Annotated in this window: 46 protein-coding genes and 1 pseudogene (2 of these 47 only partly in view); 24 read left to right on the plus strand and 23 right to left on the minus strand. The window is 49.5% G+C overall.

Annotation, left to right across the window (positions count from 1 at the left end; genetic code table 11):
• Window positions 1–425, plus strand: the 3' end of a protein-coding gene (locus ACXAFR_RS05710; protein ID WP_475173524.1) for a di-heme-cytochrome C peroxidase. Its footprint begins 1,504 nt before the window's first position; 425 of the gene's 1,929 nt are visible here — the last part of the coding sequence; the start codon falls outside the window, past its left edge; its stop codon occupies window positions 423–425.
• Window positions 426–509: 84 nt separating this feature from the next.
• Here the strand turns inward: ACXAFR_RS05710 and ACXAFR_RS05715 are convergent, their stop codons facing one another.
• From ACXAFR_RS05715 to ACXAFR_RS05725, 3 genes are all read right to left on the minus strand, one after another.
• Window positions 510–1,028: a hypothetical protein gene (locus ACXAFR_RS05715; protein WP_475173527.1), complete on the minus strand. Its 519-nt coding sequence runs from the start codon at window positions 1,026–1,028 to the stop codon at window positions 510–512.
• A gap of 30 nt (window positions 1,029–1,058) precedes the next feature.
• Window positions 1,059–1,535 (minus strand): hypothetical protein, encoded by a 477-nt coding sequence (locus ACXAFR_RS05720; RefSeq protein WP_475173529.1) that lies wholly within the window; start codon window positions 1,533–1,535, stop codon window positions 1,059–1,061.
• A gap of 326 nt (window positions 1,536–1,861) precedes the next feature.
• Complete coding sequence (locus tag ACXAFR_RS05725) at window positions 1,862–2,332, minus strand: hypothetical protein (protein ID WP_475173532.1); 471 nt, start codon at window positions 2,330–2,332, stop codon at window positions 1,862–1,864.
• Window positions 2,333–2,678: 346 nt separating this feature from the next.
• Between ACXAFR_RS05725 and ACXAFR_RS05730 the strand changes: the two genes are divergently transcribed.
• Window positions 2,679–3,401 carry a hypothetical protein gene (locus ACXAFR_RS05730; RefSeq protein WP_475173534.1) on the plus strand — a complete coding sequence of 241 codons (723 nt, stop codon included), beginning with the start codon at window positions 2,679–2,681 and terminating at the stop codon, window positions 3,399–3,401.
• Window positions 3,402–3,705: 304 nt separating this feature from the next.
• On the opposite strand, the gene ACXAFR_RS05735 is transcribed toward ACXAFR_RS05730, so the two are convergent.
• The 5 genes and pseudogenes from ACXAFR_RS05735 to ACXAFR_RS05755 form a co-directional block, all read right to left on the minus strand.
• Complete coding sequence (locus ACXAFR_RS05735; RefSeq protein WP_475173536.1) at window positions 3,706–4,746, minus strand: IS481 family transposase; 1,041 nt, start codon at window positions 4,744–4,746, stop codon at window positions 3,706–3,708.
• A 127-nt stretch (window positions 4,747–4,873) separates the two neighbouring features.
• Window positions 4,874–6,532 carry a hypothetical protein gene (locus ACXAFR_RS05740; RefSeq protein WP_475173538.1) on the minus strand — a complete coding sequence of 553 codons (1,659 nt, stop codon included), beginning with the start codon at window positions 6,530–6,532 and terminating at the stop codon, window positions 4,874–4,876.
• Window positions 6,533–6,863: 331 nt separating this feature from the next.
• Window positions 6,864–7,933, minus strand: a pseudogene (locus tag ACXAFR_RS05745) (IS3 family transposase).
• 99 nt (window positions 7,934–8,032) lie between these two features.
• Window positions 8,033–10,111, minus strand: coding sequence for a hypothetical protein (locus tag ACXAFR_RS05750; RefSeq protein ID WP_475173543.1), 2,079 nt, complete (start codon window positions 10,109–10,111; stop codon window positions 8,033–8,035).
• Window positions 10,112–10,684: 573 nt separating this feature from the next.
• Window positions 10,685–13,897 carry an error-prone DNA polymerase gene (locus ACXAFR_RS05755; RefSeq protein WP_475173545.1) on the minus strand — a complete coding sequence of 1,071 codons (3,213 nt, stop codon included), beginning with the start codon at window positions 13,895–13,897 and terminating at the stop codon, window positions 10,685–10,687.
• A gap of 269 nt (window positions 13,898–14,166) precedes the next feature.
• On the opposite strand from ACXAFR_RS05755, the gene ACXAFR_RS05760 reads away from it, so the two are divergent.
• From ACXAFR_RS05760 to ACXAFR_RS05780, 5 genes are all read left to right on the plus strand, one after another.
• Entirely contained in the window at window positions 14,167–14,451 is a 285-nt protein-coding gene (locus ACXAFR_RS05760; RefSeq protein ID WP_475173547.1) for a GIY-YIG nuclease family protein, read from the plus strand.
• 508 nt (window positions 14,452–14,959) lie between these two features.
• Window positions 14,960–17,320 (plus strand): TonB-dependent receptor domain-containing protein, encoded by a 2,361-nt coding sequence (locus ACXAFR_RS05765; protein WP_475173551.1) that lies wholly within the window; start codon window positions 14,960–14,962, stop codon window positions 17,318–17,320.
• 491 nt (window positions 17,321–17,811) lie between these two features.
• Window positions 17,812–18,360 carry a GbsR/MarR family transcriptional regulator gene (locus ACXAFR_RS05770; protein WP_475173554.1) on the plus strand — a complete coding sequence of 183 codons (549 nt, stop codon included), beginning with the start codon at window positions 17,812–17,814 and terminating at the stop codon, window positions 18,358–18,360.
• Window positions 18,361–18,506: 146 nt separating this feature from the next.
• On the plus strand, window positions 18,507–19,880 hold the full coding sequence (locus ACXAFR_RS05775) for a cytochrome ubiquinol oxidase subunit I (RefSeq protein ID WP_475173557.1): 1,374 nt from the start codon (window positions 18,507–18,509) through the stop codon (window positions 19,878–19,880).
• 2 nt (window positions 19,881–19,882) lie between these two features.
• Complete coding sequence (locus tag ACXAFR_RS05780; RefSeq protein WP_475173562.1) at window positions 19,883–20,881, plus strand: cytochrome d ubiquinol oxidase subunit II; 999 nt, start codon at window positions 19,883–19,885, stop codon at window positions 20,879–20,881.
• A gap of 101 nt (window positions 20,882–20,982) precedes the next feature.
• Here ACXAFR_RS05780 and ACXAFR_RS05785 read toward each other — a convergent pair whose 3' ends face one another.
• The 4 genes from ACXAFR_RS05785 to ACXAFR_RS05800 are packed head-to-tail and all read right to left on the minus strand — an operon-like array spanning window position 20,983 to window position 24,493.
• Complete coding sequence (locus ACXAFR_RS05785; RefSeq protein WP_475173564.1) at window positions 20,983–22,506, minus strand: carbohydrate-binding domain-containing protein; 1,524 nt, start codon at window positions 22,504–22,506, stop codon at window positions 20,983–20,985.
• A gap of 9 nt (window positions 22,507–22,515) precedes the next feature.
• Window positions 22,516–23,205, minus strand: coding sequence for a DUF4956 domain-containing protein (locus tag ACXAFR_RS05790; protein WP_475173567.1), 690 nt, complete (start codon window positions 23,203–23,205; stop codon window positions 22,516–22,518).
• Between the two features lie 18 nt (window positions 23,206–23,223).
• Window positions 23,224–23,934 carry a polyphosphate polymerase domain-containing protein gene (locus ACXAFR_RS05795; RefSeq protein WP_475173569.1) on the minus strand — a complete coding sequence of 237 codons (711 nt, stop codon included), beginning with the start codon at window positions 23,932–23,934 and terminating at the stop codon, window positions 23,224–23,226.
• 10 nt (window positions 23,935–23,944) lie between these two features.
• Window positions 23,945–24,493 carry a lamin tail domain-containing protein gene (locus ACXAFR_RS05800; protein ID WP_475173571.1) on the minus strand — a complete coding sequence of 183 codons (549 nt, stop codon included), beginning with the start codon at window positions 24,491–24,493 and terminating at the stop codon, window positions 23,945–23,947.
• A 257-nt stretch (window positions 24,494–24,750) separates the two neighbouring features.
• Here ACXAFR_RS05800 and ACXAFR_RS05805 point away from each other — a divergent pair, with 257 nt between their 5' ends.
• Both ACXAFR_RS05805 and ACXAFR_RS05810 read left to right on the plus strand, forming a co-directional pair.
• Window positions 24,751–25,140: a hypothetical protein gene (locus ACXAFR_RS05805; RefSeq protein ID WP_475173574.1), complete on the plus strand. Its 390-nt coding sequence runs from the start codon at window positions 24,751–24,753 to the stop codon at window positions 25,138–25,140.
• A 72-nt stretch (window positions 25,141–25,212) separates the two neighbouring features.
• Window positions 25,213–25,737, plus strand: coding sequence for a carboxymuconolactone decarboxylase family protein (locus ACXAFR_RS05810; protein WP_475173576.1), 525 nt, complete (start codon window positions 25,213–25,215; stop codon window positions 25,735–25,737).
• Between the two features lie 65 nt (window positions 25,738–25,802).
• Here ACXAFR_RS05810 and ACXAFR_RS05815 read toward each other — a convergent pair whose 3' ends face one another.
• The 3 genes from ACXAFR_RS05815 to imuA form a co-directional block, all read right to left on the minus strand.
• Window positions 25,803–27,029: a lytic murein transglycosylase gene (locus ACXAFR_RS05815; RefSeq protein WP_475173579.1), complete on the minus strand. Its 1,227-nt coding sequence runs from the start codon at window positions 27,027–27,029 to the stop codon at window positions 25,803–25,805.
• A 219-nt stretch (window positions 27,030–27,248) separates the two neighbouring features.
• Window positions 27,249–28,778 carry a Y-family DNA polymerase gene (locus ACXAFR_RS05820; protein WP_475173583.1) on the minus strand — a complete coding sequence of 510 codons (1,530 nt, stop codon included), beginning with the start codon at window positions 28,776–28,778 and terminating at the stop codon, window positions 27,249–27,251.
• Window positions 28,779–28,787: 9 nt separating this feature from the next.
• Window positions 28,788–29,564, minus strand: coding sequence for a translesion DNA synthesis-associated protein ImuA (gene imuA, locus ACXAFR_RS05825; RefSeq protein ID WP_475173585.1), 777 nt, complete (start codon window positions 29,562–29,564; stop codon window positions 28,788–28,790).
• Between the two features lie 232 nt (window positions 29,565–29,796).
• On the opposite strand from imuA, the gene ACXAFR_RS05830 reads away from it, so the two are divergent.
• Complete coding sequence (locus ACXAFR_RS05830) at window positions 29,797–30,174, plus strand: DUF1428 domain-containing protein (RefSeq protein ID WP_475173587.1); 378 nt, start codon at window positions 29,797–29,799, stop codon at window positions 30,172–30,174.
• Window positions 30,171–30,941 (plus strand): VOC family protein, encoded by a 771-nt coding sequence (locus ACXAFR_RS05835; RefSeq protein ID WP_475173589.1) that lies wholly within the window; start codon window positions 30,171–30,173, stop codon window positions 30,939–30,941. Before ACXAFR_RS05830 ends, ACXAFR_RS05835 begins: the two co-directional genes overlap by 4 nt.
• 157 nt (window positions 30,942–31,098) lie before the next feature.
• On the opposite strand, the gene ACXAFR_RS05840 is transcribed toward ACXAFR_RS05835, so the two are convergent.
• Window positions 31,099–33,966 carry a TonB-dependent receptor plug domain-containing protein gene (locus ACXAFR_RS05840; protein WP_475173592.1) on the minus strand — a complete coding sequence of 956 codons (2,868 nt, stop codon included), beginning with the start codon at window positions 33,964–33,966 and terminating at the stop codon, window positions 31,099–31,101.
• 361 nt (window positions 33,967–34,327) lie between these two features.
• Here ACXAFR_RS05840 and ACXAFR_RS05845 point away from each other — a divergent pair, with 361 nt between their 5' ends.
• Both ACXAFR_RS05845 and ACXAFR_RS05850 read left to right on the plus strand, forming a co-directional pair.
• Complete coding sequence (locus ACXAFR_RS05845) at window positions 34,328–35,530, plus strand: osmoprotectant NAGGN system M42 family peptidase (RefSeq protein WP_475173595.1); 1,203 nt, start codon at window positions 34,328–34,330, stop codon at window positions 35,528–35,530.
• 2 nt (window positions 35,531–35,532) lie between these two features.
• Entirely contained in the window at window positions 35,533–37,308 is a 1,776-nt protein-coding gene (locus tag ACXAFR_RS05850) for an OPT family oligopeptide transporter (protein ID WP_475173597.1), read from the plus strand.
• Between the two features lie 77 nt (window positions 37,309–37,385).
• On the opposite strand, the gene ACXAFR_RS05855 is transcribed toward ACXAFR_RS05850, so the two are convergent.
• From ACXAFR_RS05855 to ACXAFR_RS05880, 6 genes are all read right to left on the minus strand, one after another.
• Window positions 37,386–37,736: an EthD domain-containing protein gene (locus ACXAFR_RS05855; protein ID WP_475173602.1), complete on the minus strand. Its 351-nt coding sequence runs from the start codon at window positions 37,734–37,736 to the stop codon at window positions 37,386–37,388.
• 234 nt (window positions 37,737–37,970) lie between these two features.
• Window positions 37,971–38,510: a PepSY domain-containing protein gene (locus tag ACXAFR_RS05860; RefSeq protein WP_475173605.1), complete on the minus strand. Its 540-nt coding sequence runs from the start codon at window positions 38,508–38,510 to the stop codon at window positions 37,971–37,973.
• Window positions 38,511–38,726: 216 nt separating this feature from the next.
• Complete coding sequence (locus ACXAFR_RS05865; RefSeq protein ID WP_475173607.1) at window positions 38,727–39,392, minus strand: pentapeptide repeat-containing protein; 666 nt, start codon at window positions 39,390–39,392, stop codon at window positions 38,727–38,729.
• A gap of 64 nt (window positions 39,393–39,456) precedes the next feature.
• Complete coding sequence (locus ACXAFR_RS05870; RefSeq protein WP_475173609.1) at window positions 39,457–41,295, minus strand: methanol/ethanol family PQQ-dependent dehydrogenase; 1,839 nt, start codon at window positions 41,293–41,295, stop codon at window positions 39,457–39,459.
• 316 nt (window positions 41,296–41,611) lie between these two features.
• On the minus strand, window positions 41,612–42,079 hold the full coding sequence (locus tag ACXAFR_RS05875) for a TlpA family protein disulfide reductase (RefSeq protein WP_475173611.1): 468 nt from the start codon (window positions 42,077–42,079) through the stop codon (window positions 41,612–41,614).
• A gap of 12 nt (window positions 42,080–42,091) precedes the next feature.
• Window positions 42,092–44,218, minus strand: a complete 2,127-nt coding sequence (locus ACXAFR_RS05880; protein ID WP_475173614.1) for a TonB-dependent receptor plug domain-containing protein — start codon at window positions 44,216–44,218, stop codon at window positions 42,092–42,094.
• A gap of 552 nt (window positions 44,219–44,770) precedes the next feature.
• Between ACXAFR_RS05880 and ACXAFR_RS05885 the strand changes: the two genes are divergently transcribed.
• Both ACXAFR_RS05885 and ACXAFR_RS05890 read left to right on the plus strand, forming a co-directional pair.
• Window positions 44,771–46,198: a glycoside hydrolase gene (locus tag ACXAFR_RS05885; RefSeq protein ID WP_475173617.1), complete on the plus strand. Its 1,428-nt coding sequence runs from the start codon at window positions 44,771–44,773 to the stop codon at window positions 46,196–46,198.
• 78 nt (window positions 46,199–46,276) lie between these two features.
• Window positions 46,277–46,744, plus strand: a complete 468-nt coding sequence (locus ACXAFR_RS05890; RefSeq protein WP_475173621.1) for a GNAT family N-acetyltransferase — start codon at window positions 46,277–46,279, stop codon at window positions 46,742–46,744.
• Window positions 46,745–46,767: 23 nt separating this feature from the next.
• Here ACXAFR_RS05890 and ACXAFR_RS05895 read toward each other — a convergent pair whose 3' ends face one another.
• Window positions 46,768–47,664: a LysR family transcriptional regulator gene (locus ACXAFR_RS05895; protein ID WP_475173624.1), complete on the minus strand. Its 897-nt coding sequence runs from the start codon at window positions 47,662–47,664 to the stop codon at window positions 46,768–46,770.
• Window positions 47,665–48,087: 423 nt separating this feature from the next.
• Here ACXAFR_RS05895 and ACXAFR_RS05900 point away from each other — a divergent pair, with 423 nt between their 5' ends.
• From ACXAFR_RS05900 to ACXAFR_RS05940, 9 genes are all read left to right on the plus strand, one after another.
• Window positions 48,088–50,325, plus strand: a complete 2,238-nt coding sequence (locus ACXAFR_RS05900; protein ID WP_475173628.1) for a FepA family TonB-dependent siderophore receptor — start codon at window positions 48,088–48,090, stop codon at window positions 50,323–50,325.
• 72 nt (window positions 50,326–50,397) lie between these two features.
• The gene (locus ACXAFR_RS05905) at window positions 50,398–51,198 is read left to right on the plus strand and encodes a DUF3450 family protein (protein ID WP_475173630.1); all 801 of its coding nucleotides are present in this window, start codon (window positions 50,398–50,400) and stop codon (window positions 51,196–51,198) included.
• Window positions 51,188–52,534 carry a MotA/TolQ/ExbB proton channel family protein gene (locus tag ACXAFR_RS05910; protein ID WP_475173633.1) on the plus strand — a complete coding sequence of 449 codons (1,347 nt, stop codon included), beginning with the start codon at window positions 51,188–51,190 and terminating at the stop codon, window positions 52,532–52,534. Before ACXAFR_RS05905 ends, ACXAFR_RS05910 begins: the two co-directional genes overlap by 11 nt.
• On the plus strand, window positions 52,531–52,941 hold the full coding sequence (locus tag ACXAFR_RS05915; RefSeq protein WP_475173636.1) for a MotA/TolQ/ExbB proton channel family protein: 411 nt from the start codon (window positions 52,531–52,533) through the stop codon (window positions 52,939–52,941). The genes ACXAFR_RS05910 and ACXAFR_RS05915 overlap by 4 nt, the downstream gene beginning before the upstream one ends.
• A complete protein-coding gene (locus tag ACXAFR_RS05920) occupies window positions 52,934–53,344 on the plus strand; it encodes an ExbD/TolR family protein (protein WP_475173640.1) in 411 nt (136 codons plus the stop codon). Before ACXAFR_RS05915 ends, ACXAFR_RS05920 begins: the two co-directional genes overlap by 8 nt.
• 11 nt (window positions 53,345–53,355) lie before the next feature.
• Complete coding sequence (locus ACXAFR_RS05925) at window positions 53,356–53,976, plus strand: energy transducer TonB (RefSeq protein ID WP_475173644.1); 621 nt, start codon at window positions 53,356–53,358, stop codon at window positions 53,974–53,976.
• A gap of 17 nt (window positions 53,977–53,993) precedes the next feature.
• Window positions 53,994–55,373, plus strand: a complete 1,380-nt coding sequence (locus ACXAFR_RS05930; protein WP_475173649.1) for a tetratricopeptide repeat protein — start codon at window positions 53,994–53,996, stop codon at window positions 55,371–55,373.
• Window positions 55,374–55,650: 277 nt separating this feature from the next.
• Window positions 55,651–55,974 (plus strand): hypothetical protein, encoded by a 324-nt coding sequence (locus ACXAFR_RS05935; protein WP_475173655.1) that lies wholly within the window; start codon window positions 55,651–55,653, stop codon window positions 55,972–55,974.
• Window positions 55,971–57,671: the 5' portion of a PepSY-associated TM helix domain-containing protein gene (locus ACXAFR_RS05940; protein WP_475173657.1), read on the plus strand. Its footprint extends 84 nt past the window's final position; 1,701 of the gene's 1,785 nt are visible here — the first part of the coding sequence; it begins with the start codon at window positions 55,971–55,973; its stop codon lies off the right edge, out of view. Before ACXAFR_RS05935 ends, ACXAFR_RS05940 begins: the two co-directional genes overlap by 4 nt.

Here is a 57,671-nt window from a genome sequence, read left to right on the forward strand (position 1 = left end):
TCGTACAAGAAACCGTTGGCAATTGGTATGAACACGCAGGCGTTACTGAAGACGACCAACAAAAGATGAACGGCTATCTGCCCAATTGCGTGCAAACACAAGATACCTACAAGGCCCGTCCACTCAATGGCGTTTGGGCGACAGCACCCTTCCTACACAATGGCAGTATTCCCAATTTATATGCTTTGTTGTCGCCCGTAGAGGAGCGGCCAACAGAATTCTATGTCGGCAATTTAGAGTTCGACCCGGTTAACGTGGGATATCTCAGTGACAAAGCATCCGGTTTGTATCGATATAAGGTCGAAGAACTGGGGAATTCAAACGCGGGCCATGAATTCAGTGATAACGAAGGGGCGGGGGTAATTGGTCCAAAACTGGAAGAGGGCGAGCGTGAGAGTTTGGTGGAGTATTTGAAGACGCTGTAGGTTGAAAATTGCTCAAGTAATGGAGAAAGCAACACACAGTAAAAATGTGCGTTGCTAGAGAGATAGAGTAGGAAAGGTCAGACTCTAAACAGCTTGTGTTAGTGGAGGTGCTTCATTTCTAGCGGAAGCTCCTCCTTCTGCGCTCCATATTTTTCCTTCATTCTCTACAACAAGGCGTCCAACTATTTCAACCGGCTTATTTTTATTGGACGTCTCGCCTGCTGCAGATACAGCGCCGACATCTCCAATTCCAGATATTTGTACAATTCGACTCACCAAGTCAGAGCCTCCCATCACGATTAATGTCGTAATGAATATATCTAGCACAGCGGAGACATCGCGGCCCAATAGCATACCGATCATTCTTATGTCAGGAAAAAAGTAAACAGTCATTGATGCGATAGTGCCGACAATCAATGTATAAGCGAATAGATGTTTCCGTCGCGCAATGTACTTTTTATCCGGCTCCATAATCAAGTCGGGAGCAGGAAATGCCTTACGCCATTTGGGGATCAATGCTAAACAAAATAAAATCGCTTTCGTTAGTCTGTCTGAAACAAATGCTAGGATTAAAATTAAAACTAATACGCTTGTGGCGTTCATAGAGAAATCTCCTTATTTTTACTTTAAAAACTATTTAATACGTTTGTAGGTTTTAGTTATTTGATGTCTAGAATTATTGATCAATTTGCATGTTTCTTTATCATGCATGCCACTGGTAAATGTCATTTTCATAGTTTTATAATCGTTACCTCTTGTAATTTTAAGATCCTTGGTTCTTTCAATATATTTCTGGTAACACTTATTGCCTTTTGCTGCGCCATAGAGGTTTATGCCGCCAGAGTAAGTATCTTGACCTGTGCGATTTGCAGTAAAAGATTCCTCCTCAGAATTAAAATGATACCCTCTAAGTTCATTGCCGAAATGAAATATTGATACCGTATGCCTATCACCGTCTGTCCATTTTCCCGAAAGGCTCGGCTCTACCGCCGTCGTCGCATAAATTATACAGGCAGTTGATATTCCTCCCCATTGCCATGTTTTCAGCCTAAATCGTTTGAATAGGTTCCAATCTAAAGGGCCAGAAATGGATGTAGACCAGTTTGGCATGTCTATACCTGCTATTACCGATTTTCTGATGTGGGTATGTTAAAAATATTTAGACTCGCATATTCACACGACTTTGGAATCCCCCATTTGGGGGATGTTGTGATTTGGGTGGGTTAAACTAATATAGAAATTAAATTAGAAAATCATCAAGGTAGATGCGCTATGCGGTAACTATGTTACTCATTTTTATTTGGTTTTTGATGTAGTTATATTATTGCGTAAGATATGATTTGCTAAGTGGCCAATTATTAAAGAAATTCTAAAGCCATTAGACCACTTAGAAAGCTTTCAATATCTTACGTCATAACAATTAAATCGGATTTGGTTTAATTGATATCTGCGACAATGCTAGAAACTTTACCCCCGTTTTTAGGGATTACACAAAACACGGTTATGTGTCCTTCATAGGCGACACCTGCTACCGATGAAAAATCAAGAACCCTGTTTCCAAGCCCGGTTGATGAAATTGTTTCTGACGCAACTACGTTGCCATGCCGATCTCGATTGATTGCTTGGCACCACATATTACCGTCGGTGTCCTTTACGGATACCTCTAAGTCAGCAATTGTTCCGCTAGATAATCCGTTGGCTCTAGGAACAGGGCAGTCGACATAAGCCCACACGGTAGAACTTCGATTCCAAATTGCTCCATATTGATATACCACATCTCGACCATAGACTGAATTGACGTTATATACGCTCTGACACATGGTGCCACTAAAGGTCTCTTTGCTTGCGTGGACACCTGTAGCGGTAACTATAGACAATAAGGCAGCAATAATGAGTAGTTTTTTCATGGATAAATCTCCTCCGGATAAATAACTCTATTTATATAAAAGAAATAACGCAGTCGATGCGCGAAAAGATAATATGATCATTTTGCGAAATTATATGTAAATAAATTACGTTAATTTTGTGTGATATTTGGCCTGGCAAGGGAAATGTAGAAAATATTTACGTCACAAAAATAATTAAATCGAAACTGTGAAAAATTCCTGTTTAGGCGATGTGGCCTAGATTACACTGAGTTGCCATATAGATAGTTCCATTCGTTTTTATACCTTTAAAATTGCCTCTTTTTACTTCGGTTAATGATTTATAAATAATCAGGCTATATAACCATTTTGTATAGGACTAATCACGATGAAATTGAGAATCACAGCTTTAGCAATGTCTACTGTTTTCTTAGCCGCTTTATTTTCTGCCCTTATCTATCAATACCGACAAGAAAATAGGGAGCTATCTAATCAGCTTATTCAGTCCCATAACCTAATGGTTGAAGTGCGTGAAGGTTCTTTGGCCATTGGTGAAAAGTTGTCACGTTTAGAGCAAGAAATGAAGACTCTCCAATCCGAGTCTTTTCATGGTGAAATTGGTGTTGCAGTTGAGAAGGACAGTTTGGCGTCATCTAGACCTGAGATAGGCAATACTGAGAAGAAGCCATTTGCGATGGATAAATCTGCAATTAATCCGTTATCTACGGCGGATATGAATGATGAAATTATTGATGAAGCACAGGATGAACAAGCGCGTTATGAATCTGATCAAAGAATTGCAGCATTCCGGGATGATGCGTCCAATCAATTTCTATCGGACGAGCGGAACGATCTCTGGGCTAGAGAGCATGAAGATATATTTAGTGAAGATATGACTGGTGTCGATGGCAATGAGATTAATGGTGTCAATCTTGAAAGTGTTGAGTGTCGCAGTCACACCTGTAAAGTCATTATTTCATTGGAAGACAATGCTATGCCAGGTGCTGAAATGATGTTCTTTAGTCGAGTTAGCGAATCGCTCCCAAATGCTGTGTGGGACGTGCCACAAGGCAATACGATTACGGTTTATCTAAGCTCTAGAGAAGGGTAAAAGTTATATCGATGTAGAGATCAATATTAAATGTAATGGAATTACCTAGCACAGCGAATACATCAGAGCCTAATAGTCTGCCATTGATCCCAGATAGCTGCTTTTTTCACGTCATTCATCCTATCAATTAGTACCTCTTTACTCATTGTAGTATTGGGTGTTGCAGTGACCGGTTGAATCCAAGTCAGTTAAATATGGGGGGATTACCAAGGGACTATTTTATTTGGCCGCTATTGGAGAGGATTAATTGTAGTAGCTCAGACTTGATCTGACAGTTACCCGTTTTAATACGGTGCCTGTCAGCTTAGATCTGAGCTAAATTTTTCTCAGCCCAAATCGTTTTCCCATCAAGCAGCGTTTCCATTGGCGTTCTGCCACAACACATTTTGCCCTGATGAGTGCGCTCATTGTTATAGTATTCCATCCAGTCGTCCAGATCTTTTTGTAGTTCTTCCAGTGAGTTGTACAGCCTCTTGCGAAACGCCACCTGATAAAACTCATTCAGAATCGTTTTATGGAAGCGTTCGCAGATGCCGTTCGTCTGTGGCGACATAGCTTTGGTTTTGGTGTGATCAATATCGTTGATGGCTAAATAGAGCTGATAATCATGTTGATCAACGCGGCCACAGTATTCAGTTCCTCGGTCAGTCAGTATCCGCAGCATAGGAAGCTCCTGGGCCTCAAAGAATGGCAATACTTTGTCATTGAGAGTGTCAGCAGCAGTAATAGGTGTCTTTGTTGTATAGAGCTTACAGAACGCCACTTTGCTATAGGTATCGACGAATGTCTGCTGGTAAATTCTGCCTACACCTTTAAGGTTGCCGACGTAAAATGTGTCCTGAGAGCCCAGATAGCCTGGGTGTGCGGTTTCAATCTCGCCGCAGGCCTCATCGTCATTCTTCTTTTTCTCCAGCGCGGCTACCTGTGCGTCGCTCAGGATAATGCCGTCCTTAGCCACTTTTTCTTCCAAAGCCGCCAGCCGTTTTTTGAAGTTCTCAAGATTGTGCCTAACCCAGATGGAGCGAACACCGCTGCCAGAAACAAAGATGCCGATTTTACGCAATTCATTACTGGTGCGGTGCTGTCCGTGAGCAGGCTGTTCTAATGCGTATTCAACAACGGCGCGCTCTATCGCCTCATCAACCCGGTTCTTTGGATTGGGTGTTCGGCGGCTTTTGTTTATCAGGTTGTCGATACCGCCATCTTCAACCAGCTCTTGATACCTATAGAAGGTGTCGCGCGATACGCCCATAACCTTACAGGCTTTGGACACATTGCCCAGCTCTTCAGCTAAATTCAACAAACCGGCTTTGTGTTTAATGATGGGATTGTTAGTATGAATCATGAGAGTTACCTTTTGTTTTGAGTTAAAGATTCGACACCTTTATCAAAACGGGTAACTCTCTCTTTTTCAAGATGATGTGTCAGATCTGGTCTGAACTTCTACAGATTAATAAAAATTTTATTGAGAACTACGTTGTCCTATCTATAATTTCAAGTGATTTCAATTTTCTCTTCATTTCAAAATCTACCGCTTCCCAATCTTCGTCGCTAACAAACTTTAAAAGTCTTTGTCTATATTCCCCAAGTTGACGAGATCTATTAAGTTTTCTCCAATCTTGAAGAGAAGAATCCAATTTAATCTTGCCTCGTTTAAACGAGGCGAAGCGAATAAATTGTTGTATCCAAATACAAAATTGACATGGAGGCCTGTCTCCAGGCCGCTTTGGACTTATAAAATCTACTGAGTCGTCTGGATTAACGGTAAAATAGGTATTTAAAACTCTTCGGCGATAAGTGATTATTTTTTCATGCCAAAAAATATCGTGTCCACATTCTAAACACGCTATCCTTATTTTGCTATTAGCTCTTATGTTATCTAGAGGCGAAATAGTTTTATAGCCAAGAAGATGAAAGCTGCTTGTTATAGCTAATTCTGACCAAGGTTTCTTCTGGGCACAAGCTATACATCCACAGCCTGATTTGAGCGATCCGGCAGAGGTCTTACATTTGTGCCCTTTGTCACAGGTGTATTGGATGATGGAGCTTTGAGTATACGGAGGAGGGGTAATTACGGTATATCTCTTTTGATTTATGAAATCGATTATGCTTTTTGAATATTGATTGTCAAATGTTGGTATATCAATATCATGCCACTGCTCATCGCTAAATTTAAATCCAGCATTCATCAGTGGAATTTCAATATGTTTTCGTACCCCTTCTAAAGATGGATCTTTAAGCTGGTTTACAGTAATTAGGTTTATGTTTTTCTGGCTAGCCAAGTAAGTTTTAACACAATCGCGCGCTTGTAGATCAGATAACTCAGCATCAGAAGTAATAAATCCACTTTTACTTTTTCTTATGTGCTGGTCGCCGTTATGCTCAAGAGCTATATTTTCCGATTTGCAGTACATGTCTATTTCAAGCCATGCGGGATATTTTCGTTGTTTTTTAGTATTTTCATTTATTGTTTTGTTTAAAGTGATGTAAGCATCTTTGATTTCTTTCTTCGTAAATAAGTTTCTCCTGGTTTCAAATGGCTTTTTGTATAAAGCTTCCAGTACACTACGGATTCTGCCTTCGCTAAACTTATTTGTCTTACAAGTTCGGCATAAAATTGCACGCCGAGCTGCCATATCTTCTGCAGATTGCTCTTGTTGATTTCCGCAGCAGTCACAAGTGCAAAGATATTTCTTTGACACTTTAAGATATTTTTGAATCTCTTTAAGGGCTGGACTTAGCGTAAATCCATTCCTTTTAAATCGCGGTGCGAGATCGTCGTAAGTTAGCCTATCACCGTACTGATTTCGTCCTAGGGAAGGGTTTGTTATATGAAAATGTTGCCGGCATTGCGGGCAAAGAAAGGGGAGTATTTTATATCCATATTTATCAGCTATTTTGGCACGATTAAACTCCTTGTTCATTATCTCGTTGGAAACAGTGCTGATTTTAGCATCCTTGATACCATCACATCGTTTACATTGATAGCCCAGTTTGTCGAGATTCCTAACCGTAAATTCTGGCCTAAAAAGTTGCAATTGGAAGCAGGCAGCTTTTTTTTGAAGGACTTCGAATGATGTAACCTTGCCTGGTTTAGCTGTGGGGTATTCACTGCATTTGATGATAATCATACAAAAATGTGTTGAATTAATAAATTAAGCGCCGATTGAAAAACAACTTTTCTTTTCAGTTAATATAGTTTTTCTTACTGTATAGGATGTATGTATAAATGTACAGTATATTTCGGTACAAGCGCACTCAAAACGAAAGAGGTTTTCGTGGGCTGTGGTATTGCTCTGGGCTTTAAATTGGTATCCATGATTGGGGTGCCGTTGCCCTCAATAGGCTAAATAGGCGGTTTTGGGTCGTTTTTGGCAATTACTGTGCTTATTTTTATAAAAAGTTTAGCGTGTTTGACCTTTCCCCTAAGTTAGGACCACCGTTTCGATGAGATTTACTACGTTAAGCAGCCTGGTTCGCTAAGGAAGCGGGCGTCAATAATTTAATGAGCTGTGCGGTCGCTCGTGGTTGTAATGCGCTCGCCAAAGCTCTATTTCGTAGCGGGCTTCCTCTATCGTTCGGAACCAATGTAGATTTAGGCAGGTATCTCTAAACTTGCCATTTAGGCTTTCGATGAAGGCATTCTGTGTTGGCTTACCTGGTTGAATAAAGTTGAGTTTGACCTGATTTTCTTTGCTCCAGAAGAATATGGCTTTACTGGTATATTCGGTGCTGTTGTCACACGTAATTCCTTGAGGCTTGCCCCGTGTTTTGATGAGTTGGTAAAGGAAGCGAGCGACACGGTTACCACTAATAGAAAACTCAGACAGTTGACCGACTAGCTCACGACTATAATTATCGACAACATTTAGTATTCGGAAACGCCTACCATTACTCAGTTGATCAGAGACAAAATCCATGGGCACCTTTCGTTGATCTCCGTAGGTGAGTCCACCACTAGCATGGGGCGCTTTAGCTTTCTACGCTTTTGGGCCAAACTTCAACCGCTCCTCGGTGTAAACACGGTAGGCGCCCTTCTTGTTGATGACTAGCCCTTCGGCCTTTAATAGTCCATGTAGCAAGAGGTAGCCGTATCGGGGATAACGTGCTGCCAACTCTTTGAGCCGCTTTCGAAGGCTATCATCGTCGCAGCCTCTCGTTAGATATCGATAACCCGTTCGGCTAATACTTGAAAGCCAGCAAGCTCTGCGCTCGCTCAAACCAAATCTTTCAATCAAATAACTAGCAACGGGCTTATGCTCAGTTGGCTTTACCACTTTTTTGAGATGACATTCTTCATGGCCTCGACTTCGAGTAATTTTTCCGCGAGAAGCTTCTTCTGTTTGGCATTCTCTGCCTTCATGTCCTTCATGCGCTTGGCGTCGTTGACCTCCATGCCGGCATGCTTTGAACGCCAGTTGTAAAAGGTACCTGCGGATATGCCTAGCTCCCGGAAGATATCAGGTGCTTTGGCCAGCTTCATGCTGCTTGATTGCCTTGATGATTTGCTCTTCCGTGTATCGCTTCTTTATGATTTTGAGATCTCCTTGGTAGTAGATTAACTGGAAATCTCATCAAGGTCATGGTTCTATTTTTTGGGATAGGTGAAATTCAACAGTGGTTGTGTACTATCAGTCGAATTTCATTCGCTCTTTAGTAGTTAGAAACTTACTTTCGCTTTTCTCTAGTTCTGAAAATATCGAATTATAAAAATATATATCTGCAGCCCGCTTTATAACTTTGATCCTTAAGTAGCGTTTTGGTGGCGTAGGTGAGCTTTTGGTATTTTTATTTCTTTCTCTATAGGTAAAGTTACTTGTTCCTTGTACTTCTAGTATTATACCCGTAGAGAATAGTTGTATAACATGTCGGATCTTTCCGTTGACGTCCTGTAGTGGGTTTTTTTCTTCCTCCTTTATCGTACAGAAATATAGACCATTATTCTCAGTGAAGTCTTTTAGGTCACCTCTGGTTTTAAACTCTTTAATGTAGTTTTCTATATCAGTAGGATTTTTTGCTAAAATATAGCGTGCGACGATATTCGGTTGTTGGATTTCTCCTGGTGGGTCATTATTTATTAAATTAACCATTGATGAGCTTTCTTCTTCTATTGCTATCTTGAAGTCGGTGAGTGACATTAATACATTGACGGTTTCAAATTGATATAATTGGTGTAAATCCGCTAACTCAATTTCTGTTTCTAAGCAGCTCAAGTTCTGTGATTCAATTACTTTTCCAAAGCTTCCCGAGATAATCCTAGAAATCCAGTGTAGCTCCTCTTTATTGTGCTTGAAGTTGGTGCTTTCTAGGCGATGTCCGCTATTGCCATATTTGTTTCTCTTGCTTTTTAGGTTTTTGCTTTTATCTATCCAATTCTTATATCTATTTGTCCTCTGTTGTGATGTTGAATATGGTGTGTTTATGAAAAGTAAATGCCGTTCAAGAAGATTCTCTGGTATTTCCATATAATTACTCCTTGCTACAACATTTCCGTCCAGCAAGATGTTTATATGAATGGGGTCGCTAAAGGTGTCAAATGAGCAGTTGATGTTGATCTTCCATATCAATAGGTTGATGGAAAAAAACTTCGTCGTTCGGTATTGAAATGAATACTCTGCTCTATAGTTTGACTGTATTTTCAACCTTTCTATAGATGTTGTATTTTTATCTCTAGAGGTCTTTGAGATATTGATGCTCGTCATTGGTGAAAAATTAATTTCAGCTATTTCTTCTAATTCTTTATGATGTTTTTCTGTTATTTTATCTCCATAATATATGGGCTTATTTAGCTTTGTGCTATATCCATTTCTAATCCTCATTGATGGTATAATTAGAATTAATAATATAAAGGCGATGCATTTGTAGAAGATATCGTTTCCTTTGATATTTTCTAGAACGCACAACGGGTCTAGTATGCATCCTGTTCTTATTTTTATACTTTCAATTGTACTTTTCGAGTAATCTTGATTTAAATTATTAAATATTTCTTTTAATTCCTTCGTAAATACAATGTGTTGTACTTTTTTGGATTGATCCACGTCGTAAACGAAATCAGTATTTAGAATTGCATAAAGAGCTGTTCCTTCATATTCTGTGTTTTTTCCACTGGTTGAAAATGATTCAAATGCACAGCTGTATGTTCTTACGGAAATTTTATCAATTTCATGCATATAAGGTTTGGTTAGAGTGCATTTTTCGTTTTCGCGTAAATTATCATTTGCATTGATGATTCTATTCGAGTTTATAGTATTAGCCCACCATGGCGAGTTTCCAGGAATCCATATATAGTTGTCGTCGATTGCGCGTACCGTTGATGGAAAAGTTATTTGATCTGCGGACTTTTTAGAGCCTATCACTAGAGATATGCGCTGTGGCGTGATGTGAGACGTATAGTCATCTTCTTTATAAATTGATTCTTCATCGTTTATTAGTTGATTTAAATAGTCTGTGCTTGTTTCTATCATGGCATAATTATTTATAGCTATAATATTTTGATAAAATTCGTGCATAAGCCTGCATATTAGGAGATTATAAGCAGAGTAGCGAAACTGTTTTTTTATTTCTGATTCGTCGTGTGTATCTATTTCAGAATTTAATTTAACATTTTTTTCTACCTCTTTAGATATGCTGAAAGTTTCAAGGTTTACTAGTTTATTAGTGTAGCGATTTAGTTTGGTTTGACTGTCGAGTATTGGGTGAGGGGCATTCATCTTTTGAATATTCAAGTTGTAAAAGCTGGAGCACGCGTTTTTATTTTTAAAATAGAAGTCCTGAATTGATTCAATAGCTGGTGTGTCAGATTCTAGGGTAGAATAAGTAGAGGCATAGTTTCTTATGTGTGTCGATATAATGTTCTGTAGGTTGTATAAACCTTGGTAGGTCCTCTCTATGTGTTTGATCTCTTTTTCGTCGTTTCTATAAAGTACTTGGTCTCGATTCCATTCAGTATCCCACTCTATATATTTTATATGTCGCTCCAATTGCTTTATTTTATTTGATGCGTTATCGCGAAATTGAAAATATTTTTCAAAAATACCTATCCAGAAGAATGCTCCCATTACATATAGGATAGAAAAATATATAAGGATTCTAAATAGACTCTGTCTAAAATTATTTTTTGTGTTTAATTCTAATCTTCCATTAAAAAATATCATAAATTTAGTAATATTTAGGATAGATAAATTTATGCATTAGTAAGATATAGAGTCGTCCTTTTGGCTGATTTTTGCGTGAGTAAAGGTTTTAATTTAACTTTTGGTTGAACAGAGTTTTTAGGTGTACGATCAATGAAAATCCCTCGACTTCATCCCAAATCCCACCATTCTGTCGCTCATATCTTCAATATGCCCAGCGATCACATGAATCACATTATCTTTCCGCTCTAACGTTCCCTTGATGAGCATAATGCGTGCCTTTAATACTGCCTGCCTACAATGAGCTTGCAAAGTTTTCCAGACGACAATATTGCAATTTCCTGTTTCGTCTTCCAAAGTTATGAAAAGAACGCCACTTGCGGTGCCAGGTCGCTGTCGTCCGGTAACAACGCCGGATATTTTTACAAATCTTCCATGTCTTATTTTAAAAAGATCGACGGCGCGACTGCATTGATTAAACGGCGGTTGGCCGCGTAATAATTCCATCGGGTGTTTGTTTAAGGTTAGGCCGGTGTGGATATAGTCCTCTAGCGTACTTTCGCCATCATCTGGTGCATCTAATTGTATGCTGGCGTTTTCCTGGTGCACTTCACTGGGGAGGAGTTCGGTGTTTGTCGCGAGGGATTGCACTTGCCAGTGGCTATCTCTTCGATGTTCGCTTAAGTGGCCTAAGGCGTCAGCGCCGGCAAGGCATTCCAGTTCGTGGTTATTAAGGTTGGCTCTGCGTGCCAGTTCGGCTAGGTCGTTAATGGCGTCGGGATAACTATTTTTGGTGTCTTGTATGCGTTCGGCAGCTTGCTGGTTAAAGCTTTTGACGATGCGCAGTCCTAATCTGAGCGCGGGTTGTTGCTCCAGCAGTACATCGTCTTCGATGAGTTCCAGTGTGTGGTCCCACTGGCTGTAGCGGATGTCGATGGGGCGTACTTCTATCTTATGGCGGCGGGCGTCTTGTACGAGTTGTGAGGCGGAATAAAAACCCATAGGTAGGCTGTTCAGCAGTCCGCAATAAAAAGCGGCAGGGTAGTGGCACTTCAACCAGGCGGAGGTGTAAACCAGTAGGGCAAAGCTGGCGGCGTGGGATTCGGGAAAGCCGTATTCACCAAAGCCCTGCATCTGGCGGAAGAGTCGGTCGGCAAAATCCTGGCTATGGCCTCTTGCCAGCATGCCGTCGATGAGTTTCTGTTTAAAACCGTGCAGGTTGCCGTTGCGGCCCCAGCTGGCCATGGCGCGTCGGAGTTGGTCGGCTTCGCCGCCGCTAAATCCTGCGGCGACCATGGCGAGTTTGATCACCTGTTCCTGAAAGATGGGAATGCCCAGGGTGCGTTCCAGGACTTCTTTAATCTCATCGTTGGGATAGGTTACGGCTTCTTCGCCGTCTCGGCGTTTTAAGTAGGGGTGCACCATATCCCCTTGGATGGGGCCGGGGCGAACGATAGCGACTTCCACCACCAGGTCGTAATAGCAGCGGGGTTTTAATCTTGGCAGCATGGCCATTTGGGCGCGGGATTCCACTTGGAAAACACCCACGCTGTCGCCCCGGCAGAGCATGGCATAGGTTTGCGGGTCTTCCTTGGGAATATTGGCGACGGTGGTGGGCGGTGTTTGGTAGCTGTTGATCAGTGCCAGGGTTTTACGGATGGCGGTGAGCATGCCCAGCGCCAGAACATCGACTTTGAGAAGGCCTAAGGATTCAATATCTTCTTTATCCCACTGGATAATCGTGCGATCGGCCATGCTGGCGTTTTCCACCGGCACCAAATTGCTGATAGGGGTTTGGGTAATCAGAAATCCGCCCACGTGCTGGGATAAATGCCGGGGAAAGCCGAGGATCTCCCGGATTAAAAACAGAAACTGCTGTGCCATGCGGCTGCTGCCGGCGATGCCTTGGGCTTGCAGGCGTTCTTCCAGATGATTGCTTTTTTCCCACCAAGTCAGGTCTTTGCTCAAGCGCTCGATGAGTAGCGGATCAAAATCCAGAGCCTTGCCCACATCGCGAATGGCGCTTTTGGGGCGATAGGTAATCACTGTGGCGGTGAGTGCCGCGCGTTTGCGCGTGTATTTTTGATAGATGTATTGAATCACTTCTTCCCGGCGTTCGTGTTCAAAGTCCACATCTATGTCCGGCGGCTCGTTGCGTTCTTTGGAAATAAAACGTTCGAACAAGAGGGCGCTTTGGGCGGGATCCACTTCGGTAATAAACAGGCAGTAGCAGACCACGGAGTTGGCGGCGGAGCCTCGGCCCTGGCAGAGGATTTTTTGGCTGCGGGCAAAGTGGACGATATCGGCGACGGTTAAAAAATAGTGTTCGTAGTGTAGCTCTTCGATCAGTCGCAGTTCATTTTCCAGCTGGTCGGCGACTTTGGGTGGCGTGCCATTGGGCCAGCGGCGCTCGGCACCGGCCAGACTGAGTTCGCACAGATACTGGCTCGAGGTTTTGCCTTTGGGGACCAGTTCTTCCGGGTAGTCGTGGCGCAGTTCTTCTAAAGAGAACTGGCAGAGTTCGGCAATGTTCAGGCTTTCTTGCAGCAGTTCTTCCGGGTAGATATTACGTAGGGTGTCTAATGGGCGTAGATGACGTTCGCCATTGCAAAAGCGCAATTGCCCCAGTTGTTGTATCGGCATTTTATGGCGTACCGCAGTGAGCACATCTTGCAGTTGCTGGCGCTCAGGGCCATGCATGTGTACGTCGTTACAGGCCACCATGGAAATGTCGTGATCTTTGGCCAGGGTATAGCAGTGTTGGTAGTGACGGCTGTCTTGCCCGGTTTGCAGCAGTTCCACACCAATCCAGAGTCGCTGGCGAAAGTAGCTTTTTAATAGGGCAGCTTGCTGTTGATGTTGGTTTAGGTCGCTATTGTCCCCAATGGTTTGGGGCAACCAGATGGCCAGGCAATGGCGTGTGCCAAATTGCAGATCGCTGAGTTCCACCCGATATTCCCCTTTGGGGCTACGGCGCCGGGCTTTGGTAATCAGCAGGGAGATTTCACCATAGGCTTGGCGATTGCTCGCCAGTAACACCAGATGATAGCGGGGGGCAGGGGGCGCCTCGGCGATGGGTGGTGTTTTCTTACGGCGACCGCGAGTGGGTTTTTCTGGCGTGTTAGGTCTCTCGACGGGTGCATCGATAACGAGTTCTGTGCCGATAATCAGCTTAATACCCAGTTCCCTTGCGGCGACATGGGCTTTGACGATACCCGCCAGGGAGCATTCATCGGTTAGGGCAATGGCGTCATAGCCGTGGAAAAAGGCTTGGGCGACCAGTTCTTCCGGGCGTGAGGCGCCACGGAGAAAGGAGAAATTACTAAGGCAGTGGAGTTCGGCAAAGGACACGGGGATTACCATAAATACTGTATATAAAAACAGTATAGTGGTATGGTGAAGCTTCGCCAAGGGAGATGAGGTTATGGTTGGGAATACGGAGGGTGGTTGGAGCCATAGAATTGAGGGTAAACCCATTGTCGAATATTGCTAATATTCAACAATGGGGTTGGGGTTTTAAGTATTCTGGAAATATTGGGGCAAGCCAGGCCGTGGTCGCTCTCCCGATGGAGAAGAGACCTTGAGTTTACGTCTGAAAAGTTGGAGTCATTGTTGAAGTGAGTGGGGAGAGGGTGAGCCAGTGGGCGGTTTATATGCTGGCCTGTGCAGATGACACCCTATATACAGGAATTACCACGGATGTTTCCCGACGTGTGGAGGAGCACAATGCGGGTAGACTTGGGGCTCGCTACACTCGGGTCAGGCGTCCGGTGCGATTGGTGTATGAGGAGCCGGTGGCTGATCGCTCGACGGCTGCCAAGCGGGAGGCGGCGATCAAACGTCTAAGTCGCACGGAAAAGAAGGCGTTGTGCCAGCTTTGGCAAGCTAAGGCATCGTCGGGGAAGGTTGGCCAATAATAGTGTGTTCTGTCTGTTATAGCGGGTCTTAAAGTATCAGAACCCGCCATCGTTTGCGTGATTTCATCATTAGTGGCGGTGGTCTCGCCCTCGCGCTCACCTCCGAGAGAATTCATCTCAATCAAGGTTGGAAAACCATCAGCAACCGGTCCTCTGTCGGTCAGCGGCCATATTAATACAAATGCGCATAGGGCGGTTCCACTGTGTGGTGCCCAGGTGCCGCATATTGGTCTATTCCATCAGTCTCTGCAGTTACTTCAAAAGCCTCTCGTTAACGCGAAGCTGGGCCTGCTCCGCCTGAAAGGTATCTTGTGGCTGGGTGTTATTTGTATCAATTGTCGCAAGAGTTTTGGCGTCCAATAACGATTCGTTATTGTAAATGTAAAAAAGAGTCATTATCATTTGCGAAATTCATTTTGGATGTCCGTTCATAGGGCCTTCATGGTCTGGTGGACTCGGGTTGAAAAAATAGAGATGTGGAGCTCTGATAATCTTGATGAAAAAACAGATGATTGTGAACAGTATGCCCGCCATGGCCTTGATCATGGCGTCCGATTTTGCGTCTGCTCAGTCCGATGATAGAAGAGATAAGCTAGAAGAAATTATTGTAACGGCGACGGGCTTTGAGCAAAAAATCCCCGATGCCCCTGCGAGTATTTCCGTTATATCTCACGATCAGATTATGTCACGCCCACATATCAACCTGCTTGATATGCTCAAGTACGAGGAGGGTATCGACGTCGGGACGACCAGAGACAAAACCGGCCAGGGTTCGGTGAGTATGCGTGGACTGACCGGCGAATACACGCTGTATCTGATTGATGGAAAGCGGCAAAACAACCACGGTGATATTTACCCTAATAATTTTGGTGGTAATGCTTTCGGGCACATGCCTCCTGCAGAGGCGATCGAGCGAGTGGAGGTAATCCGGGGGCCAGCGTCCACTCTGTATGGTGCCGATGCTCTGGGTGGCGTTATCAACGTCATCACGAAAAAAGTGACTGATAGCTGGTATGGCACGGTTACCATGAGTGGAACCGTTCAGGAAAATCCTGACTTTGGCGACGATTTGCAGGGCGAATTCTCCGTCGCCGGGCCTTTGATTCCGAATACGCTGGCGCTCGGGTTGCGCGGTAGCTACTACGAAAGCGATCCTTCTTCTCCGGAATTGGCTCCGGCAACTGACCCCAATGGCGACGTGCATTACCGGAGCGTCGGTTTCGGCGGTGGCGGACGGACCGTTGACAGTGAATCTACCTCTTACGGTCTCACGCTGACCTTCACACCGAATGAAAATCACACCCTGCGTTTTGATTATGATGAATCCAGCCAGGTCTATGACAACACGCCCTTTGTCAATCCGGAAACCGGCGAGCTCAGTTATCCTCTCGGAACCAAGGACAATATTGAAGCGTTATGGCAGGACCGGGGCGGGGTGGTCAACCCGCGTGCGGGTTACGCAGCGGATCAGGAGTTTACCCGTGAGTGGTGGTCCATCAGTCATCAGGCTCAGTGGGGATTCGGCACCAGCCAAATTTCGCTCGCCTATGTTGATACCAGTAACGAAGGACGAACTCTGCCTCTGTCCGTAGAAGAGCGCCTGTTGTTACAGAACATGTACGACGGAGTAGGAAGTTACGCGGGCCTGTCTGAAGATGAGCGTCGGGCTATTGCAGAAGACACGTTTTTGCCGCGCCCCAACAGACCGCTGGAAAGCCGACAGTATACGCTTGATGCGCGCCTGGATATTCCCTTTGAGGCCGCCGGTCAGCACCAGTTTGTGGTCGGTGCGCAGGTTATTGATGGGGAGTTGGAAGATGGCGTCTTTGGGCTTGAGAGCAACAATGCCGGCGGTGTTCAGGATCAGGAAATGTACTCTCTGTTCGTGGAGAACAGCTGGACGCCGGTCGATCCTTTCACGCTGACAGCAGGCGTTCGTTACGACGAACATGATGTTTTCGGCAGTCAGGTGTCGCCCAGGCTGTACGGCGTTTATCGTTTGAGTGATTTCTGGACTCTGAAGGGCGGTGTTAGTACGGGTTACAAAACACCCAAGACCACAGATCTGTATGACGGCATCACCGGTTTTGGTGGCCAGGGCACGTCCCCCTTCGCGGGCAACCCGGATCTACAGCCGGAGACCAGTGTCAACACAGAAATTGCGCTCTATTGGGAGAGCCCTGAAGGCCATAACTTTAATATCACCTACTTTGATACGGAATTCGAAGATAAGATCGCCAGTGGCGATACGGTTAATAGCTGTGAAGTGACCGGCGGTGTGCGCCCCTGTGTCAATCTCGGTGCCTACGACAGTCTGGGTTACAGCACCTATTCGCAACGCATCAATATTGATGAGGTCACGATTCAGGGTGTTGAAGTCGCAGGTCGATATTTTCTGTCGAATCAGTGGGTGCTGAACGCGAATTACACCTGGACGGACAGCGAGCAGAAGAGTGGACCGGAAGAGGGGTTACCACTGACCAATACCGCAGAGAATATGTTTAATGCGAGCATAGACTGGCTGCCTTTGGACAGTCTCAGCTTCACGCTTGAGGCCGAAGCAAGGTCGGACCGTTATCGCGGTTGGGATAGTGTTCTGGAAAAAACCCTCTACTACAAAAACTATACCTTGTGGAATCTGGGCGCCCGATTCGAGTTAAATGATCATGTCACCTTCTTTGGTCGGGTAAATAATCTTCTCGATGAGGACTTCACGACCTACGCAACAGACTATGTGGATCTGAATGGCGATGGCGTTTATACCTCCTGTTCCGGTCGTGGTTGTGACAGTGAAGTTGTCTTCACGGATGACTACAACATTTTCGCGGCCAGCCGGAATTTCTGGCTCAGCTTGCAGGTCAGCTTTTAAGTCGGTTGAGCGTTGACCGAGGAGCTTCAGGCTGCTTACAACAGATGTTGAAAAGACGGCCTGAAGCGAGCGACCAAAAGAATCTCAACAGCCTCTAACATAAACCGGCGCGACCTTGTTCGCGCCGCGTTCGTTTATCCGCGGGAATACCGTAGGCTTGTACAGTCTTCACGCTGATGTGACTACAAGTCCTTGTCTTTATAACTCTTTTTACTTTTTTTTGGTGGCTGCAGAGGGTGGCCATCTATGAGCCGTTGGTGCGCCTCAATACATTCAATGCGTTTATTACCAGAGCGGGAAAGGCTCCTGTAAGCCATTCGGTTTCTGACAGGGTCTTAGGGGCTTAAGCTCGAACACCCGGCGCTAAAAGACTGGCGGTTCTATCTTGGTGCTTTTGCTGCGGATCTATTTTAGGTGTCGCTGGGAATTGACACACATCAATCAAGTGTTTAAAGTTTCAGAAATTATTGAAAGTTCAGAAGGGTTAGTTGATGGAGCTCAGTGCGTCTGTTCAATCCTTTGTTATGCATTTCGGCGAAATGGGTTCGCGGTGGGGGTTTAACCGCACCGTTGGTCAGTTGTTCGCTCTGATCGTGATCAGTGAAGAACCTCTGTGTGCCGAAGATTTGGTGTCTGCGCTCAGCATTTCCCGCGGTAACGTCAGTATGGGGCTGAAGGAATTGCAGTCCTGGCGATTGGTGAAAACCCTGCATAAACCCGGGGATCGCAAAGACTATTACCAGGCATCCGGCGATATCTGGCATTTGGGAACAACCGTTGTGGAAGAGCGCCGCAAACGGGAGCTGGACCCAACGCTTTCTCTGCTGCGAGATCAGTTGATGGAAACGCCGGATTCCAGTGCTGCGGTGTATTCCCAGCAGAAGATGCAGGAAATCCACGATTTATTAGAGCTGGTCTCCACTTGGACCAGCGAGCTGCAATCCATGAATCCCGATAATCTGCGTACCTTGATGAAACTTGGTGCCAGTGTGGGGAAGGTTCTTGATGCCAAGGGGCGACTGTTAAAAAAATCATCGTGATTTTTCCCTGACATCATTCTGAGTCGCCCTTGGGCGGTTCATATTTTTTATCGACATTTCGTTGCGTTTATTGGTGCCATAACAATAACGGGGGGTCTTTGGTGGGCGCGAGACCTTGAGCGGCACGCATTCTTCCGAGGTTCGTTATGTTAGAAACCGTTGATTTATCGCGAATTCAATTCGCGGCCAATATCAGTTTTCATATCTTATTTCCTTCCATCACCATCGGCCTGGCCTGGTTCCTGTTTTATTTTAAGTTGCGATTCAACATGTCTGGCGATGAGTTGTGGATGCGCGCTTATCGCTTCTGGATCAAAATTTTTGCTCTGACCTTTGCCGTGGGCGTGGTCAGCGGCATCACCATGTCGTTTCAGTTTGGAACTAACTGGCCGGGCTTTATGGCGACGGTGGGGAATATTGCCGGGCCGCTATTGGGGTACGAGGTGCTAACGGCCTTCTTTCTTGAGGCGACCTTTCTCGGGGTCATGTTGTTTGGCTTTCATCGCGTGCCCAATTGGTTGCATACCCTGGCGACCTTTATTGTGGCGGCAGGCACCAGTTTATCGGCGTTTTGGATTATCGCGTTGAATTCCTGGATGCAAACCCCCGCAGGTTTTGAGATGCGCGACGGTGTAGCCTTTCCAGTGGATTGGTTGGCCATCATCTTTAACCCGTCAATGCCGTATCGCTTTATGCATATGCTGTTGGCGTCCTTCTTGACGGCTTCTTTTTTGATCGCAGGAATTTCTGCCTACCGTATTCTAAAAGGCGATTCTAAGCGGGCACCAAAGCTGGCGTTAAAAACAGCTCTGGTGGTGGCGGCAGTATTGGTGCCTTTGCAGATTTTTGTCGGTGATATGCACGGCTTGAATACCTTTCATCATCAGCCGCAAAAAGTGGCCGCGATGGAAGGCGTGTGGGAAACCGAGAAAGGTGCGCCCCTGCTCTTGTTTGCCATTCCCGACCAAGAAGAGAGAACCAATCATTTTGAAATTCCCGTTCCCTATCTGGCGAGTTTGATTTTAACCCACGATATCGATGGCGAAATCCGTGGGCTGAATGAATTTGTGGGCGAGCATCCGAAAGTGGCACCGGTATTTTTTGGCTTTCGCATTATGGTGGGCATGGGCGTCTGCATGCTGTTGTTTGCCTGGGCGGGAGCCTTTTATGTGGCGAAACGTAAAACCATGCCGAAACGCTATTTACAGGGGTTGGTTGCGTTTACTTTTTCCGGTTGGATCGCCACCCTGGCCGGTTGGTATGTAACGGAAATCGGACGCCAGCCTTATTTGGTAACCGGCATTTTAAAAACCAGTGAAGCCGCAACAACAATTCCTGCGTCTAACGTCGGTCTGACCCTGTGCCTTTACTTGGCGCTTTATGTGGTGGTGTTAACGGCTTACATACACACGGTTTTTCATATGGCGCGCCGCTCGGTTGAGGTTGAAGAGCTGGAGACCTACGCCAGACCGCCCAATGATATCAATGAACACTATGCGCAAGGTGAGGTGAGAGTTTAACGATGGATGCCTATTTGCCAGAAATATTTTTAGGGTTGCTGGGGCTGAGTGTTTTTATCTATGCGGTGTTGGATGGTTTCGATCTCGGTGTCGGCATCTTGCTGCCAATGAAAGAGCACGACCTCGACGTCCGCAATCAATACATCGCCTCCATCGGGCCCTTTTGGGATGCGAACGAAACCTGGTTAGTCCTCGCCATTGGGTTGTTATTTATCGCTTTTCCGGAAGCACACAACATTGTTTTGCGAGAGCTCTATTTGCCTGCGACCTTTATGTTGATGGGTATTATTTTGCGCGGTATCGCCTTTGATTTTCGGGCGAAGGCAATCACCACGCATCGCTTGTTGTGGGACCGGGTCTTTAAGGTAGGGTCCATTGTGACGACCTTGATGCAGGGCTATATGCTGGGGCGTTATGTGCTGGGCTTTGCCGATGGACCTGCCGCGCAATTATTTGCGCTGTTGAGTGCGCTCTGTGTTACCGGTGCCTATGCCTTTATCGGTGGCGCTTGGCTGGTGATGAAGACTGAGGGGGCGTTGCAGATACGTGCCGCTAAGGCATCGCGTTACGCCGCCTGGGCGGCGGCTCTGGGGATTGTCTGCGTCTCGGTGGTCAATCCATTTATCAGCAGTGATATTGCCGAGCGTTGGTTGAGCTTTCCCGAAGTGATTCTACTGTTGCCAGTGCCGGTCGTGACGGCCGCACTTTTTATCCTGGTCGATCGCTATCTGCACCATATGCCACACCAGAATGATTTTGGCTGCTGGATTCCTTTTGTTAGCGCCGTTACCGTGTTTTTCCTGGCATTTGTTGGATTGGCCTATAGCTTTTTCCCCGACATTGTGCCGGGACAACTGACGGTCTATGACGCGGCCAGTGCACCAGAATCGTTGATGTTTATTTTGGTTGGTGCGCTGGTGGTGGTGCCTGTTATTTTGCTGTACACGTTTTTCTCCTATCGAGTCTTCTGGGGAAAAGTGGGCGAGCTGCGATATTACTGATCATTTTTGACGTGCCGCTTATTGTGCGCACAAAGGAGAGGTACATATCAGCATCCCGCTGAAAATAGCAGGATGCTTGTTTGCTCGAAGTGATATTGGGGTTACGGGTAAGATCCGTCTTTAGGTGGCCTTGGTGGGGCGTCATTAAAAAAGCCCATTTCTCGCTCGCCATCGCGGGGTCGACCATCGTGTGGTCCTCCCGGAGGCCCGCCGCGTCCCCGTCGAGGTGGCTCACCAAGTAAGGTAACCTGTTGGTCTAAGGTGATGTCTTCGTAGAGTTTACCATCCAACAGCAGTTGATAGCTGTCGCCTTGAATCAGATCTGCACTAGAAAGCGTTGCCGCCTGAAATTTACCGACGGAGGTGCGCTCCAAAAGTGTCTCGCCTTCAAGGGTTTGCAGTGTCACTTTGGTGCCTTCTGGGTAGATATCCGGGAAAAACACTTGCAGACAGGGTTGGCCGGATTCGGCGCTGGGCACGCTCAACATGCCTGAGCCACCCAGAGCGATCAGTGTGCCGCCAGAAACAGTAAAATCGCCGTTCATATCCAGGGCGCTGTCGCCTCGTCCGAGAGGGCCGCTCACTGTAACGACACCTCCGCTCATCAATGCATTCCCGTTGGAATCCAGGCCATCACCGCCAGCCACCACGTCCAGGCTGCCGCCGTGGATGGTCAATAATCCCCCTTCCAGTACGTCGTGTCCGCCGCCACCTCCGCGGCGTTCTCCAAAGCCGAAAAATGGGGGCGGTTCCTGCTTTGCGCCACCTTCGGTTTTTTCTGAAATATTGATGCCGTCGTCTCGGGCGCGAACGGTAATGTCGCCACCGTAGATATCAATCTTCTTTGCTTCTATCCCTTCATAAACATCGATCAGGGTAATGTGTCCACTGATAATATCGATCGCGTTTGCGGCGCGTATGCCATCGTCACCACCGTTCACATCGATATCGGTTTCTTCGATGGTAATGACGCCGCGCAATTTGCCGTTTTTGGTTTCGGTATTGTCGGATTTAATCGAGTCGCCTTTGGCGCGAATAACCAGTGTTGACCCGCGCAGTGCAACACTGTCTTTGCCCCGTATACCATCGTCAACCGCGGTAATATCGATGTTGGCGTTCTCAATGTTTAAATCGTCTTTGCTGACGATTCCGTCGTTGTTGCGCCCCTGAATATGCATTTTGGCGTTGGGGGCACCGATGATTTTCAAATCCGACTTGGAATAAATAACCGAGGTTTGTTTTTCATCCGTGGCGCCGGGTTTGAAATCTGCGGAATCTGCCAGGGAGATCTCTGCGCCCGGGGTAAAAAGGATATCGACGTCACCCGCTTGCCGAATAAATATAGGAGCACCTTGGCTGTAAGAGAGATCCAGATCAGACAGCTCCAACTCTACCGGGGCGTCACCGGTATCGACAATCAGCTGGGCATTTTCACTATGGCCAGAGATGATATAGCGGCCTCCATGGGTGATGGTTGCGGTATGCCCGCTGATCTCTATCCCGTTACCGGCGCTTATCTCTGCGCCAAACGTGAGGTGTGAGGTCTCAGCCACAGCCAGTGAGCTGGTGACGGGGGCAAGAATCATGGCGCTGAGCAGAGTCTTCCTGAAATAACGTAAACGCATTGTGGCTTCCTATTCCGTAAATTCGCCGCTGCTCGAGAGCAGGGTACAGGTTTGCAGGCCGGGAATTGCGCGCAGTTGTTGTAGCAGTGCTTCACTCTTCCCCGGTTTGATTTTGACTTCGGTCACTTTTTCGATTTGATCGCCCTTTATCATGTCTGAGCGAACGCAAAAATGGCTGATGCTGGTTTTATCCTGTAGCACCGACAGGATGCGTGTATAGGTTTCGCTGGTATCGTATTTCAGAATCAACATATAGGCGGGTTCAATGCTAAACGAGCGTGAGAACACCAGAAGCACCGCAGCGATAAACACGCTGACAATGATGCTGAGTTGATAGTATTCGACACCGTTGACGATACCGATCGTAATCGCCCAGAAAATAAAGGCGGTGTCTCTCGGGTCTTTTACCGCCGTGCGGAAGCGCACGATGGACAGCGCGCCGATCATACCAAGCGATAGCATCAGGTTACCGCTGATGCCAATCACAATAGCGTTAATGGCAATCGCCACCATCACCAGCGTGAGGTTAAAGTTCTTTGAGTAGAGAACACCGCTGTAGGTCTTTCGATAGATGTAAAAGATCAACAGCGCCATGATGAGCGTGATCGACAGTGAGAGCAAAATTTGCAGAGAACTGAGAGAGTTCTCAATCAGCAGTCGATCAATATCCAGCATTTGGTCAATGTCGGTTCCATTCATTAAAAAGAGACTTCCCAGTTAATCAAAATAAAATTCACGATTGTTCATGCGACCATAGCAATACTTACTGATGGCCTGTGCATAGCTGCTGTCGAAGGGTATGGCGTATTTAAACCACGCGGGGAGGTTGTGGTTGAATTTGATCTCCATAATGATGGTGTCAGGCCGCTGCAGTGGCGTGGTTTCCAGCTCTGAATTAAAGAGATCAAAATCGTGGGTGTTGGTGCGTAAGTTTTTGTCAAAGGTGATGCGGATGTCGTTGTAGTCCAGCAGATAGACTTCGCGAACATAGTCAATAATGGCGGTGGGGCGGAAGTGTTTGCGCCTTAGGTCAACGTAAATGGATGTAGCCGTGGGGGTGCCTTGTTCCAGTAGAAAATCAATATCGCCGTCGATCATGCGATAGCAATCGTCTTTACTGACGGTAACGGATTGCTTGTTGACGTATTGGTCGTGCTTGGCTTTGCGCTCCAGTTTGGCCCAGTTTTGTGTGCAGTCGTACAGTCGGAGACGGTACTTGTTGCGGATTTCAATGCCGTCGAGCTTATCTTCAACAGCCGTATCGTAGAGGTCATCAAAGTAGAGGCTTCGAATGGCGTAACCCCGTGAGGATTGCTCGTGAGCGTCTTTGTCCATGAATTGCGACAGCAGTGAGCGCGTGTGTTCGTACTGGAGCCGATGAATAAAGCATTTGATTTCTCGGCGTTTTACCGACAGTGGTTGAGGCATGGCGCGCTACTCATGTGCCTGTGTTGAGACGGCCGGGCGTCGGTTGGTGAAAAATAAATACGCTCTGGGCGCCATTGGGTAGGCGGCCAAGCGAGAAAGGCAGTTCATGGTTGCCAGGGGTGGCCACGGTGATGTGGTCGATCAGTGTGCCATCGGGCCTGTGTAAATACAGGGTTTCGCCATTGCCGATATTGAAGGTGAGGCGAAGTGTGTTGGCAATGTGATGATCGGATTTCTTTCCATGTAGGAGAACGACATCGTGACTACCAATGATCACGTTGTCGTCGATCGTAAAACCTGGCTCGTTGTTTTTGTCGGAAATGCGATAGCCCCGAAGAGAAAGGCTGTTCAATCCGGGGTTGTAGAGTTCAATCCAGTCCTGCTTGCCATTGTTGGCGAAGGAAACCTCGTTGATCACAATGTGCTGAGACGTGCGATTAAAAACAAACAGGTAAAGCAGAAAGGTGCTCAAACACAAGAGTGTTAGAAGAATAGGAATGGCGGCTTTCTTCATTGCGTGTAACAAGGGTATCTGTATGTCGATCACCGCTAGCCGCATCGCGGTTCGATGTTTTCAATGTTGCGGTAATCGAATGGGCTGTAAAATAAGTTTCATAAAGTACTGAATCGATCTCTGAACTGCCAGTACGGGCCTGTATCATTTGGTAACGAAATGTGTATCAACTTTGATGAGAATATATCGGGGCTGTAACAGGCGTATTTGCAGAATGTGGGCGGGGGCTTGGCTCTCTTGGCGTAGCATCACGTGTGGAGTATAGTTTTCAGGCGTTACGAATTCCAAATACGATAAAAACCATGGATGCCATTAGCGAATCCCTGCGACGACGCCTGTCGCAATTACAGCCCTCCTGTCTGGACCCGCTGGAACAGATTAATGAATTGGCGCAGGGGGTTGTTGACCCTCAATTGCTGACTCTGTGTATTGAACTGATCACCGCGTTGCACAGCAATCGTGCCTGGAAGATTCCCAAGGATACGTCGATTCGTGATCGCGCCTGTCTGCAGCTGGCCGAGCAGTTTGTGTTGGCGGTGGGGAGTGTTTCTGATAATCAGATTTATATTCTGCGCCATTGGTTTTCGGCGGACGAGATCTATCAATTTGTGCATATGCTGTACGTGTTGGATATGACGTTACGGCTCAATCGTGTCACGCACTCGGTTTTGGGGCCTGTTAACGCGATTTAGCGTCGGCTGTAGATTCAAAACATGACCATGATGTGTGATACACAATGAATGTTATCAAGCCAGAGTATGACGATGATCGAAGCCCGTTTATCCCAGGAAGAGTTGACCGAGTCTGCCTCTACAGGCAGTGAGCTGGCATCTGCCATTGCTGGTTTTGCTGCAGCGGTGGTCAATGTAAGGGAAGTGGATCCACTTGTGCGAGAGATGGTTCGCCTGCGTTGCGCCCAGATCCACGATTGTCGTTTGTGTGGTTCTCTGCGTTCGGAGGAAGCTTTGAAGGGAGGCTTCGATGAAGTGATGCAGAGAGACATTGCCCGCTATGAGGCCAGTGACTTGAGTCCGTCGATTAAAGTGGCGCTTCGTTTGTGCGATGCGATTATCCTGACGCCCGGTGCGATCAGCAGACAGTTAAAACCCGAGTTAAGGGCCTATTTTAGCGATGCTCAAATTCTGTCGCTGTGTCTCGATGTGATGAAATGGAGTCAACAGAAAGCACTGGTGGCCCTGCGAATGGAGCCTCCTGTGTCTGAATTTGCGTCTCTGTTATCGTTTGATGAGGGGGGAAATCCGGTTATCGGAGGCGAGGCTTACCGGTAAGGCGCGCCTGAACGTCATGCCCGTGGCGTGCACGGGCATGACGACGATACGTCGATCAGACGACGTTATTTTTGTGTGACGGTGGCGTCGGCTTCTCGCTTAACCCCCAGAGAATCCATCACTGCCAGGGTTGGAAAGCCATCGGCGATGAGTCCACTGTCGATTTGAAACTGGCGGATGCCCGCACGCGTACCAGAGCCGATAATCCCGTCAGGTTTGCCGACGTCGTAGCCTTTCGCATTGAGCTTTTCCTGCATTTGCAGAATGTCCTTGCGGGCGTAGGTCGGTAGTTCGGGTAATGGGGTGACAAGCCCGGGCGCCCCAGCGATTTGATCGGCCAGCTCGCCGACACTGATGGCGTAAAACTCGGAAGCGTTCCAGCGCATAATGACCCGAAAATTAGGGTAGGCGATAAAAGCTGGGCCTTTATGGCTGGCGGGCACAACAACGTAGGAGTCGATGTCGTCACTGCCTAGCGTAGCGCCATTGGCTCGGGTAATGCCCATGGCACTCCAGTCTGCCAATGGGCGGCGTTGATTGCGGCCGGTGTATTGGTAATCAAAGTCTTGGGGAAGTTGTACTTCCCGTCCCCAGCGATAACCGGGCTGCCAGCCCAATTCAGACAGAAAGTGTGCTGCCGATGTCAGTGCATCGGCTTCGCTGTTCCAGAGGTTGACGTGGCCGTCACCATCGCCGTCGACGGCGTAGCGGCTGTAGGCGGTGGGCATAAACTGAGTGTGGCCCATCGCGCCAGCCCAGGATCCCACCATGTCTTCCGGTTGCAGGGATTCCCGTTGCAGCAGTTTGACGGCGGTCATCAATTCCTGAGTGAAGTAGCGACTGCGACGTTCATCACAGGCGAGGGTGGCCAGTGAGCTGAGCACCGGCATCTTGCCTTTGTAGCCGCCGAAGTTGGTCTCAAGCCCCCAGAAAGCCAACAGGTATTGGGGAGCGACACCATACTGTTGGTAGATGTTTTCCAACAGCGCACGATGTTCTTTATACAGCTCGCGACCTTTTTGAATGCGCCACTCGGTGACTCGGGCACTGTAGTAGTCAGGGAAGGTGCGAACGAATTCTGGCTGACTGCGATCCAGTTCAATAACTTTCGATTGATAGGTGACGGTATCGAACACGGAATGCGCCAGATCGGCGGGAACGCCCTCGGCAATGGCCTGGCCGGTGAGGCGGGTTTTGCAGGTCTCAAAATCGGTATCTGCCCGTACGTCAGCGGTGGCTGCTGCCAGTGACAGCAGTGCCAGTGACAGAATCCGGGTGAGCGGGTGTCCCATGGGGTTTAGCCTTTTTGTGTGTGGTTAAGTGTCAATCAGGGCTGGTGTTATCACTGAGCGCAGCCAGGAAGTGTTCTTCCAGCGGCGGATAAGTCTACCTGCAATTAGTGATTTGTAAGTTAAAAATAGTCCTTCTGGCGTGTAATGACAAAATATTGACGCTTTTCTGTCGCCACGTTGGTGATACCTCTTGGTGGTTTTTTATCGGGTGTTCGCCGATTAACCAAAATAGCCGTGAATAAACCATTTGCGCTCTCCGACATCGTAAAAAATCCAGTGCAGGTCGCCCCGGTGGCGAGCGACAAAATAGCTGCGGTGCTGGCGTTGTTGCCACCAGTGACTGTCAATACGGTAGCCATCGCTGAGCAGCTGCCAGTCTTCAATGCGACGATAAATGGCAATGGGATCCGGCAGCAGCCATAGGGGCAGCGGGGGAAAGTCCGTCGTTTCTTGGGATGATGTTGTCATTGCCGCGACATCGTTTGCGCCCTTGAGCTGCCGGTCGTGCGATAGGGGCTCCAGTCGCTGGCGATATTCCGGCAGGTGTTCATTGACAGTGTGCAGGCGAAAAAGGCGCTCTCGCCCCAGTCGAGCCGAGAGCAGATCTAACAGGTCGTGGGGGTTGTTATCCTGCTGGTGGCCCAGTTCTTTGAACAGCGGCTGGCTGCGGGCTTCGCTCGCGACCAGCGCGCGACTGGCGAGTTGGACGCTCTCGATAGGGGAGGCAATCTGAAAGTCGTGCAGTTTTAACCAGGACAGTCGCAGAAAGGTTTCCGACTGGCTCTGTGCGCTGGACAGATCGATATCGAGCCGCGAATCACTGCGGTCGAAGTGAAAGAACCGCCATTGAAAGCCCTGGCACTGGTATTGATGCTGCTGCAGAAATCCCTGCAGTTCCGTCAGCAATTCCTGCATGGGGCCGTTCAACATATCGACGTCTGTCAGACCATCCAGATAATGGCGTTCGGCAAAGAAGGTGTTGGGAGGTCGGAGCCAGGCTTGTAAATCGTCTCCGCTGCCGCAGATCTTATCGAGCAGTTCCGCAAACCCCTGACCATGGCGACGGCTGAGGCTCGCTCTGGGCAGATCCAGCAGAGCGCCGAGCTGGCGAAACCCGGTTTGTTGCAGGCGTCGCAACTGCCGGTCTGATAGGGGCATGGCTTCCAGAGGCAGGGGTCGCAGGCGTTTCAGAAAATACCCGTGAGAGAAGTGGTCGGTATGGATGCCTGCTTTTAAGGTGGCCTTCTCATCAAGACAGTTGAGTGCGGGCACCAAGCCCAGCAACCATGACGCTTTGGGGGTGTGCCCAAGGCTGAGAATCGGTGTCAGCTGCTGTTGCTGAAGTCCTCGTCGCAACAGTGACAGCAACCGTTCCAGTCCTTTGAATAGTCGCAGGCAACTGCCGATTTCCAGCAATAGAGAATCCGGCTCTGACAGTAGCTTGCCGTTGGTATCAGTGACCTGATGGCGGCTGACATAAGGCGTAAAGCGATAACACCAGTGGGCCAGTTGTTCCAAGGCAGTGGCCTCGGCGCTGGTGTCACGTTCTTGTGTGTGAAGTTCATCCAGTAGAGCCATGGCGGTGCTGAGAGATTGGCCGGGGACGACGCCTGCAGCCTGTGCGCTGGCAGAAGCAAACATGACTTGCCGTTGCTCGATAATCGCCAGAGCACTGTCGCTGCCGCGTTCCCGGTGGGCCAGATCGAGTGCGAGCTGCGGTAGCCGCAAACAGAGCCAAAGTCTCGACATATTCTGACCTCAGGTTCGCGCAGCAGAGAGTGCCGTGACTTTGCCGCTCTGGCGCTGACTGCCGCGTTGACCAAGGGCGGCGAGATCCGGCAGTGGCGCATGGTGCGAAGGCTGCTGGTGGGTGCGCCGGGCGAGCTCCTCCTGAAACGGCCGCGCCGGATCGCCGATCAGTTCGAGGGATAGTGTCTGGTCCGCCCAGCCGCCGCGCTGTTTCAGGATTTGTATGGGCAGCTGACCGTTCTGCTGAGGAGACAGAACCAGGCGCAGTGCTGCGGGGGAGGTCTGCTGTTGTTCCCGCTGGTGACGGAGCAACACATGCCAGCAGCCGCCGGCGACAGCGGCCTGTTGCAGGCGGCGCAGTTCTTTGTCTCGCAAGGGTTTATCGCTCGCCCAGCTCAGTACGGTGCTGCAACTGGCTGAGCGCAGGCATTCATCGGTGGTCCAGAGAAATTCCCGCAGGCCGCCGGGACGAATGATCAACAACCGCTGCAGGTCAATCCCAAAGCGCTGCAGTGCCGGGGCAAAAGGTTGCCACGGGGGATCGATCAGCACCAGCCAGGGGCTCTGTTGCTGCAGGCGCTGCAGGGTGGGCAGCAGCAGACGCCACTCGCCAATGCCGGGTCTTGGCAGCAGCAGTTCGGTGGTTGCCCCAGGCGGCCAGCCACCCAGGTGTAGAGCGGTGTCGAGCGCGTCGTAGCCGGTGGCAATGCCGTGAGCCTGACGCGGCCCGCGGGAGGCCTGCCAGGTGTTGGGCAGTTGCAGCAGTTGTTCAATGTTCTTGTTCATACAGTAGTTATACTGTATAAAAATACAGCCTTCAAGTTGGTAGGGTTTTGCATCTGTCGCTTTTTCGGACAGATTCGGAGTTGACGGGGCTTGAGGGCATATCGGCGTGGGCTGGATATGCCATAAGGATCCAAACAGGCAGGGCTAGAAAGCGCTACGCCATGGTCAAACAATCGACAATCGCGAATCCTGCCAGGCCAGGGTTCTTTCATTACCAGGAGGGAAGTGCAAGATGTCTTATATCGATGGATTTGTTATTCCTGTTCCTGCGGCCAATAAAGAGCAGTTTATTGAGCACGCCAGAACAGCTGATCAGGTGTTTATGGAGCAGGGGGCGCTCAGGGTGATCGAGACCTGGTCCGATGATGTCGCTGCCGGTACCCATACAGACTTTTTTAAAGCGGTGGCCGCAGAGGAGGGCGACAGCGTGGTGTTTTCTTGGATCGAATGGCCGGACAAAGCCACACGGGATAACGCCATGGTGCAGATGGAAGCGCTTATTCAGACCGATCCCCGTATGAACACCGAGCTCAACCCCATGCCGTTTGATGGCCGTCGATTAATTTACGGTGGCTTTGAACCTGTGGTGACTCTGGAGGCCAACTCATGAATGCCCAAGGTGATTTTATCTGGTATGAGTTGATGAGCCGGGATCTGGCGTCTGCGAAGGCGTTTTACGAACCGCTGATCGGCTGGCGTGTGGGTGAGAAATTGCCCGGCGATATGGCGTATTACGAAATCGCGGTCGGTGATACCTGTATCGGTGGTGTTATGCCGCTCACGGATGACATGTGCGAGCAGGGCGCCAGACCTTGTTGGCTCGGGTACATCGCCGTAGAAGATGTCGATGCTACGATAGACAAACTCGTGCAACTGGGTGGGCAGGTGTTGCTCCCGGCATTTGATATTGAAAATATCGGGCGTTTGGCGATGGTGTCCGATCCCCTGGGCGCGCCTTTTTATCTCATGCGAGGTTTTGTGGATGCCGAGAGTCATGCCTTTCATGAAACGACGGCAGGACACTGTTGTTGGAATGAATTGAACACGACCGATCAAGCCGCAGCGATTGCATTTTATACCGAACTGTTCGGCTGGGATTGTGAGGAGAAAATGTCCATGGGTGAGATGGGCGACTATGTTTTTATTCATCAAAACGGCGTTCAGATGGGCGCGATTTCTCCGGTCCAGCAAGAGGGGAGTTTCTGGCAGTATTACATTCGCGTAGACGATATCTATGCCACACCGGGTGCGATTGCGGAGCTGGGTGGCAAGGTGTTACACGGGCCTCACGAAGTGCCTGGTGATGACGCGATTGTGATTGGACAGGATCGAGAAGGTGTTGTATTTGGATTGGTCGGTAACGTGAAAAAGGACTAAAACGTTTTAAAAAATCGTTGGCAAAATAAAAAATGGCGTGGGGCAGGCATAAAACCTGCCCCGCTATTACAGGGCCGTTAGCATTCTGATCTGAAACTTTCTAAAAAAATTTTCTGACCAAGTTGCGGCGAAGGCTCAGACAGAAAACCTCCCATCATCAAAGGTTGATTTTCGCTCCGAGCGTAAAATAGCGCCCGATTTGATCATAACCGACGGAGTCTCCAGTAAAACTCCGAATTTCTGGAATCTGCGCCAATACCGGAGGTTCTTCTTCGAAAAGGTTGTCGACACCAAAATAAATGGTGGCCATGTCCGAGAAGGCATAGCGCAGTTGGATATCGGTATACCAAACCTCTTCCGCTTCGTTGGGGCTGCGCACTTCCGCGGGCTCTGCAAGATCAAAGGCCTGTTCCGATTGATAACGTTCTTCCAGGCTAAAGGTAAATTTATCGATAGAATAAGTGGCGCGGATGTTAAAAGTCAGTTCTGGATCGCCGAGCTCTCCGGCTTCTTCATCACCCACGCTGTCTTCGCTGCCGTAAAAAGTGAGTTCGTCCAGGTAGGTTCCCATCATATTAATATCGAGCCAGCCGGGGCCGATGTCGCTGCCATAATTGACTTCGAAGTCGATGCCCGAGGCTTCAAACGATGCCACGTTGATTAAATTGCTTTCAACGACATCGAACTGCCCATTTACCTGGCGGCTGACCAAATCACAGAATGGATTGTTGAGACTGTCGCCGTCATAGCAGTTGTTGACGATGGCCTGGGCGGGAAAACTGTTGATGGCATCTTCGATTTCGATGTCCCAGTAGTCGATGGTCAGAGCAAAGTCGGGTAAGAAATCCGGAGTCAAGATGATGCCAACGGTAAAGGTATCGGCTTCTTCCTCGCTGAGGTTTTCGTTTCCGCCTGTGGTAACTGTGTTAGTGCGGTTGAGGGATTGAGACACAAAATCCGGTGATAATCCTGCGGCGGCACAATTCGCCGCTCGGGTCGCAGAGCCTGAGCCCAGATTGCTGGCATCACAAGGGTCAATCAAAAAGACATTATCAACGCCCGACGGCGCGTAGAGTTCGCCAATATTCGGTGCGCGCACAGCGACGGATTGAGTAAAGCGCAAGCGCACCTGATTGTTGATGGCCCAGTCGCCCCCAACTTTCCAGGCCGTTGTGCTACCGACAGTCGAATAGTCGCCATTGCGCAAGGCGGCGTCGACGGACAGCGCTTGGATAAACGGTAAATCGCTTAACAGGGGAATATTGACCTCAGCAAAGACTTCAGTGACATCAAATTCCCCTTCGGTATCGGCAATCGGTGGGGAGTTAAAAATATCACCGGTGTTGCGGAGAAACCCTTCTTCCGTCGCGGCAGATTCTTCTCGATACTCAACGCCAGTGGCAAAGCCCAGGGGGCCGCCGGGCAGTTCAAACCAGCCCATGGTATCGCCCGTGATCGTAAAGTTGGCGACTTTCTGTTCCAGCTCTGCAGTACTGGTAAAGTCTGCCAGAGACCAGTCCAGAGCTTCTTCTGTCGCCGCATTGGGGCCTAACACATTGATGGGCACGCAACCATTGCTGGGATCGCGACAGACAGGTTCGCCAGTGATGGGATCGGCGATAACATCCAGGGCTTGCTGAAACCGGGAGGGAATCTGTCGATTGATGTATTCGGTGGAAACATCTGTACGCCCTTGCTGATAGTGCAGGGTGTAATCCAGGTTGTCGTTAAAATAGCCTTCAATACCGACATAGAACTGATAGGTATCCCGGTCGGATTGTGAGCGGCGCATGCCGTGATCGCGATTCGTTCGCGAAACATAAAAGCCATCTAAGCCCTCCTCATTGAGGAGGTCGACCAAATCATCGGGCACGTAGGGGTTATCGGCATAGATATACATCGGCTCGGTATCCGGCAGAGAAAAACTGGATTGCTGAGCCGTTGTCGCTATCGTTTGCGCGTATTTCGCACTGGCGAAAAACGTCATACTGTCAGTGATGTCGTAATCGAAGCCGGAGGAGATCAGTGTGCGTTCCGTAGGAATCTGTAACAGATCGTTGACGGAAAGATTGCCCGCATTTAAGCCTCCTACAGAGAGGTAGGGTTCTACCAATGTGCCAGTATCTTGCTGAATAAGTGCACCATTGGCATCAAAGGTAAACGGTCCGCCGAGATCTTCTCTGAGGGTGGCACCACCGCTACCATCTGGAAATTGCACTCGTCCGTTGGGAGGGGTGGAGATAAACCCGGTATTGCGGAATAAAATATTGTCGGCAATACCGTCATTCGAGCCGGTGCTGGCGGGGTTGCTGGCAAAGCGAATCCGCTGATTGGCATAATCCCGGTCTATGCCGACGATGGAGCCGACTTCGTCACGGGTGAGGTTGAAGTAAATGTTGCCGCGATCATCGTCAAGATTGGCACCAGCCGTAAGGCTGACCTGATAGCTTTCGCCATCGCTCTCGTTGCTGATGCCGGATTGAACGTCCAGTTGCAGCCCTTCAAAATCATCTTTCATGATGAAGTTCACCACACCGGATACGGCATCGGCACCATAGACCGCAGAGGCGCCACCGGTGATCACTTCGACCCGTTCAACCAGCGCCGTTGGAATTGTGTTGGTGTCGACGGCTGCGGAACCGGGTCTCCCTCCAACTTGTCGGCGTCCATCAATGAGTACCAGCGTACGGTCGATACCGAGGCCGCGTAGATCGAGAAAATTTGTTCCGGCCTCTGACTCGCTGAAATTAGTGTTGGCGGGGGATTGCGTGGTTCTGAGAGCCGGCAGTTGATTGACCATGTCTGCGACAGAAATGTCGGCGTTCATCGCCAAGTCTTCGCTGTCGAGAGCGGTCACAGGAATCGGTGTATCCGTTCCTGATCTTGCGATTCGAGTTCCGGTAACAACCACTTCTTCCACAACTTCCGGCGCATCTCCCGCTTGATCAACTTGAGCGGCACAGAATGAAAATGGCATCAGTGAAAAGAAAAAAGATTGATAAGATGCTGCAATACTCCGTTGCACAAAACTCTCCTATAGATACCGGCTAGGTGTAATTCATGATGATGATTCGTTGTGGATGTGTCAACGGCGAACTCGGAGACACATTCCGAAATGGAAAATTGACCGGAATTTTTTGTCGCTTAAGTTTCCATTTATAAAAAATACAGTTTCCGCACTGTTATTTGAAATCGGTTTGTTTTCATTTTTCAGGAAATTCGAAGGTGGCAGCGTGTTGTCTTCTTGCGAGACTTCATTCAAATATAAGTTGCTGAGAGTTCAAAAGTTTTTGATCGAAACGTGAATGCGCCTCTCCGAAAAATAAGGAAAGAGCTTGAAGGATAGCGGCAGTGATTCTTGTTGAGCGCCTGTCAACAGAGAAATTATGTTGGAATATGGCGCCACACTGTGTAATTCTTTTTCCGGAAATACATTGGGTTTATCACCACAAAAGAAGTCTATCGGCGATACGGCCAAGGACTTTGGCAAATGGTATTGGCCTGAAACTCTGTCTGTGCTTATGGATGAGGTGCTTATCACTATAGACAGCAACTATCTGCGACAACAATTATTAGCGTTGTTAGAAATTCCTTCCCCTTTGGGGCATACGGATTCCATTGTCGAATACTTGAAAATACAACTTCAGGCATTATCCGTACCTTGGCAAATGGCTCGACGTGGCACCTTAATCGGTGTTTTCCCTGGCAAGAATAATCAACATCGTAGAGCTTTGGCTGCACATGTTGATACGCTTGGCGTCATGGTGAGAGAAGTTTGTGACTCTGGACGTTTGAAAATAACGCCGCTTGGCTCCTGGTCGGCGCGATTTGCAGAAGGCGGTCGTGTGACCTTATTTGCCGACGGAACTTGCTACCGAGGCACCATTCTGCCCATCAAATCATCGGGTCATGTCTATGGTGATGATATCGATCGGTTGGCAGTCAGCTGGCACAACGTCGAACTGAGAATCGACGCAGCGTGCAACAGTGGTTCTGATGCGCGCGATTTGGGGATTCAGGTTGGTGCGATAGGGGCGTTGGATCCAACAACTGAATGGCTAGACAATGGTTATGTGGTGTCTCGTTATCTCGACGATAAAGCAGGGATCGCCTGTCTGTTAACCGCGATCAAGTCGTTGCGAGATGCTGGTGTCGATGAATTGGCTGTGCCATGTCAGCTACTGTTTACCCTTGCGGAAGAAGTCGGCTGCGGATGCGGGCATGTGCCCGCTGCCGATGTTGACGAAATGGTGAGTATTGATATTGGACCTGTGGCACCCGGGCAAAACAGCAGCGAGCATTGTGTAAATATCGGCATTAAGGATGCCAGTGGCGTGTATGATGCGAAATTGGTTGGACATTTAAAATCTCTGTGTCATCAACATGGCATCCGCTATCGACCTGATGTTTATGAGTTCTATCGCAGCGATACCCATTCTGCGATAACGGCAGGCGCCGATCTGCGTCATGCACTTATTGCATTTGGTACTGAATCGACACATGGTTATGAGCGCACTCATGTGGACAGTTTGCTGTCAACATCGCAGTTGTTGGTCGCCTACTTACAAAGTTCCAAAGGGGACGGGTAGAGGTGTTACCCACATCGCGTTACGCCGATGAGTTAACGCTGAGAGCTTTGGTTACCGGGCTGGTTCTCGGTATTTTTCTTACGCCTTGTAACATCTATTCCGGTCTAAAAATCGGCTGGTCTTTTAACATGTCCATTTCCGCTGCGTTGCTCAGCTACGGCTTTTGGACGGTGCTGCAGCGTTTATCGATCGCCCGGCCTTGGGGATTACTTGAAAGCAATATCAATCAGACGGCGGCTTCCTCTGCGGCTTCGATTATATCCGGTGGGTTGGTGGCTCCAATTCCTGCGTTGGCTTTGGTTGCCGACATCGAGCTGCCGTTTTTGCAATTGGTTTTTTGGGTATTTAGTGTGTCGTTTCTGGGGATTTGGGTGGCTTATTTGCTCTTGAATCCTTTTCTTGTTCGGTCGAATTTACCACTGCCGGCAGGGGTGGCAACCGCTGAGGTAATGTCCGATATCTTTGCTCAAGGCAATGCTGCTTTGCAGCGCGTAAAGGCGCTTGGATTAGCGGCGGTAACGGCAGGGGTTGTGAAGCTGTGTGATAGCTATTGGTGGTCTCTGCCGAGGTTAACCCTGCCGGGGAGTTTTACCTCGGGAAGCTCGGGGCAGCCCATAACCTACAGTCTAAAAAGTCTGACCCTGATGATCGAGCCTTCTCCACTCTTGTGTGGCTTTGGGGCGATTATTGGTACACGCATTGGACTCAGCTTATTGTTTGGAGCGCTCTTGGCGTGGGCCGGGATCGCGCCGTTTGTTATCGAACAGGGGTGGGTTACTGGCACAGAGCTCAAACCGGACGTCAATTGGTTTGCGCCTTTGGTTGAATGGTTGTTGTGGCCTGGAGTTGCCTTAATGGTAACGGCATCGATAACATCCTTTGCTCTGTTATTTGTACCGCGTCGTCCTGATCGAACGGCCCAAACTGTCTCGTTAAGCGCCGGTGAGTCTTCTTCGGCATCTCATTATCCGATAACAGCGAGCGTTTATCTGGGGCTAATTGCCGCCAGCATTCTGGTTGTTGTGATGCAGGTGTGGTTGTTTAACACATCGTATCTGATTGCTTTTGCGACGGTTCCTATGGCGCTGTTGATGGCGGTTGTTGCAGGGCGGATCGTCGGTGAGACGGGCATTCCTCCGATTGGCGCGATTGGCCAGACGGCTCAATTGGGATTGGGCATAGCGGCGCCGGGGAATTTAGTGGCGAATTTGACGTCTGCAAATGTTGCTGGTGGTGCGGCAGGGCAGTGTGCTGACCTGTTAAACGACTTTAAGACCGGAAGAGTTATTGGGGCCAATCCTGCGGCTCAAGTCGTGGCTCAGTGCTTTGGTGTCGCTGCGGGAAGTTTGGTGGGGAGTATGGTCTATCTCGCGTTGATACCCGATCCTCAGACGATGTTGGCAACACCGGAGTGGCCCGCGCCAGCCGTAGTCACCTGGCAGGCCGTTGCCGTAGCGATGCAACAGGGGGTATCGGCGATTACTATGTCGGCACAGATCGCCATGTTGATTGCCGCAATGGCGGGCATTGGTCTGGCTTTAACAGAAGCGTTTTTGCCGGAAAAGCGCCACTGGATTCCCAGTGCGCCAGCGCTAGGATTGGCGTTTGTGATTCCAGCATCGATCTCGATCACTATGTGTTTGGGAACGCTGATCGCCTTTGCCTTACAACGCTATGCCTTGAGCTGGGCGCAAAAATTTCTTATTGCGGTTGCCTCTGGCCTCGTCGCAGGAGAAAGCATTAGCGGAGTCGCCAGTGCAATCCTGCAAATGCGTTAAATTTTCCTTGGCTTTGTGCCGTTACGGTATATTGCGAATGTAATTGTGAGGAAAATTAGGCGCGCAGTGGTATGTACTCATTCGCCGCCTACCACCGTGACTTCTTCCGTTATAAAAAAAACCGTTCGTTCCATGTCGGCAAAGCGGGCTTCGTCAGGCTGGATGTTGGCGAGATAATCTGGATCGCTGAAAAATGCCTGCTGGTCTGCAATAGACTCGAACCAGAGTTCCGCTGTGCCATCAAAGGCGACGGGCAATTGCGGGTTTGTAGCATCTTTTAGCGTGTGGCATTGCACGTATTTTTTTACGTAACGTTGCGTGGCAGGATTTGTTCGAACCAATTCGGCATGCTGATTGCGCCAGTGATCGTGGAATTGTTGAGAAGATAGGTCGGCACGTTTATGAATGGCGACGATGAGTTTAATCATAACAGTCTTAGCCTTGTACATCTAAAGAAGCAAAGTAGTGCATTACTCTTACACCCTGTTAAATAATCTCTGACCTCAGGGATCCTCTAAACAGAGTGATTTTGGGGGGCTGGCAAGGAAGGGCGGCGCCCAGTGAAAAAGGCATTTGCTGGAATGTGTGGCTGAGCAAGCTGCGCCCAGACGCCGCCAGAATTCTAAAGGTGCCTTATGAGAGAGATCCTATTGAGAAACACGCTACAGTTGTTCGTCGGGTTCTTCACCAATTTCCCACTGTTCAACATGGACCTCAATAATGTCGCCACTGGCGGCATCGACTTCGACTTTAAATTCAGTACCATTTTCATCGACGACGTCAATTTCGTAAGACGCATCTCCGTTGGATTCGAGTTCGTATTCCAGTTCTTCAATGTCGCCTGGGTACAACGCCAAAACGCTTGCTTTGGCGTCATCCTCGGTAATTTTCATCCCTTTTTTGAAGCGAGGATCCTCCGCTGATTCGGCTTCTTTTTCAATTTCGTAGATATTGCCGTGTCGAGCATCGCACATAAATTCCCACTCTTGCCCGGACTTGTCTTTCAGTTCAAGCTCGTAAGAGGCCATGCCTTCTGCGGAAGGATTTAGAAATTCGACTTTGATGAAATCTCCAGGTGCAATTTTTTGAGCGGCTTTCAAACAAGGTTCCAGTTGGTAACTGTCTTTTCCTGCCTGTGCGATAGCTGAGGCTAACACGAGGGCTGCGGCAAGGGTGAAAGTGGCTGTCCGTCGCTTATACATATTATTGACTCCTGAAATGACTGCAGTGAGAGGGAATTATCACGTGCAGCACTTCTGGGAACAACCGGAAAGCCAGCCAATAAGGAATGGCGCGCCAGTAAACGATGTTGCGCTACTTTATATAAAGATTTCTTGTAGTTACCGGGGTAACGACGGCGCGTTAGCAGGCTGTAGCTTTTCGTTTTCGGAGCAGAGGCCACGCAGTATAGTCAATCATCACCAATCAAACGGGCACTCGTGGCAGCCTTCCATAAAGGTTCCCTGAAAGGTCGCGTAGTGGATTCTTACGCCATGAAAGTTGGCGTTGTGCAGGTTGGCACTGTTCAGTTTTGCTTCTTGCAGATTGGCGTTGGTGAGATTGGCGTTGGTCAGGTCAACTTTATTCATCCATGCCCGTTCCATATGGGCGCCGCGCAGCATGCTGTCGACAAATTTAGCGCCGGAAAGTCGAGCCTGGTCGAAATCTGCACCTTGAAGATTCGCGCCGCTGAAGTCCACACCCTGACCAAACAAGGCCCAGGCATCCACCGATTCGAGATTCGCATTTTGCAGTGATGAGCTGCGTAGGTCCGCGTGTTTTAAATTGGCTGAGGCTAAATCTGCTCCTTTGAAGGAGCAGTTTTTGAAGGTCGCATAGCTGAGGTTTGTATGACGCAGATCGGCATTTGAAAAGTCTGCCCCGGTGAATTTCGCACCACTGAGATCGACATTTTTTAAATCCGCCCCGCTTAGATCGACATTCTCGCACACCGTCTGGGGTTTTATTTCGCAACCATCAATAACCGGATTGGCGTCTTCAAAAGGGGGAATATCGGCAAGACAGACGTGTGACTGTAGGTTTAACGTGACCGCGAGAGTCGCCGTGAAAAGAAGCGCTTTCATAGGAAGTCTACTCCGGGGTAAAAAACACCGGGCACGATGATTGTGCCCGGATTCCATGCGGAGATTAATGTTTGGGAAGTTTAAAGACCCAGAAGGAACCGCCCTGAGGAACGGGCTTGGTCAATTGTGCGAGGTCGCCGCCCCATAAAGGTACGGCTCCACCGTAACCGGAGGCGAAACCAATGTATTGCTCGCCGTCCATTTCCCAAGTAATGGGGCAGGAGACAATTCCAGATCCCGTTTGAAACTTCCACAATTCTTCGCCGGTTTTTTCATCAAAGGCCTTGATAAAACCGTCCCCGGTCCCGGTAAAAATCAAACCGCCTTTGGTTGCGAGAACACCCGCCCAGAGGGGCAGCTTTTCCTTGTGGCTCCATTTGATTTCTCCTGATTGTGGATCGACCGCGCGAAGTACTCCGACGTGATCGTCATACAGTGTTTTAATCCGGAATCCCTGACCAAGATAGGCGTTGCCTTTGGTGTAGGTCACTTCTTCTGTCCAGTAGTCTTCTTTCCAGTGGTTTGCGCCCATGTAAAACCAGCCGGTATTTTGGCTATAAGCCATGGGGTTCCAGTTTTTGCCTCCCAGGAAGGGCGGAGAGACTTCGACGGGTTTGCCTTTCTCTTCGCCGGGTTCCGGTAGAGGAGGGCGCTGCCCATCGACCTCAACGGGACGACCGGTTTTGGGATCGATATGTGTTGCCCAGCTGATGTCGTCGACAAAAGGAAATGCTTTGATGAAGTCACCGTTTTCGCGATTGACCACGTAGAAAAAACCGTTGCGATCGGCGTGGGCGGTGGCTTTTATGGTCTTACCTTTTTCCTCGTAGTCGAAAAGCACCAGTTCATTATTGCCCGAGAAATCCCAGGCGTCGTTGGGAGTATGTTGGTAGAACCATTTTACTTCGCCGGTGGTCGGGTCAACACCAACCTGGCCCGATGTGTAGAGGTTATCCCAGTTGCGCGGGTCATCACCTTTGGCCGTGCGCTTCCAGGTATTCCATGGTGCTGGGTTGCCTGCCCCAATAATGATGGTGTTGGTTTTGACATCGAAGCTGGCACTTTGCCAAGGGGCGCCGCCGCCGTGATGCCAGGCTTCGACCAGCTCTCCATTTTCATCCCGCGGCCAGGTTTTAACTTCTTCTGGCATAACGCCGCCCGTTGGCGTGCTGTCTTTGCCGTTGAGTCGACCCATATGCCCTTCAACGAAGGGGCGCATCCAGATCTCTTCACCGGTTTCTGGATCGCGAGCAAAGAGTTTGCCGACCACGCCGAATTCATCACCTGATGATCCGTGAATCAACAGTACCTTGCCGCTTTTTTGGTCTTTGACCAGAGTTGGGGCGCCGGTCATGGTGTAACCGGCTTTATAATCTTCAAAGCGCTCTTTCCAGACGACCTTACCTGTGTGCCGGTCTAGCGCCACGATGGCCGCGTCGAGAGTGCCGAAGTACACCATATCGCCATAGATGGCGGCGCCTCGGTTAATCACATCGCAGCAGGGACGAATGCCATCGGGCAAACGATGGGAATAAGACCATTTTTTCTCGCCGGTTTTAGCGTCGAATGCAAAAATCCGGGAATAGCTGGCCGTAACATAGACGGTGCCGTCGTATACCAACGCCTGGGATTCTTGTCCACGTTGTTTTTCATCTCCGAAACTCATCATCCAGGCGGGTGACAGTTTGTGAACGTTCTTTTTATTGATTTGTTTGAGCGGGCTGAAGCGTTGAGCTTCTGGTCCCATGCCGTACATCAAAACATCTTCTGGCGTTTTTGCGTCGTTTTCAATATCAGACCAAGTCACACCTTTCGCGTGACTTATCAGGCTGTTTCCTGTCAGAGCACAGGCCACTGCGGCAGTGAGTAAATAATTTTTATTAAATTTGACAAGGCGTGGCATGTCTTACCTCTCGCTAATGGGTAATTATCATGGATGCCCGGGCATTATTAGTGGCGAGAGTAAATATGAGAAACGGAGCTTTGCCCGAATATTGCCGGGTAAAATTCCCTGGAAATCGAAGAAAAATTCCCGGTGGCAAGGGCGCACTGATGTCTGAGCCAGTCGCTCAGGCACTAGCCCATTCAAGGTGATGTAATGATATTGTCTGATCGTTTATGATCATCGCAACTTTAGTATTATCCTTCGTTGTGATGAGGGGAAGGGAAGTTTTCCCGTTCGCGGTGATATTTTTTCCCTTCATGTTAATGCCCGAGCATTAACCACAATATTCGGGGAAAAGTTTTTTTATTTGGTTAATCGGAAGGTAGCCCTGGACTTTTCCAAGTGGACGACCTTCCGGATCGAAAACAACGGTCCAGGGGGTGGCTGGAATTTCTCCCAGCAGCTTTAGCAGTTCTGGTGTGGCAGAGGCCGCAGGGTAATTCACTTTGGCGCGTCGTAGCTCGTAACGTAGTTGTTCATGGTTGCCGTGAACTCCGATAGAAATCGGCTGCAGCTTGCTGGAACATTGCTGCTGCATTTCGCGAAACGCCTTCATCTGCCGAAAACACCAGGAACAGTCAGGTTCAAAAAAACTGAGCAACAGCATGCTGCCCTTGTAATGATCAAGAGATACAGGGGCGTCGTCTATTAGACTGGGTAAACTGACGGACTTTAGGTCTGCGCTGGCGGGGTAGATAAACATCACTCCCGCCAGCATGACCAACGTGCGTAACAAGGTCATCAGTTGGCGGGCTCAGAACTGATATTTTGCACCGAGATAGGCTTCTCGGCCACGCAAAGGGCCATAAATATGGGCAACGTCATAGCCGCCATCTTCGTAAAAGAGCGGTGTTTCCATGTCTTCCACCTGGGTATAGTCAGTCAGATTCGTGACACCTGCATAAACCTGCCAGTTATTTGTAATTTCTTTCGCGACGCGTACATCTAAGGTGACATAAGCATCGGCATCTTGCGACTTGGGAAAGAGGCCTGCGGCATCGAAGGTTGGGTTTTCGGGAACGCCGTATTCCGACAGGTCTCTACTTCCAACCCATGTTGCGGAAGCATAGACATCCCAGCCGCTAACATCCCAGTCGACACTGGCGACCAGTCTCTGTTCAACAGGAACAACACCGAAAGACTCTTTAAACTCGTCGGAATAGTCGATATTTTCTGCAGTAAACATTAAGTTAATGTTGTCCGCCACGCTCCAGGTCATAGCGATATCGGCAACGGTAACGTCGGCGTCTTCGTCACTTTGGCCTAACACCGGGATTCCCTCGTCGGATTCGCTAAGCGTCGCCAGGTTTTCGACGACAGTATGCGCGAGCGAGCCGGTGACGGACCAAAATTCGTTTTCAAAACTCAATGAATAGTTGAATGATTGGGATCTCTCCAGTTCGTCAATCTGGATATCAAAGCCAACCTCCGCATCGAGAATGCCGTGATCACTTTCAAAGAATGATAGTGGTGCCCGATAGCCGCGGCCATAGGAAAAGCGAGATGTCCAGGCGTCGTTGTGGCTGAAACGCATATCCAATCGGGGCGAGAGGATATCTTCATCGATCTCAGCGCCCGACTTGCTTGGATCAACGAAGTCGGCTTCTACCTGATCAAATCTTAAGGCTAAAGAAATTTCCAGTTGGTCACTGGCAAACCAAGTGTCCTGAACATAAAGACCGGTGGTGTCATAGTCGAAGCTATCAGAGACATAGGCAGCGCTGGTGCTGTTCGTGTTGGAGCGCATTTCTTCCATGCGGGTGTCCAAGCCGATGGTTAGGGTGTGATCTTGGTTAAGCGACCAGTGAACGCGTGCGTCGCCATAATTCATCTTATCTTCTGCGCTATACAGAAACCCTTCGTAGAAAGAATCCTGTTCATGCTCGTTGTGAGACATACTAAGTTGTACGTTAAGGTCGGCACTAAATTCATGCAGCCAGCTGAGATAGGATTCGGTACGAGTCGTGTCAATCCACTCGGTGGTTTCCCAGGGACGACCGATATAATCTTCTCGGACATCGTCATTCATGAACAAACTACTGGATTCAAAATCTGGGTTGCTGGCGTAATCCGATTTGACTGAACCAATACTGGCATTGGTGGGGCCGCCAAAAATCTCCGACTCTGTACGATTTAAGCGGACTCTCACATTGTCGCTGTTACCAATATCCTGAGACAGGTACAGTGTTATAGATTGGTTTTCCAGCTCTGGGTTCTCGCTGACACCGTTGTCGTCGCCATCAAACTGATCTCGATTGTTGTATTGACCAATTGCGGTTAGGCGTGTGCGGCCTTCATTCGCCAGAGCCGTGCCGACAATGCTGGCATTACGGTAACCGTCTTCACCGCCGGCGACATCGATTTCGACACCGTTTTTAGTGGCTTCTTTCGTAACCAGATTGATTGTGCCACCGATGGCCTCGGGCGCAATCAATGACGCCCCAGCGCCTCGGGCGATTTCAATATTTTCAATACCGGCAGAGGCGGCTGCATCCAGGCCGTAGAAGCCCGAGAGCATGGTGTAGGTGGGTATCCCATCGACCAAAATGGTTGTATGTTCACCGCGCATTCCATTCAGCATGACGCGCTTTACGCCACACATTGAGCATTCGTTGTTTACGCGTACACCTGGCGACGCTGCGATGGCTTCGGTCAAATTGACCGCGTTCTTTTGTTCGATGGTCATGCTCGAAATGACTTCTGTTTTTTGAATCACATCTTTGAGCATACCGGCTTGATACAACCGCTCTCTAAGGCCTCGAACAATGACTTCTTCTGTGGCACCACTTTCATTGTTTTCAACTGAAGTTTCTTCGGATTGTGCCCAAGTTACCAGCGATACTGGTATCAGCGTGAGGCCAATTAAAAGATTTTTTTTCATGACTACATCCTAAAATAACGGAGTGTTATTTGATCGACGGAATAAAGATTGAAAGAAATTAAAAAGGAAGGTTTTAGTAGAATTTCCGCAGCAGGTTACCGCTTCCTTACATCGAATATGAATTTAACCTGAATGCGTAAATATAAACGATAATCTCTATCAATAAAATATTAGCGATTGATGTTATGCTAATTTTGATGCCAATAAGATGTTTTAATGGATACGCTGTTGATGCAAGACAATTGCTTTTTGATTTGCCAATCATGTGGTGGCTCTATGGACAGTGATTGTTGGCTCTACTCATCCATTGGAGCAAGTGAATAATCGGCGCGGTCAACCCTATGCAGTGGATATGTTGCATTGAGTTTTGTATCGATGAATTTACTGCGTGTTTGATAGACCGTGTATTATTGCAGCTTACTCATTAGTGAGTTGGCGCTTACTTTTATTGGCTGTTGATAAAGCAGGATAGATTTTTTTGAAAAACTCAATGCAGAATAAATTTTGTGCAGAGTTTGAGGCTGTAGTTTGAAAATTCGAAGGCGATCGCTTTTGTCGGCGGCGGTATTCAGTGGTTTCGTTGCAGGCAGATCGAGCCCTGATCCTGAACGCTGGCAACACCGGTTAATCATCGATACCGAGCAGCGGTTCCAAACCATTGATGGCTGGGGTACCTGCCTGGTGTCCTGGAAGCGGGATATGCAGCAGCTGTATCTCACCGATGAATTTACCGAGCTCTATCTGGAAACCATGGGCAGCAACATGCTGCGCATAAATCTTTGGGGCGGGGTTCATTCGACGCCCGTCGCCAATCCGGATGACATTCGGGCCGAGGACTTTGATTTTACGGTCCACCGGGGGCGAGCACAGATTTTTATTGATGTCGGGCAGCGCTTGCTCGCGCGCAACCCTGACATGAAATTTATCGCCAGCGTCTGGAGTCCGCCCGCGTGGATGAAGTTTAATAACAGTCTGGTCGATACTCAGCCAGACCGTGTGCTGTCGACCTCTACGGACTATGTGGGGCGGGGCAATCGGCCCATCGAAAATCGAGTGCGTCCGGAATATTTTCCTCACTTTGCCGCTTGGGTGGTGGAGATGGTTCGCTATCACGCAGAGCGCGGTATTCACCTGGATGCAATCAGCCCTGCCAATGAACCCAGTTTTTCCCAGACGTTTGAATCCTGCGTTTGGTTGCCTGAAGAGCTGGCGATCATTATTCCCATGATTCGCCAGCGACTCGACGCAGCAGGCTTTGCATCGGTAAAAATTCTAACGCCGGAAACCATGACCGGCCTTAATCATAAAGAGGGGAATCCTGGCTATATTCGTCGGTTGCAACAATCGGATGTTGTCGGCGATGTCGATATTTGGGCAACCCACGGTTATACCGACGGTATTCACAGTGATGTGTCATCTGGCAGCAGTGCACAATTTCGTGAATTGCTTGGACCGACCGATAAACCTTATTGGGTGACCGAAGGTGGAACCGGTGGTCACGATTGGCCGGAGCCCCTCATGGGTGTCGGCGCTGCCTTGCATAATTCATTGGTGTATGGCGGTGCCAGCGCGGTACTGCCCTGGCAAATCAGCAGTCTTACCGAGCGTAATCAGCACAATCTTTTAGTGGGAACCCGTCTGGGTAAAAAAGCTCAGGTGGTGCGTCACTTTTGGACATTTGTTCGGCCGGGTGATCAGCGAGTTCATGCTGAGCCGTCGGCAATGGGACCGGGCCGCCGTATTGTCAGCAGTGGATTTATCAATCCGCAAACCCAGCGTTTATCTCTTATCCTGATTAACCCAACGGCGACACCGCGAGAGATTCATTTTTCCATTTCTGGAGGGGAGTACACCAAACTGTATCCGGTTGTGACGGACAGTCGTCGAGACTACACGTCGCTAGCGCCTGTTTCCGTTAGCGATGGGCAAGGGCGACTAACGCTTTCTCCGTTAAGCATTACCACCCTGGTGAGCGATTAATCTTTTTTGTTTGTTAGAAATGGGTGAACCTGGAGGTCTCTACGTGATTATGGATTTCAATAAGAGGCCGATGACCGCGTGATACAATTCATTCCTCTCGAATCTCTCGCGCCTGAGTTCTACGCAGATTTGCACAATGACGTTCGAGTGCGGCGACATATGCCATTGGCTGAAGGCGCTTGGACTCATGCCGATGCGGAAGCCTGGATTGAGGAGAAAGTTCGACAGCGAGCTGTTAATGGTGTTGGCGTCGAAGCCATTGTGGTTGATGGTCAACCGGCCGGTTGGGGTGGTGTTCAAGTTGATGGAGACGATTTCGATTTGGCCCTGGTATTGGCGCCACGTTTTTGGGGTAGGGGACTGTCGATTGCTAAACAGATGTTGCAGCAAGCTGTGTCAACCGGCGGTATCTCTCAATTGGTGATATTGCTGCCGGTGAGTCGCCGCGCTCATCGAGCTATGGCAAGTTTAGGTTGCGTCTATGATGGCATTGTTCAACATTCCAACAGAGATTTTCATCGCTATCGCTTCATCATCAACAATTAGCAGTTGTGTGATCAGCGAATCACCTACGCGATCGCCTCTACGGATTCGCTGATACCAAGAACGTCTCTAACGGATTCGAGCGCATATTCGGCCGCTTGGCTCAGTGGCCATTCTGACCGATGAATGCACCAGAGTGGGAAGCTAATCGGTGTGTCGGCGTCAATGACCCGCAGTTTTCTTTGTTCGTGATAGGTCTGGCGCGCGAACTGTGGAATTACAGTGCAGCCCAACCCTCTGGCAACTGGCTCTAAAATTAAACTAATTTGATTCACAAAACCGGCACTGCGTAATTGGCTGTAGCGGAATTCTCCCGGATACATGCGGCTGAGCAAGCGATTGGCCATGGCTTTGCCGTCTGGGTGGTCAATGAATCCCAATTGGCACAGCGATTCCCAATCCAAGACTTCGATACTGGCGGGAACCACCAGTTCCAGAGGCTCCCGGCAAAACAGCTGACTGCTGATGCGGGCATCGTCGGGTCGTGTGCCGACAAAGCCAATGTCGAAATGGTTGTTGCGCACGCCATCGAGAATGTCGTCATCTGGCGCGAAACGGCAGGTGATTTGGAGTGCTGGATGCTGTTGTTGCAAGTCCAGCAGAATTGGGTAGATCCTCAGCCCCAAGCTTCCGGGACAGATGACGCGCACGGCTGCATTGCCGGGGTCTTTATCGGCCAGGCGCTGCTGCAGTCGCTGCTCCGCGGAGACGACCTCACCAATATAATTGAGGAGTGCGGCGCCTGCGGGTGTCAGGTCAAACATACCTGCTTCGCGTATCAGCAGCTTGCCATATTCTTTCTCCAGCTTTTTGATGTGCAGGCTGACGGCAGCTTGCGTTATCCCCAGGTAATCCGCTGTGCGGGTAAAGTTCTTCAGCTCAAAGAGCTTCTGAAACGTAAGTAACCACTGAAAGTTTGCCATAACAAAAGTTTATAGATCCGATAACCACAACTGTCTGTTTCCGCGCAGACAGGTCATTTACTATAACTGGAAATGGTAATGATTGCTATTTAGGAGTTTGGCATATATCTGCCTTTTCCTGATCGGTCGTGTGGACAAGGAGCGTTCTCAAGTCCTTTTGCACCCTAAAGATAGGTTCCTGCGATAGCCCGAGCTTTGCGTGAGAGCTCGGATTCATACCGTCAGTCAGTGATCAGCCCTCCAGAAAGGTCGACGCCGGCACCCCCCAAGCAGCATTTCGATAACAAATGACGACTGCAGTGCACGACGTCATATTTCATGGTTTTGAGTAATTTCGATGTGAGCATCATGTCGGTGATTACCTGTGCCTAAACCTTGGTGGATCAAGCTGTTAACAGCATAAGTAAGAAAGTGGAAACGAAAATGAAAGTGTATGCAAAACAGGCGCTGGCAGTCGCAATCTTCGGACTGGTGGCTCAGGCAGCATTTGCTCAGAATGACGATGTCATCAGTCAAGAAGACGATCTGGATGTGCTGGATACAACGGTAGTAAAAACTGCGGAAGAAGAGCTGAAGCAGGCTCAAGGTGTATCCATTGTTACCGAAGAAGACCTCAAACGTCGCCCTGTCACCAACGATATATCAGAGATTGTACGCACCATGCCGGGTATTAATCTCACCGGCAACACAAACTCAGGCCAATACGGCAATAAGCGCCAAATTGATGTGCGTGGCATGGGGCCAGAAAATACCCTGATTCTTATCGACGGCAAGCCAGTGCTCTCCCGTAACTCCGTCAAAATGGGGCGTTCCGGTGAGCGTGATACCCGTGGCGACAGCAACTGGGTGCCTGCCGAAGCCATCGAAAGTATCGAGGTTATTCGTGGTCCCGCCGCGGCGCGCTACGGCTCTGGAGCGTCCGGTGGCGTTATTAACATTATTACCAAAAAGCCGGAATCTGCATCGGCGACCATTTCGGTACAAACTGAGATACCGGAAAACTCGGACGAAGGCTCGAACAAGCGCGCGAACCTGGTGTTGAGTGGTCCGCTGACGGAACGTTTTTCCCAGCGCACGATCCTCAATTACAACAAGCTTGAAGGCGATGACCCGGATTTGAACCGGGATTACACCCCGGAAGATGAAAGCGTGGGTGCCGGTAGAGAGGGGGTCGTCAATGAAGACTTCCGCACTTTGTTGCGTTACGACATGGACGAGCGCAATACCTTAGAGGCGGAATTCAGCTACAGCCGTCAGGGCAATATCTACAGCGGAAGCAATCTGCGTCAGGGTGTCGACCATGAGTTGACTAACTCGTATATCGGGGAAGAAACCAGTGTTATGCGTCGCTCGACGGCGTCATTGACGCACCGTGGCAATTACGATTTCGGCGATTCTTTCAGTTACGTTCAGTGGGAACAGACGAAAAACACCCGGCTGTCAGAAGGTCTGGCCGGCGGTGGCGAGGGCGTCATCAATACCGAAGACAGCGAGATGAATACCATCGAGCTGCTCAATGTGACGGCCAAGTCCGAGTGGAATATTCCCTTGCAATGGTTCAGTAAAGATCAAACCTTGACTGCGGGTGCTGAGTACCGAGGGGAATGGCAGGACGACGAATCCTCCAACCAGTCGAGCATTAACCTTGCCGATGGCATTGAGCTGCCGGATACCACGCTGGATCCTGATGCTCGCGATTCGGAAATGGATGCCAGTTTGGTAGCGTTGTATTTCGAGGACAATATTCTGTTGACGGAGAGCGTCACACTGACGCCAGGGGTTCGTTTTGATCAGCACAGCGAAGCTGGCTTTAATGTTTCTCCGAGTCTCAATACTTCCTGGCAGGCAACCGACGAATTGACGTTTCAATTGGGTTTGAGCCGCGCCTTTAAAGCGCCAAACCTCTATCAACTCAACCCCAACTATGTTTATACCACCCGGGGTAATGGCTGTCCAGTGAACTACCCCAGTTTAGGCAGTGGGTGTTCGGTCATTGGTAATGAAGATCTGGAACATGAAACCTCTTTCAACAAAGAGGTGGGTTTTAACTACAAAACCGATCTTGGTTTCAATGCGGGGTTAACCTATTTCCACAACGATTATCACAACAAAATTTTTGCAGGCAACGAGAATGTTCTCTACGCCTACGACGGTGGTTCCGGCGGATTGGTGCAGATCTTCCAATGGGAAAATGCTGATAAAGCTGTGGTCGAAGGGCTTGAAGGCAACCTGCTGATCCCATTTGGCGACAACGTGGAATGGTCGACCAATGCCACAGTCATGCTGGAGTCGGAAAATAAGGATACCGGAGAGCCTCTCTCATTGGTTCCAGATTACACCATTAACAGTATGCTGTCTTGGCAAGTCAACGATATCTGGGAGTTGAACCTAAGTGGACAGCACTATGGTGAGACAGAAAGTGCGACAACCTCCGTCGCAACCGGAGATGTGATTGAAGATCCCGAGCCGCGTAAACCCTACACCATTATGAATTTCAGTACGGTGTTGAGTTTCAATAACGGTATCGATTTAGACTTCTCCGTTAAAAACCTGTTGGATAAAGGTGTTTTCCGCGAGGGAACTCAAACATCTTCAGCGGGCGCAAATACCTACAACGAGCCGGGACGCAGTTTCTTAATTTCGGCCAGTTATACCTTTTAATGCAGTAACAACAATGTCGTTTGGGGTTGGCGGTCTGTGCACGGATCGCTGATTCCCTGGGGAGATGACAGTATGAAGATAAGGCAAGCCGCCAGCGTGGGGCTGGTATTGCTGTGGGGAAGTGGTCTTGCCATGGCTGCGGATTCCGTAACGGGCAGTATTGATGAGCTGACGGGAAAGTGGTTGCAGCTTGAGCGTCAGGAGGCCAATCTCATCAATGACTGGGCGATTCAAAAGCCCGCACTTGAGCAGCGAGTGGCTTTGCTGAGTGTTGAAAAAAAGCAACTGCAAGGCATATTGAAAGAAAGCTCTGCTGCCCGTGGTGATGTTGAAGCCCGGCGCAAGACACTGTTGGAGCAACAGGGTCAGCTGGAGTCGCAACAGCAAACCACGTTGCGAGCATTGGATCGGATGAGCCAGGAAGTCGATGCGCTTTACGATACGCTGCCGGATCCAGTACGTGATCAGTGGGATGAAGAAACAGAGGCTGCAGGAGAGGTCGATGATGCCTCGAGTCGACTGCAATTACTGCTGGCACGTCTATCGATTGCGCAACGGTTTAATACGCAGTTGACCGTCAATGAGACCTTAGTTGCCGCGGAAGATGGCAGTGAGTATCTGGTCAAGCAATTGTATCTGGGACTGTGTTGCGCCTGGTTCACAAGTGAATCCGGCGACTATAAAGGTGTTGGACGTGTCGTCGACGGGCGCTGGCAGTGGCTGAAGGACAGCAGCGTTGACACGGCCAGTGTGCTGCAGGCGATCTCCATCTATCAAAAACAGGCGCAACCTTCGTTGATCCCTCTGCCTGTGAATCTGCAAACAACTCTGTCTACGGCATCAACCGATGCGGGAGATTCTCATGGTGAATAAGACAATGAGAATATTTGCCGTCGCCTGCCTGTGGTTACCACTCGTTGCATTTGCCGATATCGAAGCGTCGATGCTCGACAACATCAGCGACGCAAAAAAGCGTTTGCAGACGACAGAGACCCGTATTACCCAGGAGCGTTTGACCCTGGGAGGAAGCTTGCGGTCCCTCGAGCAAGAAGTGCTAAAACTTCGTGATCAGACGGCGACCGCCAGACGACAAATGGATGAGCGTACGCTGAGCCTCAGTCAACTGGAAGAGCGGTTAAAATCCTGGCAGGACCAGGATGCCTATCAAAAGAATCTGCTCAACCGCTTTTTGCAGAGCAACCACGTTGACGCCCAATTAATTCAATCGGATCAATTGGCGGAAAAGGCGAGCGCCGCCGTTGCCATTGCCAAAGAACTCTATCAATCGACGTCACCGCAATGGACCAATGAGTCTGTGGTTCTCGACGGTGGTCGCCTCGCCGATGCCCATACACTGAGATTGGGTCCGGTGGTTTGGTATATGACGAACGACAATGCGCAGGCAGGCTTTGCGCAACAGAAGGTAGACTTTTTGGAGTCGACGTCCACCTTTGATGCGGATCGCCAAGCATCCTTGCAGTCCCTCAATCAACAGGGGGCTGGCAGTGTTTTATTGGATCCTTCGTTGGGGGGAGCCTCTGTACGTGCTGAAGCGTCAGAGTCCATTGTGGAGCATGTTCACAAAGGGGGGTTCTGGGTCATTCCGATTTTGGTGTTCGGTGGTTTGGCGACATTGATTGCCTTGCTCAAAGCCATACAACTGGTGCGCCTGCCGTCCGTGGTGGCCGTGCCGTCGCGACGCATGCTCTCTGCAGACTCGGCATTGATCGAGAAGTTTAAGGGAATGCAGGCTGAGCTCTATAAGATTTCTGCCGCCGGAGAGCAGGGGCAGGCTCTGGATGACGCACTGTTCGTTCAACTTCACAACAATAAGCACCGCCTTGAACATTGGCTTGGCGTCATCGCGGTTACCGCCGCTGTGGCACCTCTGTTGGGTTTGTTAGGTACCGTCAGCGGTATGATCGAAACCTTTCAGATGATGACCGCCTTCGGTTCCAGTGACCCGGAAGTCGTCTCGGGCGGTATCGCTAAAGCCTTGGTAACGACCGAGCTTGGCTTGGTGGTCGCCATCCCGGCACTGATCATTCACGCGCTTTTGTCTCGCTACGCAAGACGTTATTACGATGCGCTGGAAAGCTTCGCCATTGTCATCAGTAGTGAGGGCGAGGCGGACAAGCGTCATGACGTATCATCGTCGACAGAAGGGGACGATGTTGGTGGCTCGCTACCGCAGGGAGCCGGCGCATGAATGCACTCAATCAACTGGCAGGCAATTGGATTTGCTGGGTTATGATTGTCATTGCCTGGGTCGGCTACCAGCAGATTTTTATGCTCTACAACCGCAGACAGCTCTTGGGCGTCTCAGCGGCGGATAAGGAAGCACGATTGGAGCGCCAGCGTGTGCTCCCTACGGTGTTGATTGCTTCACTGCCACTGCTTGGGTTGTTGGGAACCATCTCCGGTCTGCAATTCAGCTTTCGTAATATGATGACCTCTGGTGTTGACAGTCAGCTGGTAAGTGGCGGCATCGCCGACGCGCTGCTGACCACGCAATTGGGGTTGATATTGGCCATACCCGGTTGGTTGGCGCTCATGGCGGTGGGGCGCCAGAGACCACAGGTGGCCATGGCGTCAGAGGAGTCTGCTCATGGCTAGCCGACTCAGACAACGATTGGAGACGCAACAAGCCAGCGGCATCGATATGTCTCCTCTGCTGGATGTCGTGTTTATTCTGCTGATCTTTTTTATTGTATCGACGGTGTTTGTCAAAGAGACCGGCGTTGAAGTCGATAAACCCCAGGCAATTTCTGCACGCAAGTTGGATCAGATGTCGATTCTTATTGCCATCACTCGCGCAGGTGAGGTGATGTACGACGGCAGTAATATTGGTGTTGCCGGTGTGCGTCCGATGGTTGAGCAGTTGTTGCAAAAAAATGAGCGGCCCGTGGTCATTCAGTCCGACGCCGCGGTGACGACCTCGCTATTGGTTGAGGTCATTGATCAAGCGAAGATGGCCGGTGCGGCTGACGTCAATATTGCCACCCGCAAGAATCCCTGAGTGATGCTGTCATGGTAAGTCAATTTCGAGCATCCATATTCAGTAGCCTGCTGTTGGCGTCCGCACTGGGTATTCTCTGGTTAGGGTATTATTTCCAATCGCTGGTCGATGATACGGTCGAGGTCCGCAAGATTGATATTGCTGTCACGCCGCCACCGCCACCGCCGCCCCCACAGCAACAAGCCGAATCAGAGGCGGACATCGATATGCAAATCGCCGGGCGGGGGGCCGAAATGGTGATCGCCGATTTGCAACCTCAGCCGGATATTTCCGTTGCGCCTCCCGATGTGCCGAGTGTTACTCAGCAGAAGGTTGACTGGGAGGCTCCCAAGGTTGATCTCGATGCGTATGCTCTGTCGGAACTCGATGGCAAGCCAACCTTGCTTACCCCTGTAAAAATGCGTTTTCCTCGCCGTTTAAAAGAGCGGGGCATTAAAAAAGTGGTCGTCAAACTGGATGTCATGATTGACGAAAAGGGCGATGTGACCTTGCTGAATATTGTTGATAATCCCTATCAGGAATTGATAGGAGAGATACAGCGCTTCGTTCGAGCCAGTCGCTTTTCTTCACCCTTCAAAGGCAGTGAAGCGGTTAAAGCCAGGTTTATTTGGCCGGTTGTCATCGAGGCGTAACGATGGATAGTCTTTTTATGAAAACTTTGCCCTTAAAACGATACGTGTCGGGAGTGGTCATCTCCATGACGCTTTGGTTCTCAGCGAATGTGCACGCAGAGCTAAAACTTGTTGTTGAAGAGCCGGATTGGCAAGTTCTGTTGAGAAAGCCGGAACGGGGGGGGGAGCGGGACGATCATATTTCTCGCGAAGAGTCCCGTTTCCTGTTAACGGTGCGAGAGGATTTGACGGCGGGTCGTTATGACGTTGCTGCCAAGGCCTTTGCTGAGCAGGATATGACGGAAGCTTCCACGGCGTTTCGTGAGCTCTACGGTCAGATTCTCGTCAACCTGAAGCGATTTGATGATGCTGAGAAGGTGTTAACTCAAGTTATTGCTGATGCGCCCGACTTTGCTGCGGCCCATCGTACATTGAGCGTTGCCTATCTGATGCAATCGCAGTTTAAAAATGCTCGCGAATCGTTGATTCACTGCGCCAGCCTAGGTTTGCAAGACGATCAAATCTACGGACAACTGGGTTACGCCAACTTGCAGGAGGGATATCCCGTATCGGCGATCAGCGCCTACCAGAATGCACTTATGTTGGCTCCGGAAAACACTCAGTGGGCAAGAGGGTTGTTGTATGCTCTGGTTGAGGCTGATGCCTTTGACCAGGCGTCGGCTCTGCTGGAGGAAATGCTGCAGGACAATTCCGATGATGCGGATTTGTGGATTCAACGAGGGCGCATTGCGCTTCGACAGGATCAAAATGTTAAAGCGCTCGCCAGTGTGGAGACTGCGTTGGCGTTGGGGCAGGATAATCTCGATAATCTGATTACCGCCGCTCGCTTGCATGCCGCCCATGGCAGTGCGGCGAGAGCAACGGCGTTGATTGAAGATAATATGTCACGCTTTTTGAGTGCCGACGATGAAGACGCATTCAATGCATTGCTGACCGTCGCCCGCTATCTTGAGTACAAAGGTGATTGGTCTCATCTGGATGCGTTGACGACCTCGGCAACAGGCAGCAAGGTAAGATTATCTTCTGAGCGCAAAGCCAAATTGCTTACCTTACAGGCGAAAGTGGCGGCCTCGCGAGATCGCACAACCAAGGCCATTCAGTTGCTGACTGAAGCGGTCAAGTTGGCGCCAGCCGAGGGCGAAGGCTTGCTTACTCTGGCAAATCTCTACGAAAAAACCAAAAAATATGAGCGTGCTACGGTGTACTATCTGCGCGCGGCGGCGCTACCTGATTACAAAGAGAGAGCGCAGCTCGGACAGGCTCAAGTCGCGGTTAACCAGCAGCGTTACGATGATGCTCTGACCTTGTTACGTACGGTTTATCGCAGTAATCCTGCGCGTACCGATTTACTGGGTAATATCCAGTCCTTAGAGAAAATACTACAAAATACCATTTAGTGGTGCTTTATTGATCGGCCACTGTGATGTTTTCGTCAGGCGTGGAGCCTAGGAGGTAAGCGCTGACAGACGTCTGCTGTCGCCCAGTGAATCGCTTTTAGTGTGATTATCATTGTTGGCCGCAGGTTGGGTTGGGGAACCTCGTCAGATGCCTGTCAGAGTTATTGCTTACTGTATCAACGGAGTAAAACAATACTGCGTGTCGATGTGTCTTGATTGTCAATAAACAATAGGTTTTGACGACGGGACGCTGTCTGCTCACTAAGGAGAGTTCAACGTGAGATCTAAAGCAGCGACAAAGAAAATTCCGAAAGGCGTCTATCCAACCTGGCCGGATGTTATGTGGGTCACACTGCGGGTTTTGCTCGCGGGTGTTGGGGGGTATTTTTTCGCCATGGCGACCGCCTCGGGCTCGGCAGATTTGCTCGGCCTGGTTGAAGACGATCGCCGCCGCTATATCAATATGATGTTTTTCCTGTTTTACACCGCCTATGTCATGTGGGTGTTTGCCATTCAATCCCATCGGCGTGCGTTGCTTCAATGCGGTGTCGCTTTGGCAGTTATTTGGGCGGCGTTCCGTCTCTTGGGAGGTGCACAGTGAAAGCAGGATTTCGCGATGCCATGACCTGGCTGCATACCTGGGGAGGCCTGGTGACCGGTTGGTTACTGGTGGCTGTTTTTGTCACTGGTACGACGGCATTTTTCCGCCAGGAAATTACCTACTGGATGGAGCCAGAATTACACGCTGCCCATCCCGCCGAAAATCCAGCACAGGTGGCGCTAGACTATCTGCAAGTCAATGCACCCCAAGCGGCTCGCTGGGATGTCACGCTGCCCTCTGATCGCTCGCCGGTAACTGAAGTCCGCTGGGCCATGCCGGGGCAGGAGCGTCAACGGGGTGGTCCTGGCGCGACCCTGGATCCGGCGACCGGTGATGAGTTGACACCGAGAGAAACTGCCGGTGGCAACTTTCTCTACCGATTTCACTTTGAACTCTATGGCATGCCGAGGATCACGGGGCGCGCGATTATCGGCATTGTCTCTATGGTGATGTTGATCGCGCTGGTTACGGCCGTCGTCATTCACAAAAAGATTTTTACCGACTTTTTTACGTTTCGGCGTAGTAAGGCGCAACGGGGTTGGCTGGATGCCCACGTCATTACCGGTGTTTTTGCGTTGCCGTTCCATATCATGATTACGTTTTCCGGATTGATCCTATTGGCGGGAACGCTGGTGTTTTGGAATAACGAAGGGCGAGGTCATGGTGGTCCGCCGCCGGGTGCCGCACAAGGACAAAACCCGGCGGCGATGATGGCGCAGCAGGGTGGGCAGCGTCCTGGCGCAAGGTCTGAAACTATGCCTGACGCCGCACGTGGTGAACAACCGCCCGCTGGGGGGCGTGAAGGTCGCGGCAATGCTGACCAGGCGCGTTCCGGCCGAGGTGAATTCGGTGGCGCACGTCCCGCAAGTGGTGAAGCACAATCGCCACGCAGCGCTTTTGAGCGTGCTGATGAAAATGAAGTGTCGCAAGAGGTAACGCGGGTGCCTTTGCCGCCGATCGTGGCAATGATCAAATCGTTACAAGCTCAGAACGGTCAAGTCATTACGCGCTTTACCATAAACAATCCTCAGCAGCCATCAATGACGGTGGAAATGAGCCCTGCAACTCGACTTAGCCTTAGCTCCGGACGGGGTGGGGGCTCTCGCCTAACCTATGATGCGCAGGGGAATCTGCAGGAGCAGACTGACGCCAAGCCGTCTGAATTTTCCATCGCGGGTGTAAATTCTTACCTCGATCTTGCTCATCAGGCTCGTTTTGCCAGCCCGCTGGTACGCTGGCTGTATTTTATTGCTGGCGTTTGTGGAACGTTAATGGTCATTACCGGGTTGCTTTTCTGGACCGCTAAGCGAGCCAAGAAACAAACGGGTCTGGTCGGTTACGAATTGGTCAGCGGGCTGAATTTGGCTTCGACTGCCAGTTTATTGTGTGCGTTAGCAACCTATTTTTGGGCCAATCGCTTGTTACCCGCAGAGCTTATTCAGCGCGAGCTGTGGGAAGTCCGAGTGTTTCTTATCGTCTGGGCTGTCATGGCTGCGTCGGCGATTTTCGTACGCCATGGGCCGGGATGGAAATGGCAATTGGGGGTAACGTCTTTCTTATTTTTGACACTGCCAATTGTGGATAGCGTGACGTCCAGTGCCGGCCTATGGTTCTCTCTCAGTAAAGGCGATTGGGTTCGTATTGGCTTTGATCTGATGGCTGTTTTGTGCGGAAGCATTTTACTTGCGATCGTTCTG

This window comes from Pseudomaricurvus sp. ABR4_320, assembly GCF_056159445.1.

What these genes read in the sequence shown, in the direction of transcription:
- ACXAFR_RS05860 (WP_475173605.1), bottom strand. Translation starts at nt 38,510, where the DNA reads ATGTATAAGCGACGGACAGCCACTTTCACCCTTGCCGCAGCCCTCGTG.
- ACXAFR_RS05725 (WP_475173532.1), bottom strand. Translation starts at nt 2,332, where the DNA reads ATGAAAAAACTACTCATTATTGCTGCCTTATTGTCTATAGTTACCGCT.
- ACXAFR_RS05870 (WP_475173609.1), bottom strand. Translation starts at nt 41,295, where the DNA reads ATGCCACGCCTTGTCAAATTTAATAAAAATTATTTACTCACTGCCGCA.
- ACXAFR_RS05715 (WP_475173527.1), bottom strand. Translation starts at nt 1,028, where the DNA reads ATGAACGCCACAAGCGTATTAGTTTTAATTTTAATCCTAGCATTTGTT.
- ACXAFR_RS05910 (WP_475173633.1), top strand. Translation starts at nt 51,188, where the DNA reads ATGGTGAATAAGACAATGAGAATATTTGCCGTCGCCTGCCTGTGGTTA.
- ACXAFR_RS05805 (WP_475173574.1), top strand. Translation starts at nt 24,751, where the DNA reads ATGGATGCCATTAGCGAATCCCTGCGACGACGCCTGTCGCAATTACAG.
- ACXAFR_RS05930 (WP_475173649.1), top strand. Translation starts at nt 53,994, where the DNA reads ATGAAAACTTTGCCCTTAAAACGATACGTGTCGGGAGTGGTCATCTCC.
- ACXAFR_RS05795 (WP_475173569.1), bottom strand. Translation starts at nt 23,934, where the DNA reads ATGCCTCAACCACTGTCGGTAAAACGCCGAGAAATCAAATGCTTTATT.
- ACXAFR_RS05855 (WP_475173602.1), bottom strand. Translation starts at nt 37,736, where the DNA reads ATGATTAAACTCATCGTCGCCATTCATAAACGTGCCGACCTATCTTCT.
- ACXAFR_RS05880 (WP_475173614.1), bottom strand. Translation starts at nt 44,218, where the DNA reads ATGAAAAAAAATCTTTTAATTGGCCTCACGCTGATACCAGTATCGCTG.
- ACXAFR_RS05875 (WP_475173611.1), bottom strand. Translation starts at nt 42,079, where the DNA reads ATGACCTTGTTACGCACGTTGGTCATGCTGGCGGGAGTGATGTTTATC.
- ACXAFR_RS05835 (WP_475173589.1), top strand. Translation starts at nt 30,171, where the DNA reads ATGAATGCCCAAGGTGATTTTATCTGGTATGAGTTGATGAGCCGGGAT.
- ACXAFR_RS05740 (WP_475173538.1), bottom strand. Translation starts at nt 6,532, where the DNA reads ATGATTATCATCAAATGCAGTGAATACCCCACAGCTAAACCAGGCAAG.
- imuA (WP_475173585.1), bottom strand. Translation starts at nt 29,564, where the DNA reads ATGAACAAGAACATTGAACAACTGCTGCAACTGCCCAACACCTGGCAG.
- ACXAFR_RS05820 (WP_475173583.1), bottom strand. Translation starts at nt 28,778, where the DNA reads ATGTCGAGACTTTGGCTCTGTTTGCGGCTACCGCAGCTCGCACTCGAT.
- ACXAFR_RS05845 (WP_475173595.1), top strand. Translation starts at nt 34,328, where the DNA reads ATGTTGGAATATGGCGCCACACTGTGTAATTCTTTTTCCGGAAATACA.
- ACXAFR_RS05790 (WP_475173567.1), bottom strand. Translation starts at nt 23,205, where the DNA reads ATGAATGGAACCGACATTGACCAAATGCTGGATATTGATCGACTGCTG.
- ACXAFR_RS05775 (WP_475173557.1), top strand. Translation starts at nt 18,507, where the DNA reads ATGTTAGAAACCGTTGATTTATCGCGAATTCAATTCGCGGCCAATATC.
- ACXAFR_RS05905 (WP_475173630.1), top strand. Translation starts at nt 50,398, where the DNA reads ATGAAGATAAGGCAAGCCGCCAGCGTGGGGCTGGTATTGCTGTGGGGA.
- ACXAFR_RS05800 (WP_475173571.1), bottom strand. Translation starts at nt 24,493, where the DNA reads ATGCGGCTAGCGGTGATCGACATACAGATACCCTTGTTACACGCAATG.
- ACXAFR_RS05780 (WP_475173562.1), top strand. Translation starts at nt 19,883, where the DNA reads ATGGATGCCTATTTGCCAGAAATATTTTTAGGGTTGCTGGGGCTGAGT.
- ACXAFR_RS05925 (WP_475173644.1), top strand. Translation starts at nt 53,356, where the DNA reads ATGGTAAGTCAATTTCGAGCATCCATATTCAGTAGCCTGCTGTTGGCG.
- ACXAFR_RS05830 (WP_475173587.1), top strand. Translation starts at nt 29,797, where the DNA reads ATGTCTTATATCGATGGATTTGTTATTCCTGTTCCTGCGGCCAATAAA.
- ACXAFR_RS05755 (WP_475173545.1), bottom strand. Translation starts at nt 13,897, where the DNA reads ATGGTAATCCCCGTGTCCTTTGCCGAACTCCACTGCCTTAGTAATTTC.
- ACXAFR_RS05865 (WP_475173607.1), bottom strand. Translation starts at nt 39,392, where the DNA reads ATGAAAGCGCTTCTTTTCACGGCGACTCTCGCGGTCACGTTAAACCTA.
- ACXAFR_RS05900 (WP_475173628.1), top strand. Translation starts at nt 48,088, where the DNA reads ATGAAAGTGTATGCAAAACAGGCGCTGGCAGTCGCAATCTTCGGACTG.
- ACXAFR_RS05750 (WP_475173543.1), bottom strand. Translation starts at nt 10,111, where the DNA reads ATGAATGCCCCTCACCCAATACTCGACAGTCAAACCAAACTAAATCGC.
- ACXAFR_RS05915 (WP_475173636.1), top strand. Translation starts at nt 52,531, where the DNA reads ATGAATGCACTCAATCAACTGGCAGGCAATTGGATTTGCTGGGTTATG.
- ACXAFR_RS05765 (WP_475173551.1), top strand. Translation starts at nt 14,960, where the DNA reads ATGATTGTGAACAGTATGCCCGCCATGGCCTTGATCATGGCGTCCGAT.
- ACXAFR_RS05735 (WP_475173536.1), bottom strand. Translation starts at nt 4,746, where the DNA reads ATGATTCATACTAACAATCCCATCATTAAACACAAAGCCGGTTTGTTG.
- ACXAFR_RS05920 (WP_475173640.1), top strand. Translation starts at nt 52,934, where the DNA reads ATGGCTAGCCGACTCAGACAACGATTGGAGACGCAACAAGCCAGCGGC.
- ACXAFR_RS05810 (WP_475173576.1), top strand. Translation starts at nt 25,213, where the DNA reads ATGATCGAAGCCCGTTTATCCCAGGAAGAGTTGACCGAGTCTGCCTCT.
- ACXAFR_RS05785 (WP_475173564.1), bottom strand. Translation starts at nt 22,506, where the DNA reads ATGCGTTTACGTTATTTCAGGAAGACTCTGCTCAGCGCCATGATTCTT.
- ACXAFR_RS05770 (WP_475173554.1), top strand. Translation starts at nt 17,812, where the DNA reads ATGGAGCTCAGTGCGTCTGTTCAATCCTTTGTTATGCATTTCGGCGAA.
- ACXAFR_RS05895 (WP_475173624.1), bottom strand. Translation starts at nt 47,664, where the DNA reads ATGGCAAACTTTCAGTGGTTACTTACGTTTCAGAAGCTCTTTGAGCTG.
- ACXAFR_RS05815 (WP_475173579.1), bottom strand. Translation starts at nt 27,029, where the DNA reads ATGGGACACCCGCTCACCCGGATTCTGTCACTGGCACTGCTGTCACTG.
- ACXAFR_RS05720 (WP_475173529.1), bottom strand. Translation starts at nt 1,535, where the DNA reads ATGCCAAACTGGTCTACATCCATTTCTGGCCCTTTAGATTGGAACCTA.
- ACXAFR_RS05730 (WP_475173534.1), top strand. Translation starts at nt 2,679, where the DNA reads ATGAAATTGAGAATCACAGCTTTAGCAATGTCTACTGTTTTCTTAGCC.